Below are 57,671 nucleotides of genomic sequence, written 5' to 3'. Positions count from 1 at the left end.
CCTACCCTATCAATTGCAACTATATTCTTCCCATTATTATAATCATCAGCAGGCTTAACTATCAAAAGCTTATACCCCATCAAATTGTCCTCTTTTCTAGTACTAACAACATTCCCAATAACAGTACCAATAAACATTTTTTTCTCCTTTCAAGAAAAAACAAGACTTGTCCAATCTTCATCCTTGTCCAAATCAACCTCTGTTACTTTCTTCATTAACCTTAAGACCTTTTATATCAAATCCCTTAAGAAATTTTTAGTATTTTTTGTTAGTTATGTATGTTTATATTTGATACATACACAGGAATATCATGAACTAACATCTAGAATTTCATTATTTCTGGAATGAAAATTACGTTAAAAAGTTTGTGCTGTTTTTTTAATGAAGCTCCTTCTCCTAACGTCGAATGAGTAAGTTCGATTAACAAAATTAAAATTTTGAATCTCACTTAAGTTCACAAACTTTAGTAATTCTCATGTAAGAAATAATAGAAATTCTTATGCTAGTGAATTAATTCCGAAGTATGAAGCAAATATAAACATTTTTCTAACATTAAATAATTTCTACAAAGCTTCCATTTTTGATTCCTAATGCATTAGCTTCATCTGTATCTATATGCATTTCAAAGTGGAAATCTTCTCTTACTCTAACGTCTACGTTTTCTAATATTCCAGCTCTATCGCCTTTTATTCTTACAGATACAACTCCTTCTCCAATTCCAAGTCTCTTAGAATCTTCTGGATGCATATGTATATGTCTTTTAGCAATAATACATCCTTCATCAATTCTTACAGTACCCTTTGGTCCTACTATAGTTATTGAAGCAGAAGACTTAGTATCTCCTGAAAGTCTAACAGGAGCCTTAACCCCTAAGGTTATTGCATCTGTAGCTGATATCTCAACTTGAGTTTCTTTTCTTACTGGTCCTAAAATTCTTACTTTTTCAATACTTCTTAACTTAGGTCCAACTATTGTAACAAGCTCCTCTGATGCAAACTGATCTCCCATTAGATATTTCTTAACATTTAACTCATACCCATTACCAAATAAAACTTCTAAATGTTCCTTTGATAAGTGTATATGTCTTGCAGAAACCCCAACCTTCACCTCTTTTTTAGATGAAGGTTGTTCATTTTTCAATACGTCCATTACTTTTTCAGTTATAAGCTGTACTAATGTTTCGTTCATTTAAATCACCAAACCTAACTAAAATTAAGCTTGTTTTGGTAAAATTGATTCTACAGTTGAATGTGGTCTTGGAATTACGTGAACCGCAACTATTTCACCTAATCTTGAAGCAACCTCTGATCCAGCTTCAACAGCAGCCTTAACAGCTCCAACATCTCCTCTTACCATAACAGTAACTAATCCAGATCCTATTTTTTCAGTTCCTACTAATTCAACATTTGCAGCCTTAACCATTGCATCTGCACCTTCTATAGCAGCTACTAATCCTCTAGTTTCTAACATTCCTAATGCTTGTTGTCCCATTTTAATTCCTCCTAAATTCTCATCTTTTTTATTAAAAACTTCTTCTTTATTAATCTCTAAAATAATCTCATCTTCAGCCTTATCTTCCTTGCTGACTACTTCAACAACTTCAGCTTCTTTTACATCAATTCCATCTTGAACAATATCATCTTTATTTACAGCATCTACTGCTTTTGATTCTTCAATATTAACTTCCTCTACCTTTGAAGCATCAACCTTAACCTCTTCTACTTTAACATCTTCAACCTTAGCCTCTTCAACTTTAGCTTTAGACTTTTTAGGCTCTTTTACATCTTTCTTAGCAGATGTTTTTCTGCCTCTTTTAGGCTTTTTTTCTACAGACTCTTCAGTTGATTTTTCAATATTCTTTTCATCCATAAACTATCATCTCGCTTTGTTAAATTTCAAGCTACTCCTATCTAGCAAAGCCATTATTTCTTCATGTGGTCTTGGAATCACAGCATGAGCAACACATTTAGTTATAGAATCTGCAGTTCTCGTTCCAACCTCAACAGCAGCTTGAACATCTTCCACAGAACCTTCTACAACTATTGTTACTAATCTTCCACCAAGCTTCTTCTCCATAGTCTTAAACTTAACATTAGAAGTCTTAGTCATACTGTCCAAAGCCTCAACCGAAGCCACAACCCCAACAACCTCAACTATACCTATTGCATTCATTACAACCACCCTAATTTCAAAACACTTTTTTTAAACTTAAACCTTCACCTTTGATGAAGTCAAACCTTTCACCTGACGCAGTCACCTTTCACCTCGATGCAGTCGACTACCCTAATGTAGGTAATATTTTTTCTACATCTCCATTTGGTCTTGGAATTACATGTACAGCAACTAACTCACCTAAATTAGCTGCAGCGCTTGCTCCAACTTCTGTAGCAGCCTTAACAGCTCCAACATCTCCTCTTACCATAATAGTTACTAATCCAGATCCAATCTTTTCAGTTCCAATTAAAGTTACGTCTGCTGCCTTAACCATTGCATCTGCTGCCTCTATAGCTGCTACTAATCCTCTTGTTTCTACCATTCCTAAAGCTTCTTGTTTCATAATAAAATCCTCCTAAATCTTTCTTTTTAATATTTTAATTCGATAATTTTTATAATAAATTTTAATTTAATACATAATATAATCTTTTCAACTTAACCCAATCAGCCATCTCTATTCTTAACTAAACTGATATCGGGTCTTTTAAGTTATCAAAGTCTTCTCTTTTCATATGCCAACTAGATTACTTTTGATATTTTGAGCTAGCAAAACCTTCTCTTTTCATATCATAACTAGATGACCTTTGGTCTTTTGCGCTAGCAAAACTATTGCCCTCAGCGAAGCTGAAATTAGGACTTTTGCGCCAGCAAAACCTGCTCTTTTCATATCATAACTAGATGACCTCTGGTCTTTTGCGCTAGCAAAACTTTTGGTCTCAGCGAAGCTGAAATTGGGACTTTTGCGTCAGCAAAACCTTCCTCTACCCTATACAGCTTGTATCTACAAACCCTTTAATTCCTTCATCTACTCTAGGTATTACATAACTACAACTAACTCCAGAAACCTTATTAGCTGCCGCTATTCCAGCTTCAATAGCCATTTCAACATCACTTACAGTACCTTCAAACTTTATTACAATAAGAAGTGGTACCTCAAGCTTGTCAGCATTGCCAGGTTTATTCTTATCTATAGTAACAATCCTAACATCCCCAGCCTTACAAGCAGCATCAGCAGCTACCAGTGCTGTAGTTAAACCAAACACCTCTAATAATCCTAAAGCCTTCACCCTATAGCACCTCACTCAAATAATTCTTCTTGCTCTTTAACGAAGTCAAATCTTTCTTATCACCAAATATTACTCTTGGATTTTTGCGTCAGCAAAACCATAGCTATCACTGACGGTAACCTTTCTCTTCAGCTCTAGCTGACCTTCCCCTATTTGCGAAGCAAATCCTTTCACCTTTGGCGCAAGCCAAACTTTTCACTTCACCGTAGGTGACTTTTCCCCTTTGACGAAGTCAAACTTTTCGCATCAGCGAAGCTGACATTGGGACTTTTGCGCCAGCAAAACTTTTCTCCTCACCGAAGGTGACTTTTCACCTCAGCGAAGCTTACCTTTCCCCTCGCCTCAGTCGACTACTTATTTATAATCGCTATCTTTATTCCTTCTTGTCTAATATTTGTTTCAAGCGCTTCTTGTAATTGCTCTAATGGGAACTCATGAGTTATAAGTTCTTTTATTGGTAATCCAATTCCATTAGCTCTCTTTAAGAAATCAAATGTTGTTAAGTAATCTTGTGGTGTATAAACCCAAGAACCTACAGCTGTAATTTCTTTATTACAAAGGTCAAAGTGTGGGTTGATTGTAGCATCTCCATTATTTACGAAGAATCCTACTTCACATAGTCCTCCACCTCTCTTAACAAGCTTCCAAATTCCTGCATGAGCCTTTGGCGATCCTGTACATTGGAAAGCAAAATCTGCTCCAAGTCCATCTGTTAAGTCTTTTATTTTCTCTATAGTTTCATCAAATGAACTGCTCTTCATTACATTTACAGTTGCAGTTGCACCTAATCTCTTAGCCATTTCTAATCTCTTTTCATTTCCATCAAGAGCTATTATGTTTTCAATACCCATAGTTCTTAATACGCTAAGTAATAATAATCCTATTGGTCCACAACCTTGAACTAAAACCTTAGAGTTAAACTTCAAAAGTCCAGTTGTCTTAGCTCTTTCAACAGCATGTACAACAACTGCTGCTGGTTCTATTAATACTCTTGAGTGTAAATCCATATCAGATACATTAAACACTGTTGAGTTCTTTCTTATTACTATATAATCACCAAACCATCCATTTAAATGAACATTGTCATCACTTATTAATCCATATATACCTTGATTTTCACAAAGGTTAGTTCTTTCAGGATGTTGTAAACATGTTGGACACTCTCCACAAGGAATAATACAAGTTACTATCTTATCTCCAACCTTAAGTGATTTTCCTGCCGAATCTCTCTTGATGTTTTTACCTATCTTTATTATTTCACCAGTTCCTTCGTGTCCAAGAACTACTGGAATTAATTCAAATGGGTCATTCTTATATTCATGTACATCTGTACCACAAATTCCACAACCTTCAACCTTAACTAACATTTCATCATCGCTAATTTCAGGTATGTTGAATTCTTTTATTTCAATTCTTTCCTTAGCTGTCATCATACCAACCTTTGCAGTGTTAGCATTAGAAACAGCCTTTGGAGCTTCAGCCCCTGTAGTCATTTCTTGAAGTATACTTTTAACTATAGCTTCAATATTTATATTATTAATTTCCATATCCCTCTCCCCCTTCATTTCTCTTTATTGAAATCAAACTATTGCTTCTCCACAGCCACTCTCAAAAATTTGTGTAGTAAATCTCTTGGTCTCAGCGTAGCTGACCTCTGGACTGCCGTAGGCACATTTGGACATTTGCGTCAGCAAATCTTTTTAATTACTTACTCACCTTAATTTATACCTACAAATCACATTTGACTATTTAACTAAGCCAAATTACTTACCTGCCATATTAATTCTTTGACATTTACGTAAGTAAATCTCTTGGTCTCAGCGTAGCTGGCCTCTGGACTGCCATAGGCACATTTGGACATTTGCGTCAGCAAATCCTTTCCCTTGCCGCAGGTCACTTTTCTCCTTTGCGCTAGCAAACCATCTCTACTTTATTGAAAGTGAATCCTTAAGCACACATCTCCTTGCCTTAGTAAATGTCTTTGCTGAACTTAATCCTTCACCAGTTTTACTTGCAATTGTGAATGTTGGATAACCTTCAGCCCCTACCCCTAAAGCAGAATATGATGGTGCATTCTTAACAAATATTGCAGTATCAACTTCTCTTGCAAAGTAAGTTAACCTATCTATATTCTTTGAGTGCATATGAGCTGAATGTCTATTTCCATGTTCTAACTCAACAGCAACTTCTACAGCTTCTTCAAAGTCCTTAACTGTTACTATTCCTAGTATTGGCATCATTAACTCTTCAACTACTAGTAAATGCTTTTTACATCCTTTAAAGATAATGCATCTTACTGAATCTTCAGCATAAACTCCTATAGCATCTAAGATAACCTTTGCATCTCTACCAACAAACTTTCTATTTAAAATTCTCTTATCACCTTTTTTAATTAGAACTGTATCTACTAGCTTTTTAACTAGATCTGGATCTTCTAAAAGATAAGCCCCATTCTTTTGCATTTCTACTATTAATTCATCACAGATTTGCTCAACAGCTACTACTTCTTTTTCAGCTATACAAGGTAAGTTATTATCAAAAGTTGCCCCATCTATAATATCTCTTGCTGCTGCTTTTATATCTGCTGTTTCATCTACTATTACAGGAGGATTTCCTGCTCCAGCACCTATAGCTCTCTTTCCTGATGAACAAGCTTGTTTAACAACTCCAGGTCCACCAGTTGCTGATATAAAAGGTACATCCTTGTGATTCATTAATGCTGAAGTTATCTCAATGCTTGGATTATCAAAAGTAACTACTATGTTCTTTGGTCCCCCAGCTTCTATTGATGCTTCATTTACTAGCTTAACTGCAAACTTAGAGCATTCCTTAGCACCTGGATGTGGTGCAAATACTACTGTATTTCCTGCTGCTATCATTCCAATAGAGTTACAGAAAACTGTAGCTGTTGGATTTGTTGATGGAGTTATAGCTGCAATTACACCAAATGGTCCTTGCTCTACTAAAGTTAATCCACCATCTCCACTCCAAGCTGTAGTTGTTAAATCTTCAGTCCCTGGAGTTTTTTCTGCTACTAATAAATGCTTTGTTATCTTATCTTCAACTCTTCCCATACCTGTTTCATCAACAGCCATCATTGATAATCTCTCAGCGTATGTTAAGCACTTTTCTCTAATTTTTTGTATTATCTTTTCTCTATCTTTAATTGAAAGAGTCTTTAATTTCTTATAAGCTTCTTTAGCTGCTGCTACTGCTGAATCTACATCACTAAATATGTAATCCTCATGACTCTTACAGCTACCATCACCTTTACAGCTACCCTTGCCACCACATCCACCATTACAGCCACATTTTTTATCTGCAACAACTTCAGTCTTAGACATTTCCTTCATTATCTTAGCCACAATCTCTTGCACTAATTCTGTACTAGTCTCCATACTACTCCCTCCCATCTCATTTCTCTTTGACTAAATCAAACTCTTACACCAAATCACACTTTGCTTTTTAACAAAATCAACTCTTGCTCATTTGCGAAGCTGACTTATAAACTGTAGTAGTCACCTTTGGACATTTGCGTAGCAAATCTTCTTGGACTGCCGTAGGCACATCTGGACATTTGCACAGCAAATCCTTTCCCCTTTGCATAAGCAAACTTTTCCCCTACCGAAGGTACTTTTCACCTCAGCGCTAGCTGACCTTTCCCCTTTGCATAAGCAAACCTTTCACTTACTGAGGGTACTTTTCACCCTTTGACGAAGTCAACACATATCGCTCTGCCTTATCAACTCTTGCTCTCAGCGAAGCTGACTTATGAACTATAGTAGTCACATTTGGACATTTGCGTAGCAAATCTTCTTAGACTGCCGTAGGCACATCTGGACATTTGCGCCAGCAAATCCTATCCTCTTTGTGCAGCAAACTCACTCCATATTTCTTTTCCGATATAAGCTAACTTATTATCGTAGTCAGCAGTTCCTCCACTTACTCCAACAGCTCCAACAACTTTTCCACCAATCTCTAAAGGAAATCCTCCTGGGAAAGTTACTATTCTTCCATTGTTAGTGTTCATAATTCCAAAAAGTTCTCCACCGTCTCTTGATAACTCCTTAAGCACTTCTGTGGATAATCTTACAGTTGCACTTGTGTAAGCTTTATTAACCGCTATATCATAACTTGCAGGAAGTGCTCCATCCATAAAATGAACTGCTATTGGAAGTCCCCATTCATTAGCTATAGCTATTACAATAGGTGTTCCTAACTCTTTTGCAGCATTCTCAACTTCCTTCATAACTTTCGTTGCTATATCTAGATTAAGATATTTTAAACTACTCATACCAATCACCCTTTAGTGGAATTTTCTTAATATACCTTCCTACATCAAGCCCAAATTCCTTAGCTATTTTTTTATTACTAATAGTGACTTTAAAATTTACTACCCCCTTAAAATCACTAGATTTAAGTTCTACATTATTCTGATTCAACTCTATAGCCATGTTAAAAGGAACCTTTGCAAGGTTTAATTCACCAATCAGCTCCAGAGCCAAAACTTCATATCTTATATTCTGTTCCTCAAGACCATCTAACACAAAACCTAAATACACATTATTTTTATCTGAATAAACCTTCAAAAAATTATTATCCATTCTAATGCTTGTCCTCACATCATCCTCTTTAAGGTAAACTCCTATTTTCAAAGAAAATCCTTTCACCTTTTCCGCAAAGAAAAACTTTCACCTCACCGAAGGTAATCTTTCCCCTTTTCGAAGCAAATTATCGCTCTGCCTTATCAACTCTTGGTCTCAGCTAAGCTGACTTATGGACTACCGTAGGCACATTGGGACATTTGCTCCAGCAAATCTTCTCATCCTAGCAAAATAACCTTTGGACATTTGCGTAGCAAATCTTTTGGACTGCCGTAGGCACATTGGGACATTTGCGCCAGCAAATCTCTTCACCTTGGCAAATCAAACCTTTCACCTCACGCTAGCGACTATCGCTCTGCCGTAGGCATATTAGGACATTTACTCCAGCAAATCTTCTCATCCTAGCAAAGTAACCTTTGGACATTTGTGTAGCAAATCTTTTGGACTGCCGTAGGCACATTGGGACATTTGCGCCAGCAAATCTTTTCCCCTTGGCGAAGCAAACCTTTCCCCTCGACGCAGTCGACCTCTTACGCCAACCAATCCAACACCAATCCTGTTGACACTGCATGTCTTGGTCCTTCTGTATTTCTTATATTTCCTGACCCTGCTATAATTCCGTAATTTGAAAGTTCCAAAGATACCATATCTGGTACCTCAAAGTCTAAGGCTGATCCTCCTACTAAAACTACATTAGGTATTGAATAAAGATTTCCCATATCACTTACTATCTTTAATCCTCTAATTATATTTTTAATAAAAATCTCTTCCTTAGCTCTTCGTCTTACCTTAATAACTCTTTCTATAGTTACATCATTATATATAGGAAGCAATTCATCATCTTTTACTACAACTACTCTTCCATAAAGCTTTGAGTTTAATGGTTTATCGTAAAATCTTACCTCTCCATTTTCTAACCTAAGAGTATAAAGTGATTCAACCTTACCAACTATATGCTTCTTAACCTCTTCAGCTAAGTTCCTATCATTTAGTCCAAGCTCTAGATTAATCATCATTGTCACTAACTCTCCAGCTCCTGCTAGATGTATAGTTTTTACTGTACCTTTTTCATCTAACAGTGCTACATCAGTGGACCCTCCCCCCATATCTACAATAGCTATAGGAAGTTTTGTACCTCTTGTAGTCAATGCTCCAATTGATGCCATAACAGCTTCAACTCCATTTATTTCAACCTTTACTTTAAAGTAATCTTCAAGCTCCTCTTTAATCTTCATAAGTGGTAGTTTTTCAGTTTTAACCATAGCTGCTATTGCAACAGCCTTTTCTCTATATCTTTCTCCTGCTATTCCACCTTTAATTTCTAACGGAACTGTTGTATCTATTGCCAATAAATCTTTTATTTTAACCTTTTCCATATCTAAGCCTGTTAATTTAGCCATAGAATCTTTTATAGATTTAATCATAAAAGATATATTAGTCGCTCTTTCACCTTCAATATCCTTTATCTCACCAACCTGTGATAATTTTCTCATGATATTGTAAGCTCCAGAATTTATATCAATTTCTTCAATAGACTTATTTCCTATTATCCTAAGCTTTCCAGCCTTAACCTTCTGCTCTTTTACTTCACCTGATGGAGTCCTAATAACTACACCAGATCTAAGTCCAATTAACCCTTTAGCTATAGGTGTGATTTTCTTAGTTTCCTCTGGGTTTAAACCAAAGATACCTGCAATTCCATATGGATTACATAAAACCTTTAAAGTTTTTCCTGACTTTGCAACTTCAATGGCAGCTTTTCTCCCTATGGGAACTTTTTCTATCTTTTGCACTTCATCTATAACTGGTATTTTTTTATCTAACCTATTATTTAGAAGCACACCTTCATCTTCTTTTAATATAACCCCTGTTATATTCACACCATTTTCAACTAATTTATTTATTAATTTTGAAGAATTATCATAATTAAAGTTTTCATCAATAACTACGATATATTCCTTATTAGAATCATCAGCTTGTACTTTATCAAATTCATAAACTCCATAACTTGGTAAATCGCTATTTTTATCCACATTATTCCATAAGCTCATATGATTTTGTCCACAGTATTTTCCACTTAATGTTTCTAATTTTATTGTTTCTCCAAAAGCTACCCCAAAACCACCTGGAGTATCTGGATTATGTCCAATCATTGCAGAATCTGTTATTATCGTTTCTGATATTGTCTCCATGGCACTTTCACCTATAACTGGTGATGCTTCATTTATCTTTATAAGGTCAATATCATTAACTCTTAAGTTTGCTTTATCTAAAGCTCCCTGTATACAAACTCTAACACCTGTTACATTATCTCTAGTTCCTTTTACCCCTGTTGTTTTTACCCGATTTGAACTTATATACTTTATATTTTTTAAACTCTCATATATCTCACAAATAGTAACTTCTGTTGATGAATTACCAATATCTACACCACATATTATTTTTCCTATTTTAATATCCCTCTCTTACTGTATACATTTACAGCATCCATAATAAGATTACTACAAGCTATAGCATTATACTTGTCTCTTATTTCCTTTGCCTTATTAAGAAGCTCTTCCTTTGTACTTCTGTTAGGCCTTAACATGTTATAGATAATTAGTAACTCTTCATCTGGTATATCAACAAGTTCAGAAGCTCTCTCAAAATTTTCTCCTAATTGAGTTCTACCTTCTTGCCTTGCTATTTCACCTTGAAGCCTTAATGTTTCCTTAGATATCTTTATATCTTCACCAGTTACTCTTCCATTAATAACTTCATCAATAGTTATTTGGTCTATTGATTTTCCACTTTTACTCTTTATATCTATGTCACTTTTACTTAATGGATATTTCATATAAGCTCCTCCAATGGTATTTCTATTGATTTAGCTCCTCTTACTACCTTTTCAGTATCTTTTATATGAAAAAGAGCTGCTTTTACTTGAAATTTTGGTCTGCTCATACAATCACTTTTTACTCTTATAGGTATTGGATTATCAAGCTTTGCATACTTTGCTGCATTCTTGCCTATATTCCTATATGTCTTTAAATCTATAAGTGGTGCTTGTGGAAATAATTCTAAGTTACTTAATGGATATAAATCCTTTTGATGAATTACTGCTGTTCCTTTAGCTTGAAGACCTATTCCTATACCTGAGCCACTAAGTGTAGCTGCTTCTTTTCCTATAAAAGCAACATCTGCACTTGTAAAAACTTTAATAACTCTAGCTTTTAAGCCTTCTTCTTCAATTCCAGCAACTATTTCTTTAATTACATCTTTGTGATTTGCTCCAGATAAAGTTTGCTTTACTTCTTGATTAAATGTTGGACTAATACCTATTACGACCTCATCCTTACCTTCACCAATCTCTGCTTGCTTTTCTTCAATAGCCCTTTGGAACAGATTATCTAAAGATACCTTATTATTATTTTTTAATTCTTCTATTACTAATTGTGTAATTCTCTCTACTAATACACTTTGGTCCATCTCATACCTCCTAACCCTAATAGGAGTTTCTATCTATAATATTATTTAATTTTTTAACCTTTTCCCATTCTTCACCGTCTAATCTATATCCAGTGCCAGGTCCAAGATAATCATTTTTATTATTAATTGCAGATATTACATTGAATTCTTCATCAAGTATTGCTGATGTTTGGAGATAATCCCCTGAAACCCTTTGCTTAAGCATTTCCAATATGTCACTTGCCACATCTCTATGCCCTGCATTTATCAGAGCTCTTACTATATCAATACCTGTAATACCTTTTTTCATTAATTGTTCGATAGCTTCAAAATCCTTTATAACATCTCTATCTGGAACATCATTGCTTCCATGTGCATAAGCTGCAGCTATAACTTCTTCATCTTTAACAACTGCTAAATCAAGTTCTCTAAATAAATCTTGAATTACCTTTGCTGCCTTTAGTCTAACCTTTATAACTTCCTCTTCTTTAACTGGTCTTAATCCACCATCAACTCTTAAATCTCTTTGAAGTACGTTGTAATCATCAAAATCTTCAGCATCGAAGTTTGAACCTGCAAACATATTGTCATAGTTAGGTGTTCCACTATATCCTGAGAATATAAAGTCTGTTCCAGGTAAGAATTGCATCAATAACCTTGCTGTTCTTCTTATATCACTATGAGAAAATGTTTGGTCATTTGATGATGCCACTTCCAAATCAAGCATTGCTGCTATAAGATTTTCACCTAATACTGCTCTTATACCTGATGGTACCGATGAGGTAACCCCTATAGTAGATACTGAACCATTTTGTATTCCTTGTGACCCAGCTCCCTTAGTAACCATCAAACATCTTGTTTCTAGGTAAAGCATTGATTTTTTATCTGCATCACCCATTAAAACTTCTGAACCAGTACCTGAAGTAAACCTAGTTTTTAATCCTCTTGAAGCATATGCTGCATTTAAAAATGCCTTTGAATATGGAGTATCATCTCCATCTATAAATACATTTTCTGTACCATATACAGACATTGTCTCTGCATATGTTGTAAATCCTCTCATGCCAAGCTCTAATTCAGTAGCTTCCTCAACGGCGCATTGAGTTAAAACTCCCTTTTTACCTATTTGAGAACCTATGAATAAAGCTATTGCATTAAAAGGTGCATATCTAACTATCCCAACTGTTGTTTCCTCTTCCCTAAATCCTCTTAATGCACCTTCTGCTGCATCTGCTGCTATAAGTAAAGGATTGTCCTTTAAATTAGTTATATGTGCTTGGTTAGCAGGAGTTTTCCTAGCCCTAACCTTTTGCATAGCCATCATCATTTCAACAACATTAAGATGATTAACTATTTCTAATATCTTAGCCGGTGTAAAACCTTTTACTATCCTTATGATGGCCTCTCTTGGAGTTACTGTATCAACAAGAAGTCTTGCAAATAATAATGAGTCTAACTCCATAGCTTCCTTTGCCATTTCCTTATCTATAGCATAATCAGCTATGAAATAATCAAGAAAGTCAAAATCTTCTCTCTTCTTTCCATCAAGCTCAGTTATCACATTTCCTTCTATTTTTATCGAAGGTTCTGGATCATAAGGACTTCTCATCGCTACAAACCCTTTTTCAGGCCATTCTTCCATGAAAACATCCTGATTTATAGGTCTTTTTCCTAAAGTTTCAAATCTCTTTGATCTCATTTTTCACTATTTACCTAAAATCTTAGAAGTAACTTCTTTAGCAATCTTAGCTATAAGATCTTCATCAACTGCTGGTTCTTCATTATTAGCTTTGCATGTACATGCTCCACCTTTTTGGCATAAAGCTGGATGTTTTCCTGTTAAGTTCATTGCTTTTCTTATATCTATTAACTTATCAACTTGAGTGTTGTCTAATACTTGAGGTTGTCCGATTTGGCTAGAGATAAACATTAACTTAGCATAGAATTCTAAAGATTCCATTTTGAAGTATGCTGCCATTAAGTCTGGTCCGTAAGTTAATGCACCATGGTTTTCTAAAAGAACTGCATCATAGCATTGTAAATACTTAGCTACTGCATCTGGAATTTCTTCTGTTGATGGAGTACCATATTCAGCTATTGGAACTGCTCCTAAAGCTATAACCGCTTCTGGCATTATTGGCTTATCTAGTGGAATTCCTGCTATAGCATAGCTTGTACCATAAGGTGGATGAGCGTGTACTACTGATTTTACGTCTGGTCTTTCTTTATATACTCTTAAATGCATCTTTACTTCTGAAGATGGCTTAAACTTTCCATTAGCTTGAAGTACATTACCATTCATATCAACCTTACAAATCATATCTGGAGTCATATACCCTTTTGAAACTCCTGTTGGTGTACAAAGTACTTCCTTATCATTAATTCTTACTGAGATATTACCATCATTAGCAGCTACAAAGCCGTTTTGGTATATTCTCTTACCTATTTCACAAATTTGTTTTTTGATTTCATATTCTGAAAACATAAATTCCCCTCCCAATTAACCTTTATTTGATTTTATTTCTGTTTATCTGTATTTATGTTTGTTTTTATCTTTGTTTATCTTTATTTTACCAATATAAGTATTCATAGTCAATATTAGGTGAGATATTTTCTTTATTTATTATTGTTAAAATTTAGTTTTCTTTAAAATACAAAACACTTAAGAACAGTTTTTCTCTTCTCAAAAGTAGACTTTTCCTTATTTTTAAGGCATTTAAAACACATTTTATGTTGCAAATTGATAATTTTTGTTTAATATGTTGTTTTTGATACAAATTCAACATAAAACTTTAAGCATTCCCAAAATCTGTACTTTATAAATTCAACCTAAATCCAAATTAATATGATTAATAACCATATTGTTAATCCTTTTTAAACAAAAAAAATGCCTGTAGTATAAATTAATCTATTCATACTACAAGCATATTTACTAACAACTAAGTGAATACTTCACATTTACTTTCGATATTAGCCAATTCCCTTGGACATTTGCGCCAGCAAATCCTTTGACCTCAACGTAGCTGACTTTCGGACATTTGCGTCAGCAAATCTCTTAACCTCTGTATAACTAACTTTGGGACATTTGCGCCAGCAAATCTTTTGCCCTCAACGTAGGCTACTTTTGGACATTTGCGCCAGCAAATCTCTTAACCTCTGTATAACTAACTTTGGGACATTTGCGCTAGCAAATCTTTTGCTCTCAGCGTAGCTGACTTTTGGACTTTTGCGTCAGCAAAACCTTTCCCCTAATCACAAATTACCCATTGCAAATATTTACTTTAACATCATTTTCTCTTAATACTTTTTCCCATTTCTTTGATAATGGTTCATCCGTATATAAATAGTCTATCTGATCAAAATCAACTATATTTACGAAGGAGCTTCTATCAAACTTCATAGAATCCACAACTAAGAATACCTTATCTGCAGATCCTGCCATAAGCTTCTTAACTTCAGCTTCTTGTTCGTTAGAATCCATTACTCCTCTATTTATATCCATACCTTTACAGCATATTATAGCTTTATTTACATAATAATTTTGAATTACACTTTCAGACCACTTTCCAACAAATGATTTAGCACTTTCTCTAAAGCTTCCACCTGCTAATATAAGATTTACATCTTTAGTATCCTGTAACTCAATTAATACCTTTAATGAATTTGTAATTATGGTAACTCTCTTCTTGCTTTTCTTTATACATTTTGCAACATAGAAAGCAGTTGAAGATGAGTCTAGCATTAATGTATCACCTTCTTGTATGCTTTGGGAAACTTGTTCAGCAATCTTCATCTTACCTTCTTTATTAGATATTTCCCTCATATCTACTGGCATATCTACATTAGTGCCTTGATTAATTATCGCACCACCATAAGTTCTTTTTAGTATTCCTTGCTCTTCTAACTTTTCTAAGTCACGACGAATAGTTTCTTCAGTCACAGAAAAATTAGCAGCCAATTCCTGCACTAAAACCTTCTTTTTATCCTGGATGATGTCAACAATCTTCTGTCTTCTAACTATTGCTAACACTAACTTCACAACCTTTTCTTTATTCTATCTTTAAATTATACCTGAAATTTTGTAAATTTAAAGTATATTTTTCAATTTTTGATATAGTATTAGTTAGACTGTTATTGTTTTTAACTGTTATGATAATTACAATTTACTCTAAGACAACCTCTTGAGAATATACTTCACAGCTGAATGCATTAAAGATAAGTTCTCTACCTTCTTCAATAGATTCTATCTCATTATTTGCTATAGCTTGTATCATAACATTTCCTAATACAGCAGCTTCAATAGGTCCTGCTATTAAAGTTTTTTCTGTTCTCTTCATTGTTAACTCACATAAAAATTTATCTTGGATTCCTCCACCAACAACGTTGATACCTGGAATCTCTCTTCCTGAAATCTCTTCTAATTCTTCTATTGTTGCTTTGTACTCACTAGTCAATCCATTATATATAGCCATAGCTATTTCCCCTAACTCTGTAGGTTCGCCTTGTCCATGTTCCATACAATATTCTTTAATTGATTTAATCATATTCTTTGTATTCATAAGTCTTGGGTCATTTGTATTAACTTTAAATGTACAATCTTCATACTTTTTAGCTTCTCTAATTATATCTGGGAATCCTATTTCCTCATGGAATTCACACCAGTTCTTTCTTAATTGTTGAAGTAACCATGTACCATTTATATTTTTTAATAACCTTATCTTATTTCCTACTCCACCTTCATTAGTTAATGATGCTTTAAATGTTTCTTCACTAATTATTGGTGAATCTATCTCTAACCCTAGAAGTGACCATGTTCCAGAGCTTAAAAATGCATTACCTTTATTTTTAAATGGTGTACCTGCCACAGCTGATGCAGTATCATGTCCACCAATCGCTATTACAGGAACTCTCTCCATTCCTGTTTCATCCATTACTTCATCTGTTAAATACCCATAAGTTTCTCCTGGCTCAATTATATCATTAAAGATATTTTCAGGAATTCCTAATGCATTTATTAGTTCCTTATCCCAAGTTCTATTTTTCATATCTAAAAGTCCTGAAGTTGATGCTATTGTAAATTCATTTTTCTTTTCATTAGTTAAATAATATGCAAAAAGGTCTGGCATAAATAATAAAGAATCTGAATTCTCTAAAATCGTATTTCTTTTTAATCTATCACCAACAAGTTGGAATGCTGTATTAAAAGTATTATTCGAAATACCAGTTCTTAAATAAAGACTTTCTAAATCAATTTTCTTTTCAACCTCTTTTACGCCTTCATAATTTCTTTCATCTCTATAATGCATAGGCATCCCAATTAAATTATTATCTTTATCTAAAAGGCCATAATCAACTCCCCATGTATCTATTCCAATAGAAGTTATTTTTGTTCCTGATGCTACTACTTTTTTAAGAGCTGTCTTAGTTTCATTTAATAATCTAGGAAAATCCCAAACATATTTATCTCCTAAGAAAACTGGTTCATTAGGAAATCTATGTATCTCCTTCATATCAATGTAGTCCTTTTCAATCTTAACCAAAATAGCTCTTCCTGAAGATGCTCCAAAATCAAATGCTAAAAAATTGCTCATAAATTCATATACCCCCGCTTAACTTTATGTAAATATTTACCTGTGTATTTATATAATACAACATAAAAACAACATAAACAATATTTTTTACATGTTTTTTTCTGTGTTTATTTTGGTTTTGATTGACTTGTCCATTTTTTTGTTGTAAACTAATTATTGTAAAATATGTATACGTTTAGAATGTATATGTTTTAAATATGGGAGGGTTAGAATTATGGGATTAAATACTAAATATCCAAAGATAGGTATTAGACCTACTATTGATGGTAGAAGATTAGGTGTTAGAGAATCATTAGAAGAACAAACTATGAATATGGCAAAGCAAGTTGCTGATTTATACTCTTCTACATTAAGATATCCAAACGGTGAAGCTGTAGAATGTGTTATTGCAGACTCTACAATAGGTGGAGTTGCTGAAGCAGCTAGATGTGCAGATAAATTTGCAAAAGAAGGCGTAGGCTTAACTCTTACTGTAACTCCTTGCTGGTGTTATGGTAGTGAAACTATAGATATGGATCCACATAGACCAAAGGCTATCTGGGGATTCAATGGTACTGAAAGACCTGGTGCTGTTTACTTAGCTGCTGCTCTTTCTGGACATAGCCAATTTGGATTACCTGCTTTCGGTATATATGGAAGAGATGTTCAAGATGCTAACATGACAGAAATACCTGAAGATGTTAAAGAAAAATTATTAAGATTTGCAAAAGCTGGATTAGCTGTTGCTCAAATGAAAGGAAGATCATACCTTTCAATTGGATCTGTTTCAATGGGTATTGCAGGTTCAATTGTTGATCAAAAGTTCTTCCAAAAATATCTTGGAATGAGAAATGAATATGTTGATATGAGTGAAATCAACAGAAGACTTGATAGAGGAATATATGACCCAGTTGAATACGAAAAAGCTTTAGCATGGGTTAAAGAAAACTGCAAAGAAGGAACAGATAAAAATGCTCCTGAAAATCAAAGAACTAGAGAAGAAAAAGATAAAATTTGGGAAACTGTTGTTAAGATGACTCTTATTGCAAAAGACTTAATGGTTGGAAACCCAAGACTTGCTGAATTAGGATTTATTGAAGAATCAGAAGGTCATAATGCTATAGCTGGTGGATTCCAAGGTCAAAGACACTGGACAGACCATATGCCAAATGGTGACTTTATGGAAGCTATACTTTGCTCTTCATTTGACTGGAATGGTATAAGAGAAGCTTATGTATTAGCTACAGAAAACGATTCATTAAACGGTGTTGCAATGTTATTTGGTCACCTTTTAACAAATACAGCTCAATTATTCTCAGACGTAAGAACTTACTGGTCTCCAGATGCAGTTAAGAGAGTTACAGGAAAAGAATTAACTGGACGTGCTGCTAACGGTATTATCCACTTAATAAACTCAGGGGCTACTACTATAGACGCTACTGGAAGACAAACTGATAAAGAAGGAAATCCAGCATTAAAACCATTCTGGGAAATCACAGAAGCTGAAGTTAATGATTGCTTAGAAGCTACAACATGGTGGCCAGCAGTTCACGAATACTTCAGAGGAGGCGGATATTCTTCTAAATTCTTATCAAAAGCTGGAATGCCAATGACAATGTCAAGAATATGCTTAGTTGATGGATTAGGACCTGTTCTTCAAATAGCTGAAGGTTATACTGTTGAATTAGATCCAGAAGTTCACCAAACTATAGATAATAGAACAGATTCATCATGGCCAACAACTTGGTTTGCTCCAAACCTAACTGGAGAAGGTGCATTCAAAGATGTTTACTCAGTAATGAATAACTGGGGAGCTAACCACGGTGCTATATCATATGGACACATAGGAGCTGACCTAATAACTATGGCTTCAATGTTAAGAATTCCAGTTGCTATGCACAACGTACCAGAAGAAAAAATCTTCAGACCAAGTACTGCTGGAATGTTTGGAACTAAAGACTTAGAATCTGCAGACTTTAGATTCTGTCAAAACTTTGGCCCTTTATATAAATAAAATAGATTTGCTATCGCAAATGTCCAAGATGTCGACTTCGTCGAGTTCAAATGTGCCTGCGGCAGTCCAAGAGATTTGCTTCACAAATGCGCAATATTCGCTATCGCAAATATTCAATGTGGCTTTGGCTCATTTATAACTATTAATAATACATTTGCTAATAATTATCTTAATATTTTTAACCCTCAGTTTTATTATTTACTGAGGGTTTTCTTTGTTGTTTTTATAGTAGCCCATAGTAACCTTTTAATGCTAAAACAATTATTATATAATCTTTTAATTATGATCTCATCTTCAATTATGCTATTATCTTTAATAGTTCTTATCCAAAAAATACTTTCACTACATTCTTTAATTGAAATATTCAACTTATGTATAAAATCCCTCTTACTTTCAGCATATATAGCTTCGCCTATATTAGCTCCTACACTAGTACAAGACCTTTTTAATTGATCAGCAATTGAGTATTCTCTCAATTTAATTAATTCTCTACAAATATAGATAGAATCAGTAGCAATACTTCTACTTAACTCCAAAATCTCTGAATTCATAAAACCACATCCTAAACAAATACTCCTATTATAAATAACTCTCTCCATATTAATAATGTAATAAACACAATTATAGAGTTTATTTATCTCGGACTTTTGTATCAGCAAAATATTTGCTCATATATTTGCTCTTTTGCACTCCCCAAACTTGTCCATCTTGCCAAAATACAATCTTATTACTCAAAAATGACTTATCCTCTTTAACCCAATCACTCAACGCTCTCAGCGATAGCTGACTATAGGACTTTTGCGCCAGCAAAATTATTGCCCTTGCGCTAGCGACTACTGCTCTTTTGCGCCAGCAAAACCTCTCATTGCTTCATAAACCCAATTTTATTACTCAAAAATGACTTATCCTCTTTAGCCTAATCACTCAACGCTCTCAGCAATATCTGACTATGGGACTTTTGCGTCAGCAAAACTATTGCACTCGCGTCAGCGACTCCTGGACTTTTGCGCAGCAAAACTATTGGTCTCGCTTCAGCGACTTCTGGACTTTTGCGTCATCAAAACTATTGCCCTCGCGCTAGCGACTACTGCTCTTTTGCGCCAGCAAAACCTCCCCCTCTCTCATAAAATAAAAAAGAATACTGCCCATAAAAAACAGTATTCTTTCTTTATTTCATTAAATTCTAGTCATATAATAATTGGTTTATATCTTCATCATTGAAGTTAGATTGATTGTACCATTTAGCACCTGTATCAACATCTGATACTTCTTCACCGTTCATAGCTTTAACAGCTAAAGCAACAGCTTGGTAACCGATTTGGTATGGATCTTGAGTAACTGATCCTAAGAACCAACCTTTTTCAACTGCAGTTTTTTGTCCTTTTCCTGAGTCAAATCCAACAGCAACTATATCTTTATATTTACCGTTTTCTTTGTTGAAGTCGCTTCCGTCGTTAGAAGCTGCTAATATACCATCTACTCCACCTTGGTTAGATCCATATATAGCAATTAGGTTTTCTGTTGCTAATACAGCTTGTGCAGAGTTTTGAACGTCTGTAGCTGAAGTTGTTGGAGGAACGTTTACAACTATCTTAACTATTGCTTCTCCTGTAGCTTTTTTGTTGTAAGAATCATGTCCTACAACTTCTACATTTCCAGCTCCTACTAATTCTTCGCATTTTTCAAATGCTCTGTCTATAAATCCTTTAGTTCTGTCTATAAGTGAAGCACTTGTAGCATCTTGAGAAACTACTCCTATAGCAACTGGAGATGCTGCTGTAGCTCCCTTAATCTTTTCTACTATTGTTTCAACTTCTAATAATTTGTCTGCTGGTATTGTAGCTGCATTATAGTTGTCTGTTGCTGCATTTGCTGCAACTTGTCCTTCTGGAGCTCCTGGAACACCTGAGTCAAATCCTACTACTGGAATTCCTTGTTTTTGAGCCTCTGCTAATTGTGATGATACAGCTTGTGTATCAAGTGCTGCTAAAGCTAATGCACTTGGTTTTTTAGATAAAGCTGAATTTATCATGTTAACTTGATCGTTTATATCACTTTCTGAAGCTGGTCCTTCAAAAGTAATAGTAACTCCTAAATCTGCAGCCGCTTGGTCTGCACCTTTTTTAACTACTTGCCAGAATTGATGTTGGAATCCTTTAGAAACTACTGCTACATAAGGTTTGTCTCCACTTGAAGTAGATGTATCTCCTCCTTCAGAAGTTCCTGATGATCCTGATGAGTTTGATGATCCACACCCTGCTAAACTTCCTACTAATGCAATAGTAACTGCAAGGCTAACAATTTTTTTGATTTTCCTCATAAATATACCCTCCCATTTTTACCTTATAAATATATTTTCAGCATTTTACTGCTTCAAAGCACCACTAGTTGATTTCACTTCTCTAACCTTTTTACTTTCTTTTTTGTCTTTCTTAACTTCGTTAGCCTTTTTGTTTCTATATATATCTATTAATACAGCACAAATAACAACTACACCTGTAAAGAATACTTGCCATTGCCCTTGAAGATTCATAGACATTAATCCATTTTTAAGAACGCTCATTACGTAAACACCAATTATTGTTCCAGTTATTGATCCTATTCCACCAGCTAGTGATGTTCCTCCAATAACTACCGCTGCAATTGCTTGTAATTCTATACCATTACCTGTACCAGGTATAATAGTTGTATATGTTGCAGCATACATTATTCCTCCAAGTCCTGCGAAGAATCCACTTATTACATAAACCATTATCTTCCACTTATCTACATTTACCCCTGAAAGTCTAACTGCTTCTTCGTTACTACCTATTGCAAAAGCATATCTTCCTATACGAGTTTTGTTTAATATTATAAATGCCACTATAAAGAATATCGCCAGGAATATAATTCCCATTGGGAAGCCACCTTCAGTTTTGAAGAATACTGATTTAAACCATCCTGCTTCTTCATAAGCTGTAGGATAACGTTGTGTTTGAACCTTAGCTATAATTGACCCTAAACCTTGAGATATTAACATTGTTCCCATTGTTGCTATAAATGGAGGTAACTTTAATTTTGCAATAAGTATTCCATTAACTAATCCAAAAAGAGTAGCTACAACTACAATTAAAGCTAATGCCATTCCTATAGACCAACCCCATACGTTATAAGCAACACCACCTAATAACGCTGAACACATCATTACTGTTCCTATTGAAAGGTCCATTCCCCCAGTAATAATTACAAAAGTAACACCAATTGCCATAAATCCTATATAGTATGATGAATCTAATATATTTACAAAGCTTTCTTTACTAAAGAAGTTTTGTCCTAATAATGAGAATACAAGAATTAACACTACTAAAGCTATTAAAGAAAATAATTTTTGTAATCCTTGACCTTTTATTTTTTCAATTAAACCATTTTTATTATCCATTTTTTATCCTCCCTCATTATCTTTGCGTAGCATATTTCATAATAACTTCTTGATTTGCCTCTTTGATATCAAGTATCTTTGTAAGCTTACCTTCGCACATAACCGCTATTCTATCACTCATACGTAATATTTCTGGAAGCTCTGAAGAAATCATTATTATTGATTTTCCTGCTTCAACAAGTTCATTCATTAAATTATAAATTTCACTCTTTGCACCTACGTCAATTCCACGTGTAGGCTCATCAAATATTAATATATCTGCATCTTTAATTAACCACTTTGCAATTACAACTTTTTGTTGGTTCCCACCTGATAAATTTTTTACTAATTGTTTAACAGATGGTGTTTTAGTTTTTATTTTTTCTACAAACTGTTGACTTATATCTTCAATCCTTTTATCATCAACTATTATTCCTTTTGAAAAATTTTCAAGATTAGCTAACACTGAGTTATCCGATACTGAAAGTCCTAAGGCTAATCCATATCTCTTTCTATCTTCTGAAAGATATCCTATACCTGCATTTACTGCATCCGAAGTATCCTTTATATTAATTTCTTTTCCATTTACCTTTATAACTCCAGATTTTCTATGGTCAGCACCAAATATTAATCTAGCAGTTTCAGTTCTACCTGCTCCCATTAATCCTGCAAACCCTAAAATCTCACCACGTTTTAAGTTAAATGAAACATCTTTAACGTCCTTTGAGTTTAAGTTATTAACCTCTAAAACTACTTCAGCACCATCTTTAACATTACTTTTTTCTTTTTTATTAGAAGTAATATTACGGCCTACCATCAATTTGATTATTTCGCTCATTTCTGTTTCTTTAGTTTTTAGTTCCTTTATGAATTCACCATCCCTCATTACAGTAATTCTATCTGTAATTTTGAATATCTCATCCATTCTATGAGATATGTAAACCATTGCAACTCCCTTATTTTTTAAGTCCTCCATTATTCTAAATAACTCTTTAGTTTCAGCTTCAGTTAATGCAGCTGTAGGTTCATCCAAAATAAGTATGTTAGATTTAAAAGAAATAGCCTTTGCAATTTCAATCATTTGTTGTTTACCAACTGAAAGATTGCCAACTATTTCTGTAGGTTTAATATTTAGCTTTAACTCTTTAAAAAGTTCCTCTGTCTTCTTATTTAAAAGTGCATCATTTAAAAAGAAACCTTCTGATTCTCTTCCAATAAAAATATTTTGAGCTGCTGTTAAATGGTTCATTAAGTTTAATTCTTGGTGAACAATTGCAATACCAGCCTCTTGAGCTTCTCTTGGATTATTAAAAACTATTTTTTTACCATTATAAGTGATTTCACCTTCATCTCTTTGATAAATTCCAGTAAGGATTTTCATCAAAGTAGACTTCCCTGCTCCATTCTCACCGGCTAATGCATTAACCTCTCCTTTTCTAAGAGTTAATGAACAACTTTTTAAAGCATGTACACCTAAAAACTTCTTGTCTATATTCTTCATTGTTAATACTACTTCATTGTTCATTTAATCACTCCTCCCCCTTATTATTGTTTGTTCTTGTTGTTTTTTTTTGTTTTTCATTGTTTACGATTTCATTATACCTATCTTTACCATATTTTACAATATAAATTTTTCATAATATTGAAAAATTTATAATTATTTAGTAAAATTATATTTAAATACCAACAGAATAAAGGAGAGATTTATATGTTAAAAGGAATACCTTCAATACTTTCACCAGAATTATTAAAAATATTAATGGAAATGGGACATGGAGATACTATAGTTATTGCAGATGGAAACTTCCCATCCAACACTTGTGGACAAAGAGTCGTTAGATTAGATGGACATAATGTTACAGAAATTTTAGAAGCGATATTAAAACTATTTCCACTAGACACATATTCAGAAAAACCAGTATCACTTATGAGTGTTGTACCTGGAGATGATGTAGTACCAACAATTTGGGATACATACGAAACAATAATAAATAATAACTTCGATAAATTTACTTCATTTGGATTTCTACCAAGATTTGATTTCTACGAAAAAGCTAAAGAAGCTTACGCTGTAGTAGCAACATCAGAAAAGGCACTTTATGCAAACGTTATACTAACAAAAGGAGTATGTTAGTCGCGCAAGCGCAAAATGAAAGGCCTGCTAACGCAGATGGTAAAGGTTTTACTTTGTCAAAAATGAAAAGTCGACTTCGTCGAAGGAAAAGCTCTGCTGCGCAGAAGTGAAAATCTTGACTTCATCAACTGACAAGGGTCTGCTACGCAAAAGAGAAAGCCATACTAAGTATGAATTGAATTAAAAACCTACTATGAATTATAACCAAAACATCATTTGGTCACTTATTTAATACCATGTGTTTTACTAATTAAAACAGTATAAAGCTTAATATTTAAAACATAACTCAAAAAAGTCACATGCTGATCCATATAGAATCACGCATGTGACTTTTATTAATATTTTAACCTTATTAGGTAAGTTTCACCTTTTTCGTAAAGAAAACTTTTCTCTATCGTCTCAAGACACTCTTTCCCCTTCACCGAAGGTGAATTTTCACTTGCCGTAGGCACATTTCCCCTCAGCAAAGCTGATCTTTCCCTATTGTCGCTAGACAATCTTTTCATCTCACTAAAGGTGACCATTCACTTGCCGAAGGCACTTTTCTCCTCACCGAAGGTGACTTTTCTCCTCAGCGCTAGCTGACTATCGCTCTGCCGTAGGCACTATTGGACAGTTGCGAAGCAACTCTATTCGCCTTAGATGAGCTGACTAATCGTCACTCTTTCCTACACCAGAAAGCACAAGTCCTTTGTTATGGTCTAGAGCCCAGTTAATCCCCCAGTCATTTTGGAATATTAGGATGTTTCTATCCTTAAAGTCCTTAACTCTCTTAGCATCAGAAGTTAAGTTTAATTTATCTACATCAATATCTTCATTTTCAATCCATCTAACATATCTGAATGGAAGTCTTTCCATCTTAATATCAACGTTGTATTCGCTCTTAAGTCTGTATTCAAGAACTTCAAATTGTAGTACCCCTACAACCCCAACGATTATTTCTTCCATACCGATGTGGTTTTCTCTGAATACTTGGATAGCCCCTTCTTGAGCTATTTGAGTAACACCTTTAACGAATTGTTTTCTCTTCATTGTATCTACTGGTCTAACTCTTGCAAAGTGTTCAGGAGCGAAAGTTGGAATTCCTTCAAACTTGAACTTCTTTGATGGTGAACATAAAGTATCTCCTATTGAGAATATACCTGGATCAAATACCCCGATAATATCTCCAGCATATGCTTCTTCAACAATTTCTCTGTTTTCAGCCATGAATTGTTGTGGTTGAGCAAGCTTTAATTTCTTACCACCTTGCATATGGAATACATCTTCACCTTTTGTAAACTTACCTGAACATATTCTCATGAAAGCAATTCTATCTCTATGAGCCTTGTTCATGTTTGCTTGAATCTTAAATACGAAAGCAGAGAACTTATCATCAAATGGGTCAATTTCTCCAATATTTGAGTTTCTAGCAAGTGGTGATGTAGTCATTTCTAAGAAGTGCTCTAGGAATGGCTCAACACCAAAGTTAGTTAAAGCTGATCCAAAGAATACAGGAGTTAATCCACCTTCTCTAACCTTATCCATATCTAGCTCGTCTCCAGCTATATCAAGAAGTTCTATATCTTCCATTAGCTTATCGTGAAGAGCTGATCCTAATATTTCTCTGAATTTTTCATCATCTACAGAACCTTCAATAGCTTCAACTTCTGTAGAACCATGATTTCCACCATTGAATGCTATGATTCTTTGGTTTTGTCTATCATAAACACCTTTGAACTCTTTACCTGAGCCTATTGGCCAGTTCATTGGATATGTCTTAATTCCAAGTTCTGATTCAATATCCTCTAATAATTGGAATGGATCTTGAGCTTCTCTATCCATCTTATTGATGAAAGTGAATATTGGCATTTCTCTTAAAGAACAAACGTGGAATAACTTTCTAGTTTGATCTTCAACCCCTTTAGCAGCGTCAACAACCATTACTGCAGAGTCAGCAGCCATAAGTGTTCTATATGTATCCTCTGAGAAGTCTTGGTGTCCTGGAGTATCAAGTATATTTATACAATGTCCAGAATAATTAAATTGCATAACAGAAGAAGTAACAGAGATACCTCTTTGCTTTTCTATTTCCATCCAGTCAGAAACAGCATGACTTGCAGCTTTTCTAGCCTTAACAGATCCAGCAAGTCTTATTGCTCCTCCGTATAATAGAAACTTTTCAGTTAATGTAGTTTTACCAGCATCAGGGTGAGAGATTATCGCAAAGGTTCTTCTCTTTTTTATCTCATTAATTAAATCAGCCAAAGTTTTATCCTCCTAAAAATATATGTAAATTTCTTATAAAAATTTCTTAAATGAGATTCTAAATTTTAATTTAGTCAATCGAACTTACACCTACAAATTTATATGAGTAGTGTGTTTCCTAATTAAATATTATGTTTCATAACTAATAATCAAAATTTTATATTTTGTAATTGAAAGTTACATCTTCCACTATAATACAGAAGATATTTCATATTAAATAATCAAATATTACTATTTTAATTATTATATTTTTTATTATAACTTAATCATTATATACTGTTTTTATTAATATTACAAACCTAAAGAATTTTACATTTATCATAATAATATTACTTTAAATAATTATATTTTTAATTAAATTTTAACTTACCTTTATTAACATATGTTAATGATTAGTTTTCTTCATATAAAATAATTTCATCTATTAATATCACTTTTTCATAAACTGATAATCATTAAAACTATTATATTGTAGAATAAAAGTATTATTAAATTTATGGGGGTATATGATGTTTAAACTAATAGCTATAGATATGGATGGTACTTTACTTAGAAGTGATCATACAGTATCTCAATATACAAAGGATATCTTAAAAAAATTCTCTGATAATGGTACTAGAATTGTAATTTCAACTGGTCGTCCTTTAAATGCAGTAATTCACTATATAAATGATATAGGTATTTTTTCAGATGATGATTTTGTAATTTGCAACAACGGTGCTTCTATATATTCTATAAAAGACTTCTCACCTATTTATTCAAACTATATGGATACAAATATATGTAAAGAAATATTTGATTTAGGCAAATCATTTAATGTTGCTATAGAAGCATTTAGTCATGATTTTTCTATTGCCTCTGAAAAGCATAATCATTTTGATAATGGTGATAATAACGATTTACCTTTAAAAGTCCACTATGTAGATACTTCTAATGATTTAGATAGTTTTGATAATTTATTTAAAATAATGTTTGTAGCTGATGAAGATAAGATTGATGAAATTATTCCTCTTATTCCTTCACAGTATTTAGAAAATTATAATGCAATTCACTCACTACCTAAAATATTTGAGTTCTTAAATAAGGACTGTGGAAAAGGATTTGCAATATCTAATCTTTGCAAAATACTTAATATAAATATAAATGATGTAGTTTCATTTGGCGATGCCCCTAATGACGTAGATATGATAAAAATGTGCGGTACAGGAGTAGCCATGGGTAATGCTTATGATGAAATAAAAGAAATTGCTAATTTCATTACTAAAAATAACGATGAAGATGGAGTAGCTTATTTCTTAGAACAATATCTTACATAATTCTCTTATTCTTTAAAATATAAAGAGGATTTCACCATATTTATGTAGAATTGTATATTTGCATAAATATAATAAAGGAAGGCATAGATAATGAACTTAAATTCAAAAAAAACACAAAATATAATAATAGTAGTCTTAATATTGGCATTAATCTTAACTTTTTCTATAGATGCCATTCAAGCTAGTATTGATAGAAATGAATCAGCATCAATTAAAGAACGACCTCCTATCAAGAATACTCTTAAAGATTATGTTATAGAGAAAGAAGAAGACCCACTTTATGAAATCGAAATAGATACGGAAATTGAATCAGAAGAAGAAGTTAATGATGAAATTATAGATACTTCTGAGGACTATGTAACACCAGATGAAGGTTATAATGATAATTACGAAGATGATTACGATAATACTTATGAAGAAGGTTATAACGGCAACATAAATAATAGTTCTGGCAATGGAAATACTGGAAATGGTAATCAGGGTTCTGAAACACCTGCTCCACCGATTGTAACTCCACCAACTGAGCCAACTCCTGATGAACCTGTAGACATCCCTACAGAAAAACCTCAAGAGCCTGAAGCTCCTAAACCAGAAGAACCAGTTATTCCAGAGGTTCCAGAGATTCCTGAAACTACACCAGAAGACGTACCAGCTGATGATTCTGAATCTGTACCAAATCCAGAGGATTTTTCTGATTCTGAACTAAATTCTAATTCAGATACATAATCTACTCATAATTCAGATGTTCTGTAGTATTAATAACAAAAAAATGGAATTCAAATACGAATTCCATTTTTTATATGGTAATTATAATTAATTTGGATAGCTCTTTAATACTTCAACTTTACCTTTTACAGTGTATTTTCCTAAAGCAGCTGGAATTAAGAAGCTATCTCCTTTTTTAATCTTTTCAGAGAAGTTTTCACCTTCAATTACTCCTGAACCTTCAACACAAGTTAAAATAAAGAATTTCTCTTTATTGCTCTCATCAAACCACTCAGTAGATATATCAAACTTTTCAACTCCAAAGTACTCGCTATCACAGAATTCAACCTTCTTGAATCCATCAAATTCTTGTACTTCATTATTTGAAAGGTTTATTGCTTCTAAATCAAAGTCTATTACATCTAATGATTTTTCAACGTGAATTTCTCTTGGTCTTCCATAGTCGTAAACTCTATAAGTAATATCTGAGTTTTGTTGGATTTCTGCAATTACTAATCCCTCACAGATAGCATGCACAAGTCCACTATTTATTAAGAAGAAATCTCCTTTTTTAACTTCAATTATGTTAAGGTAATCTTCGCTTCTACCTTCTTCAATTGCTTTAGCAAAAGTTGCTTTATCACAATTCTTTGTTCCTACTATTAACTTTGCACCTGGTTTTGCATCAACAACATACCAGCTTTCAGTTTTTCCTAAAGAATTTTCATGAGTTTTTGCATACTCATCTCCTGGATGAACTTGAACTGATAGCTTTTCTTTTGAGTTTATTAACTTAACTAATAGTGGGAACTTTTCTGTACTTACCTTTGTTCCTACTAAATCATGTCCAAACTCTTCTATTATTTCTAAGAAAGTCTTCCCTTTTAACTCTCCATTAGCTACTACTCCAGTTCCATTTTCATGACAACTTACATCCCATGTTTCCCCTATTTCTCCATCTGGTAAGTTATCTCTAAAATTTTCAAAGTCTCTTCCACCCCAAATCTTTTCAAAATATATGTTTTCAAATCTAATTGGATACATATATAAACACCCCTTTTACTATAGTAATTTAAAGTTTTCTTTACAAATTAGCTCGCAAGCTTTTCTTCATTTATTACAATTTCTTCTTTACCTACAAAAATATTTTCTATAGGCTTTTGAACTATATTTATCATAGGTCCTAGCAATACAGTTGCTAATATAGTTCCTATTCCTATTGGTCCTTTTACAATTAATGCAAGGACTATACATATAAAATCTACTATTAACTTTATAGTTCCTAGCTTTATCTTATATGTTTCAGAAAGTGTAAGTACTAGATAATCTATTGCATTTGGTGGCAATTTAGCTAGTAAATATATTGATATTCCAATTGCAAGAATTACAATTGCTAATAAAAATACTAAATACTTAGAAACTAAACTATTGATAACTATTGGTTCTGTTATCTTAATCCATATTTCAATAAATACTCCAACTATATATGCAGTTATAAAACTAAATATATTAGGAATCTTTTTATTTACTATAGATGCAATTATAAGCGCTATTAAAGAGCTCACTGCAACCCAAAAGCTTAGGTTCCCTCCAAACTTTGACTGTAAACCAAAATTTATTGAGTCAAATGACCCATTTCCGATATCAGCCTTTGCAATTAACGCTACGCCTAACGTTAAAATAATTATGCCTAGTAAAAATGTTGCGTATCTTTTTATTTTTTTCATTTGTCCATCCCCTTATAATAATTCACCCACATACATAATACTATTTAAAGGGGTATTATATCAATATATATTTGTCTATACACTGAGCTACAGTTTCAACTACATGAGTAGTTTTTTTCTGTAAACCTTCTTCTGCATAAGTAAATGTAAATGAATTTTTAGTAACTTGGAACATAGAATCATCATTCCACGAATCACCTATTGTATAAACATTATCCATATGTAAATCTACAATTTCACTTACACACTTAACCCCATGACCTTTAGAACATCCCTTTGGAACTATATCTAAAAATATTGTATTTCTATAACACTCCACATAGTCACCATAATTATTATTTATGTAATCAGCAACCTTTTGAATTTCTTCTACTGGATACTTATTAAAATTAGCAGCCATTAAAGTAAAAGTTTCATTTTTAACATTTTCTATTTCATCAAGATTTTTTACATAGACCCTTTCATCCTTGTAATTTAATCCATAAACTAAATTTTTAATTATCATTCTAATTTTGATTTTTAATTTTGTTAATTTTGAAACTATAAAATAAGACTTAAATCCTGTTTGAATAGACACCATATCAGTATATTTCTTCAAATAAGATATTATCTCTTTAATCGCTTTATAATCTAAGTTGCTTATATGAATTATATCAGCATTACCATCAAGAATTAACGCTCCATTATTTAATATGAAATAATCTGGTTTTATATCCATATCCTTAATTACTGATTCTATTTCATTATAAGCTCTTCCTGTTGAAAGAGAAAAAATCCCCCCATGTGTTTTAAACTTTTTTAAAGCTTCTTTATTTTCATCAGATACCTTTCCTTTAAATAAAAGCGTACCATCAAGGTCACTTGCCAACATTTTTCTCATAAATTTAATCCTCATCCCTTGCATTTTTTAATTTAAACATTAGTATTAATAATTTTTATATATTATTTTAATATTATCCTAATTTAGTATAATTTATTATCTTAAATATGTTTATAATTTATTTTAAAATATATTTATCAATGCACTCTGCTACTGTTTCAACTATGTAATTTGTCTTTTCTTTCAATTCTTCTTCTGCATAAGTAAATGTAAAAGATTTATCTGTTATTTCAAACATAGAATCATCATTCCATGAATCACCTATAACGTAAACATCCTTAATATCAATATTTTCTTCATCGCTTACCCATTTAACTCCAGAACCTTTTGAACATCCTGCAGGTACAATATCAATAAATCTTGTATTTCTATATGCAATAACATAATTTCCATAGTTATCATTTACATAATCACAAGCAGCTTGAACTTCATTAATATCTACTCTTGGTAAAAATAATGATATTGCAGCAATCTTTTCTTTATCTTCTTCAGAAACTTCATCTAATTTATCAATTAACTCTAAATTTTTAAAAGTAGAATCTATATCAGATATAAAAGCTGCCTCAGCACCTTTGCTCCTTAAATCTATTGGATAAGTTCTAAAGCCAGTCTCTACAGAAATTACAACTTCATCATTGTCCATATCATTAAATATATTTTTTACTACATTAAAAGGAATAAATTCTCTATGAACTATTTCCTCACCACCTGTAATAATTAATGCTCCATTATTTAAAATTAAATAATCCGGCTCAACTCTTAATTCTTCTATAACCTTTTCAACGCCATTGTAAGGTCTTCCAGTTGAGATAGCAAAAACTCCTCCTGCTTCTTTAAATCTTCTAATAGCATCCTTATTCTCTTCTGAAATCTTATTATCAAATATCAAAGTTTTATCAAGGTCACTAGCTAATAATATTCTCATAAAATCACCTCGCTTAACATTATACCATATTTATTTTCTCCAATTGCCATGAATTAAATCTTATCACTTAGCAATACTAAGTTTATAGGATACTTAATATTAAGTTAATTAATATTAGTGAATCTTATATAAATTCAACTTAAAAAATTCAGTTAGGAGGAATTTTTATGAGTTCTAAGATAACAAAAGAAAATGCTGAAATTGAAAAATCTTATGATAAAAACCGAGACTATCTTCCAAGAGCAAGAACTTGGTACAAACCTGAAGAACATGAATTAGTTAGTAAAGCTCCTGATGGAAGTGAAACAAAACTACCTAATCCATTAAAAGATCCAATAGTATGTAACAACATAGCTTGTCCAGAATTCGACTATACAGAAGGACCTTATTTAGATGATGAATTAGATTTAAATCCAAGACAATAATTTTCCAGAACAATATGTTATAGATGATAAGTGACAGATTGCAAACTTCAGATGCCTAATGGCAAATGACAAATTTATAATAAAACATATTAAATGCTAAGTAACAAATTAAAAATGACAATCTACCAGTTACAAGTTTCAAATGATACGCTAAGAATAACAGATGACAGATTACAAACTATAATTGGTAATCGTCAAATTAAAAATATGGAGGTGTCTCTATTGGCAAAATCAAATAATAAACAAAATAGAACTGATGGAACTATAACATCTGCTGGAATTAAATTTCCTACTTCTATGAGCAATGTAAATAATCCAACATCTGCTTATAGTTATACTGATGAAAAGAAAATAGAAGAGCATGCTAAGCAAAATAAAAGATTTTAGTCATCTTTAACAAGATGAAATTTCCTCTTCTCTTGTTTAATATATAATTTTAAAAGACAAGTTACATTTATCTGTACCTTGTCTTTTATTATACTCTTATTACATATCACTTCTATAATTTTATAGACATATCTAATATCTAATCATAATTCATTATTTTAGTTATCTCTTTCATTATCATAAATATCATCAAACAGTTACATTAACGATTCTTTTATATCTTATTATTATCATAAAAACATATAAGACAATCATATATGATTATTTATACACTCAATAGTTCACTTGCTACTGTTATGAACCATGCTCCTACTCCTTCTAAGACTCCAGGCATTCTAAATAAAGTAGATAAAATATATGCTATAAGTATAGACATTAGTTTTGTTTATTTTAAATATAGAAAACTATAAAAAAGGAGCTCTCTATAAAACATAGAGACTTCTTATTATACTTGAATCACTCCCCTTTTTATGTTACCATAATATTACATTTTTGTATTTTTACTTAAATCTCTCCTGTATTTTATTAATTCTGATTAACTATAGATAATTTACATAATATCTGGAGGCTTACCGATGGAAAATTTAAAGAAACTTGAACCAACAAAAGAATTATGGGTAAAAATAAAATGGATATTATCATATTCAAATCCCGTAATACCTTTTTTAATTTTTAATATAATTTTTAATATAATTTTTGCATTGATAGGTATATATAATGTAATAGTTTCTAAGTCACTTATAGATGCTGCTATTAGTCATAATAGTCAAGAAGTAATCAAGTGGCTTATTATTATGTGCACTCTTACTATAATTTCTATACTTTCAGCCCCAATACGTTCATTTATGAGTACTCATTCATCAACAAAACTAAATCACTCTATTCAAAAACAAATATATGAACATATTGAATATAGCAATTGGCTTGAAATAAGTAAGATTCACTCTGTTAGTTTACTTACTAGAATAACATCTGATGTATCAAATATAAGTTCTACACTAATTACAACTATTCCAAGCATTGTATCACTAGCAGTCACCCTTATTGGTTCTGTTTATACCCTTATAAATTGGGCTCCATCAATAGCTATAGTAGCTCTTTTTATAGGACCATTCTTAGTTATTATCGGTAAACTTTTTAGTCGTAAGCTTATGATTTTATATAAGGAAGCTCAAGAGGAAGATGTGAAATATAAAGCATTTATGCAAGAATCCATACAAAATATTATGATAATTAAAACATTTTGTATGGAAAATATAAATATGAAAAAACTTAATGATATTCAAGATAACAAATATAGAATAGCCATGAGAAATACTAAGTATTCTTCCTTAACATCTCTATCAATGAGCTTTTGTTCAAGCTTAGCGTATTTCTCTATATTTACATGGGGAGTTTTAAATATTTCTAAAGGGGTAACAACTTATGGTACATTTACTGGAATGCTTCAGCTATATAATAAGGTTCAAAGTCCATTTTCATCACTAGCAAGTATGATTCCTGGGCTTATATCAACTATCGCTGCTGCAGAAAGACTTATAGAAATAGAAAATATTTCATTAGAAAGCAAATCTTCAATAAATATTTCTAATGATTTTAATAAACCTACTATTGAGTTTAATAACGTATCCTTTAGCTATAATAGCAACACTAAAATATTAAATAATATAAATCTTAAAATGGTCCATGGAGAAACTATTGGATTCATTGGTCCATCTGGTGAAGGTAAAACGACACTTATAAGACTTATCCTTTCGCTTATAACTCCATCAAGTGGTAATATTTACTTAAGAGAAAATGATATAAATAAAAAGCTTCATCCTATTCACCGTAATTTAATTTCATACGTACCACAAGGAAATACATTGTTTTCAGGTACTATTGAAGATAATTTAAGATATGGTAACCCTAATGCTACAGAAGAAGATATAAGAGAAGCATTGAAAAATGCATGTGCTTTAGATTTTGTCGAAAAGTTAGATAATGGTATCAAATCTGTTATAGGAGAAAAAGGTGTTGGAATCTCTGAAGGACAATCTCAGAGACTTTCTATAGCAAGAGCTTTTTTAAGACAAAGACCTATATTAATATTAGATGAAGCAACTTCATCATTAGATCCTGAGACAGAAATTAAAGTTCTAAGATCAATAAGTTCTTTACCAAATAGAGCAACCTGCATAATAATAACACATAGACCGTCAGCACTTAATATATGTGATAGGATTTTAAAACTAAACAATAAATCATTAACTGAAATAGATAAATATGAAGTTCTAGAAATTGCAAGTGAACTAATCTAAAATAATTAAAATTTTTTAAGCCAGCTTTCTGAATCATCACCTATATGGTAGGCAAAGATGAAATTCATTCTGCTGGCTTATTTATACTAGATTATATTTATTACCTATTCTCTTCTATCTTTTTATATACAAAATTACCCAAAAACACTAACCCAACAGCTGCACAAATAATAACTAAATATTCAATAACTCTTTTAGGCATAGTTGTCTCACTACTAAATGGATTAAAATCCTTGAATGCATTTGCTATCATATCAGATAACGACTTTTTATTGCTCTCTTCCTCAACTTCAGCTGTTGTTTCTTCAATATCCTCATCTGTATCAGCTACTATATCTGCATTTGTTTGTGAATCATTATTTTGACTATTGTTGTTGCTAGTATTATTATTTGAATTATTATTTTCATCCACATTATCTGTATCTTGATTACCAATACCAATAAACTTATAGCCATAATTAGTTACTGTTCCATCTGTCTTTTTAACTAATTTAACTTGCATATTACCCTTATTTATTGAAAATTCATCATCAGATAATACAGTAGCACTAATAGTTACAAAAGTTCCACTTCCACTTATTCCAGGTTTATCACCTATAAATGTAAAACCATAATTTGCAGTATTTCCGTTCTTTGCAGTTTCTCCACCAATCTCCATAATCTCTTCATCAGTGCCTGTAATAAACTCTGAAGAATTTATACTATTCACCTTAAGCTGATCAGTATTATAAATAAAATCCACAGATCCAGCATAAAAATTTTCCACATCATTAACATTAAGTATAATATTAATATTATTCCCCTTCTTTACTTCACCTTCAACCTTAACCTCTACCGTAGTATCAGCTGCATATGCATTTATTGGTACAGTAAAAAGAAAAAATGCCACTAGAAAGGTCATCACCTTTTTCATTCCCAATCCCTCCTCATAAATACTAACTTTCATCCTATATCTAAACCATAACTTAAATTAAATACCCTATATTATTTCTGCTTCTCTTAACTTACCTAAAAACTCAGCTAAATCTTCCTTTGCAGAATCTTTATCAACATCATACTCATCTAATATTAACTTAAGTAGCTCCTCTTCTGATGATGTTTTTTCAATATTATTCCATATAAAAGCCCCAACATCATTCACAGTAATAAGTCCATTAAAACTCAAAGGTGTATCCCCTATTGGTACTAAAATATACTCACCTGCTATCTCTCTTAAAATAAAATCCTTATTAAGCTTCATAAATTATCTCTCCCTTTATTTTGTACCTCCGAGGTCCAGAAAATTGGAAATTAAAATTCTACTTTCTAAACCTTATGGATAGTTCTCTATAATCTCTCATAAATTTTCAATATTACCTTATATATTGTATTACACTGTATCATGCATTATATAGTTATCCAAATACTATATAAGCCTGTTATATATAATTATTATTAGCTTTATTTTGCTATTTGTTATATAAAATTATTGCTCACAATTCATTATTACTTTACTAACATAAGCTCATATTCCTTTTCAGTTTCCCTAATGATATTCTCAGTCATAGTACATATATACTTAGGTGCTACGTTAAAATCGCCAGTTTCAGTAATTACTGATGCAGCACATACTGAGCACACATTTTTATTTTTACAACTTGTACATTTCTTTGGCATCCTAATCTTCTCTGTTTCATCTATAATATCATTCCAAGCTTTAATCAATCCATCTTTAAAAGGATAAGCTACTGGCCAATTCATTATTCCGCATGGAGTCATTTCACCTTTCCAATTTATCCAGAAGCTTGACCTTCCAGCTCTACATTTCATCTTATCCCGTTCACTAGAAGATTCTGATGATACATTATCAAAAACATCATCGCATTCTTCAAATTCAGTATTTATTTTTTTTATTCCTTTATTCATTGCAACTAACTTATCTTCAAACTCTTTTTTAGATAATCTAAGTTTTTCAATCTTAATCAAATTAGATGCCGCTTCTTTTGGAGTAAATCTATCCCCTATTCCTATAGCATCCTTATTTTTCCTAATTGGTGGAAACATATATGTAGATGCTTGTACATACACATTAACTTCTTCTGCAAATTCATATATCTTCTGTATATCATCAATATTATACTGAGTCATACTTGCATTTATTTTTACTGATATGCCAGCTTCTGTTAATAATCTTATTGCTTTCGTGGTCTTGTCAAATCCATTCTTATCTCTGCACAATCTTTCATATGTCTCATTTGATCCACCATATAATGTTATCTGAAGCCTGCTTGGTGGATCATTTTTAAGCCACTGTACAACCTCTTCATTTATTAAAGTTCCATTGGTATTTATTGTAATCATAAAACCCATCTTTTTAAGCTCTGTATATAATCTTCTGAAGCCTTTATATAAGAAAGGTTCTCCTCCTGTTAAAAGTAAAAATAACATTCCGGCTTCTTTACACTCTCTTGCAAGTTTTAGCCATTGCTCAACTGTTTTCTCCCCACCAAAATCCATTACTTCTTTATATGATTTTCTGACATAGCACATTCTACAATCCAAATTACAACATGGTGATAATTCAAAAGTGCCACTTAGCGGAATTCTATTTTTTGCAGCCTTAGCTGATAAGTATCTTAATGTTAATGGTTCTGCCATCCCCTTCTCCTCCTTGTATTTATCCAAATATATATAAACTATAACTAAAACTCCATTAGTTATCATAATAATCTAATTTATTTATACCCTATATATTTTTATAATCTCAATAATTCTTCATATAGTACATCTGTTGCTTCTTCATCTGGTCTACATGAAAGAAATAAAACTGGCACTTTACTTATTAATTCTTCTATCAATGTCATTGCAATCTTAACCTCTTCCTTATTCCACCTATTAATAGCTATCTCTTTAAATAAAAATTTAAAAGCTTCTATATCAGATAACTTCCTAACTGAATTCTCTTTAGCTTGTTCAATAGCAACTATAGCCTTTAGCTTCGCTTCTTTATTTTTACATATATTAGATGATCCACTGAAAGGGAATCCATATGCATAATATTCATTATTTTTTAATGCAATTGTAGACCTATCTCCATTTATAACCTCAGCATCTTTATACCTTTCCCAAAGAGAACCTTGGGTTGATTTTCCAGTTCCTGATGGTGCTGTAAATAAAATTGCTTCATTATCATGTATAATGAAATTTGAGTGAAGTATAATAACACCCTTCCTTAGTAATGATCCTTGAATATTTATTCTTCTAAATATTTCTCCAGCATCATATAGTTTTCTATCTTTATTTTCTGGTATATATATTTCCTTACTACTATCATCCTTATCTAATAAATACGAATACGTCTCATCATTATTAACATCTATAAATCTCCATGTAAGACTTCTATCATCATTTCTATAAACCTTCAAATCCTTAAATTCACATATTTTTTCTTTATCCGAAGTAAATACTTCACTCTTATATATTGTTTTATAATTTATATCGACATTTTCATTTCCACTTAAATTATGTCTAAATAATTCTATATGTTTATCCTCATAATTATTATAAGGTATATGTAATCTGATCTTCTTATCGGCTATCTTATAAACTCTCTCCATTATATTTCCTTTCACTTTATTTTGCCCTTTGCTAATGTACATTTAAATAATAATATTGTAGGTGGCCATATCTATATAATATAGCCACCCTCTTTTATTAAGAATGTGTACTTAATGATCTTACCGGAATATCATAACAAGGTTTATCATTATCAGCAAAAGTAAAATCACTTTGCCCATATTCACAACCATCTACATTAAACAAAGTAACTCCTCCAAACTCAGTTGGTTTAGATGGATCTAATTCTTCTAATGGTAATGCATTTTGATTAGTAGCACAATTTGCAGCTATAAACTCTGAAACCTGAAAGCTTTCCATAAATATTTGTGGCTTTTTATACCTTTTCTTCATTTCGCACCTCCTAGAAATAGTATCTTAATACCTATCTAATGTTCCTTTATAAAACTCTAAGTCGCTCATATCTATTACACCATCGCCATTTACATCAAATTTATAAATATCGTAGCTTACACCTAATTTAACTTCTTCATTATTATTTATTCCTACATTAGCTAAATCAAGTATATCTACTACTCCATCATTATTTACATCATCTGACTTAACAGTACTTCTAATGTAATTTACCATATTGGCATATCTTACAGTTTCTAAATCAGATACTATTGAAGATGTTTGCCCAGCACTACCATAAGTTATCTTTAAATTAGTAATTGATATTATAGACCCACTACTTCCATCGTTAGTAATTACAACTATACCTTCCTTTGATCCATCATTATTAACAGTGAATTGAATGGCATCAGTTATATCATAATACATATCTGTAGCAGTATTTATATTTAAATTTTCACTCTTACCATCTATAACAACCTTTGAATTTGTACCATTTGGAGATTTAATTCCAAGTTGTATTGTTCTTGGATCACCAGTTGTTATTACCTTAAATGCAATAGATTGACCTTTATCTAAATAAACTTCATTATTAGGTCCTTTATTATCATATATTCCGATATCAGTTACGTTTTTATCTATATCTACAAAAACAGCTCCTGTAACTTGTTTTCCAGCACTAAAGTCACCAGAATCTAATAATATATTTCTAATTTCTTGAATTTGAGCATTAGCTTCTCCATCTGCTAAATACTGTCTATACGCTTCTTCAAAATCACCATTATCTGTAACCGATAATCCTAACGGATTGTACACTCTTACAGCATCAAAATAAAAATCAGTATTTCCAACTATAATATCAACTTTATATTCTTCATATGAACCACTAAAATTGATAACAGGAATTTGATATAAGTCACCACTTTGATATTGATTATTTACAATAGTTTTCTTAACCTGTTCATACACTGACTCATTATTGTCATTAATTCCAGTTTTCTTACTTATAGTTACAATTATAGATCCAGTACTAGTATTAGTTCTACTTATTAAATCAAATCCTGTTCCTTTAAAGATGAATGAAGCTGAAGTCTCAGAAGTTCCATTGCCTTTAATTACTCTTGCAGAACCGTTACTAAACTTACTATCTCCCTTATAACTGTTATCACTTCCATATGGATGTTCATCTTTATTTACTGTTCCATTATCTTGAACATCATTTTTATCCGGAGCAATTCCACCTATAATAGTCTCTCCTGCATCATTTACAGTTGTCCATACCCCTTCAAACTTAATTCCGCCTCCGTTTTCTTCGCCTTGAGCGAAATTATCTTCATAATATACTGTAGTTGCAGGCATTACTGTTAACTCTTCATATTGATAGAAAGTTGTTTCCTTTCCATCTGTATCAATAGTTTTTACCTCTGCTGAATAATAAAATCTATCTATACTATCCATCATTTTTGTTGGAGTATATTTAACTACATTACTATCAATTACTTCCGCTCTACCATTCTTATCTGTTGCAGTCTTATCAGTAAAGTTAACTCCATCATTATCTTGTCCACTACCAATTACAACTCCACCTAAATCTGTTCCTTCTTTTTTAGCTATTGAATGAAGTTTAGCATCTTGTGTTAAGTCATTTTTAATTACATCAATATTAACTGACTTACCATAATCCAACACAATAGTATCAGGATTTAATTTTGCAGAATAAACTACACCAAAAGCAACTGATGAGTAAGTAAATCCTTCATCATGTTCTCCTGCAAGCTTAGTACTTTGTTGTGAATTACTTGGAATAGTACCTGCTATTGTATAACTACCATTTCCTGAACTTACTGCATTAACAGTATATTTAGTATCTTGTATATGAAGTGTATATCCTGCTGGCACTAAATCCTTAGCTACAACTTCACCAGTTATAGTTGTTCCATTATTCCAATTAAACTTTATTGCTATAGGGTCTGAAATTTTCACACGATATTCAAACGGAACTTCAACACCTTTAGCATTAACTGGTTTACCTTGTGAGTTAACTAGGTAAAATTCATAAGTTACTTGCGCTGCACCCCAAGGCATCTTAGGCTTCTCAAAAACTTTTTCTGAAGGAGTACCTAAATAATTATCATAATTTAGTTTTGCATATTGATTTGTATCATATAAACCATCAGTTCGATTCCCTTCTTGAGAACCTTCTAGGTAGGCATAATAACTTAATGCTATACCCTTTTGAGTTACATCACCAATATTCCATATAAATGTTTCTTCTGAAGCATCATAAACAAATTTTTCAGCTACTATATCTCCGTTAGTATCTATTATATTATCAGTATCCTTTAAGTTAGATGTAGCAGTTTTACCATCTGCACTAAACGTTATTCTTTCAACAACTTTAGGATCACCTGGTTTACGAGTTCCAACATAATCAATTGTTATTGTAACTTCCCCAACTACTGTTCCTATATCTGCTTTAGTATACAAATCATACTCTAAAACTTCTATTACTGGATTAAATCCAAGAGGTTTTATTGTAATAGCGCCATTTTCATTCTTTGGAATAGTGTTTGATGTTTGAAGATTAAATGCCGCACCTAACTTATCTGTAACCACTGCATTTGTACCAGCTTTTCTTATTTGCATTGCTATATTATTAAAAGCTGAATTTATTTCATTCTGGCTATCTGCTGATACATAATAGCTGTCACCAGATGATATTTTTTGTAAAATAGCTTTTGCTTGATTAGGTGTAAATCCATTGTTGCTATCGCTACTTGCATTAGTTAATCCAAATCCTATAGAGTATACCTTTGCTCCTGAAGTTTTAGAAGCCTCAGCACCAGTTAATAAATTATTGTTAACATTGTTTACAAAATTATCTTGACCAAATCTGTATCCTGAATATTCAGATGGAGCACCATCTGTCATAAATACAATATAAGTCTCTCTATTGGGGTCAGCTGTATCTAATATTTCATTAGCTTCTTCAAAAGCATAATCATAATCAGTACCACTGTAAGTATTATCAATTGAATTTATTGTACTCTTTATTGCATCTTTTGAGTTTGCATTTTTCAATCCATATAGTACTTCATTCCCAGCTTCATTATTCCATCCAGCAAAAGTTACTAAAGCAAGACGATTATTAGATTTTGTTCCATCAGCATTATCTCCTAGTACGGAATCTATAAAATCACTTGCTGCATCTTTAGCTGCTTCTAATTTAGATGTTGAATCAGTTGAACTAACATTATCGTTCATACTTGTAGATACATCAAATAAAAGAACTACATCTACGCCTTTTTTAACAGGCACCCCAGTCACTCCAAGTTCAACTTTTGCAACACCTGTTCCTCTAAAGTCATTACTTGTTGCATTTTTATCAATTTTTACAGAACCTTCATTAGGATATTGAGGGTATTGCCCTCCATCATCAGTATCATCTGGGTATAACTTATCATCAGCAGCATATGGATTATAATAATAATATTCTATTATTGTATCTTCAGTAATTGTAAACCTATTTATTTCGCTATTTTGTGGTGTACCATTTACTAATATCTTTTGAAAACTATATCCATTAAATTCACTTGGTTTTAGGATATTGTACGTAGAATTTTTATTCTCAGTAGTATTTATTCTTATATTTTCTAACTCAGTTCCATTTAAATAATACTTAACAGTTACACTTACTTTTTCAACTTTTTTATACAATTGAATAGAATACATATTGGCAAGCGAATTATTACCTGTTGTATTACTCCATACACTACCTGAAAATTGCAATAATGAATAGTAAGTTTTTCTATTCTGCCAATAACTATCACTTATCCTATAATTACTTCCATTTCTTCCTATAACTAATCCATTATTACTATTAGTTGTATTTAAATTTAATCCAAATGAACTATCGCCATTTAATATCCTTAAATAATAATCTCCATTTTTAATTTTATAATTACTATTACTTCTAGTAATTGTCCATAGAGAAGCATCAGCTATATCAGTTACATTAGTCCCATTAACTGTAAGCTTATTACTTGTTGCAATACTTCCATTATTATTTTTTAATGCGTAATAATCATCTTCTGATTGCGCAACTATTAAATATTCACTACCTGAATCAACACCATCAGTGTCAAGAACATAGGTAATATTACCTGATACAAAAGTTGTAGGAATATCTTCTTCTAAATCATCAACAACTTCATCGTTAACCCCTTCAGTTATTTCATCTTCTTCAACTTCAGTTTCCTCAATAACTTCATTTGTTACTTCATCTTCTTGTGGTAATTCAGTTTCCTTAGCTTCTTCTATTTTGTCTAGCTCTTCTTCAGTTAGTTCTTTTAATGTTTCTACTGGTCCAACTACATTATAATAAGTAACAGCTTCATTTTCTTTTTCTTCAAAGCTCCACTTATTTTTTTCTTCATTGTAAGTTAAATAAGTATTAACTTCATTCTCTTCATAAGAAACATTCTTTTTATCAAATTTAAAAAATTGTCCTTCTTCAACTTTTTCTTGTAACTCTAAATCAGATGTTAGGTATTTATCCTCCTCTGTTGTTAGGTTACCTTTATCATCAACTGTCCAGATTATATTCTTTGTTATTTCTGTTTTAACAGTATCTCCTTCTATTTCTACAGGTACAGCTATAATATTATCTTTTCCTGTAGATAGGGCTTTTTTGTTATCATAAACTATGATATATTTTTCTCCAGCCTTTATTTCTTCAGTCTTTTGAAGTTTTATTTCTTCTAGACTTAAGTCAACTGCAACTTCAGTATTTGCATTATCTTCTGGTAAAGCTTCTTCAGTTTTATTTTCTGTTTCAGCTTCCTGTGGATTTGCTTCTTCTACTGGAGCTTCTACTTCTGTTTTACCTTGGTTAGTATCTCCCTCCTCCTCCAACTTTGTAGAATCATCTGTTGTTACAGTTTCATCTACAACAGTAGAATTTGGGTCTTGTTCGTTATTAGCAAAAGCATTACTTGGCAGCATCCCAAATACCATTGTACCGGCAAGTAACATCGCTAATAATTTCTTCTTTGACTTCCTCACTTTCATTCCCCTTTCTTAAATTTATTTATAAATACTAAGCATTAATTTTTGCTTAGGCATTTAACTTAAATAAATTTCCTCAAAAAGAATAACTATTTGATGTAGTCTACCATCAATATTTCACTTGTAGTCTTTGAATAGTGTGATGTCTTTTCACTTATTTCTGCACCTGCTGTAACATTTTCAAATTTAGTCCTATAAGTGATTCCCCCTAAGTAAGCTCCACCTTCTTGAATATATTTATAATACACATAGACCGTTCCCAGGTCTTCTCCTGATATATTCTTAATAGTTATTTCATTATCCCCTCCGTTAACTTCGATTTTATCTTCCATAAGTGAAACTTCACTTAATGATGCATACATAGAATCAATAAATTCATATGTATTATCCTTACTAAACTCAATAGCTCCTGTAGATTCAATTACAAGTGCTGAAGTTTTAGCAGGAAGATTTGATAATTTAAATATTGCTGTATTATTATTATTAACATTCAAATGTATTTCTCCATATTGAAGCATTTCATCTGAATTGTTTTTGACTACTATTGATAATATATTTCCTGATGGAGTATCACTTCCATCTTCAACAAAAGGTCCTGTGTATTGTCCAACACTTAAAACCTCCATACTTGTACCAGGTACAGTAAATGGTAGCTGTATTCCTATATTGGCTGTACTTTGATTATTACTATCTACAATTTCACCATTTTGAATTTCTTCATCATTATCTATTTCAGTAACTGTAGCTGAAATCTGATTTGAAAATCCAGGAATACTATTTATGTTAAGTGAATCCTCAGTAGGTTTCTCTATTTCTTTTACCTCTCCTTGTGCAAACTCTGTTGTTTCACCTGAATTAGTGACAGATGTTGATACTTCTTTATTTTCATTATAGATAACACCCCAGCATATAACTGCTACAGCACATATACTAGAAATTACTCCACATATAATCTTATTTCTCTTACTCATCTAACTCTCCCTATTTCACTTATTAAACTTACACATAAAAATTTATTCCTATTTACTTCTAATATAACTATATAATCTGTATATCTGCTTTCTATGATTTTTCAACATCATCCATATATAAGCATAAAATTTATATATCAGATTATCACAGGATATCTCTTTATTTTTTCTAACTATTTTTTTTACCACAGCTATAACATTCTCAAACTTTACATTTTCACACCATTCCTGATTATCTCCATTCATAATGAAGTAATCGTCATAGATTTTATACACTCTATGTAAAATATATTCTCCAGTTTCTCTCTGAATGAATACTATCTCACCTTTTTTAACACATCTTTTACTTGGAGAGACTAATATCACACTATCTCTTTTATGCTTTAATGTCGGAAACATACTATTTCCTGTAACAACTAGCTTACACTCTCCCCCTGTAGCAATAATATTCTCCATAATCTCAATTATTTTATCTGTTTCCAATAAATTGTTACTAGCACTTATCATATTATTTTTTCCTTATATATCTAGCCATTTTATTAGATTATTTCTATCCTTAGATAACTTAACTCCCTTATAAATAAACTTAACATTATCAACAAAGCCATAATCTTCATTAAATCTATTATGGTAAATCTGTTGAATTCCTGCAAAAGGCTTTAGTATCTTAAACTTACTTGCATAAGAATATTTTCCTACTAAGGTTTCATCACTAGGATTAAGAACTGTTTTTATCTTTTTAGCCATGCTAATTACAGGATTAGAATCATTTTGAGTTGTATTAATAACTATTGAGTTTGCTAGCATTTTTTCATTATTACTTCGTCCATAAACTCCACCTAATAATAAATCTTCAATTAATAAATCTATATTAGGACTATATATAATATCTCTATCCATTAATGGTTCTGGAATTTCAAGATTAAATAATCTATTGCATAACGCAAAAATTATAAGAACGAACTTTTCAATTCCTTGCTCTTTAGCCTTATTTTTAAAGCTAGTCCACTCAATAAGTTCTCTATTCTTCTCAGTAAATAATACTAAATCGGCAATCTGCCTTAATCCAAATCCCATTCCATTCATATGATGAACCATATGATGACATAGATGTAATGCAAAATCTTCATATCCTAATGTTGTAATTTCAATATTTAAAAGCTTAGATTTTATAACTCTATCCCATATTGAATCATCTAACTCCTCACCTTCTACTAAATTCCAATGTACCTCTATTAATGGATACATCCTATGATGAAACTTAAAATGAAAATGCTCATCTTCACTTTCTAATTCATAATCAATAGATTTAAGTAATTCAGTAACTCTTTTCAAATCCTCTTTCTTAACTAATATATCTGCATCACACATGCTTCTCTGATCAGGTTCAGGATAAATATTTCTAAGAACTAATCCTTTTAATGCTATCACAGGAATACCTGATTCATTGAATTTATTAAATATCTTCTCTAAAAACGCTATTTTCCTAATCTCCGATATTGCAGTATAAAAAGCAAATGTTTTTAGCTCCTCTGCTATGCTTTCATTAATATTTAATTTAGATGCATTTTCTTTAATCTTTGAATAAATAACACCTTCTACCTTATGCTCTCCAGCCAAGCTAATTACGTTGCTCCAATTAACATCTTCATATTTTTCTACATTTGTGTCATTCCTTATAGATTTTGATAATAGTTCTATAAATTGTTTCTCTGTATTATTCATCTTTTAACTCTTATCCTCCTTAAAGAATGTATACTCATTTACATATTATACCATTTATCTTTTCTTATTTCTATTTTTTTCCTTCATCAAATTGATACAGTATCTCCTTTAATTTTATGTATTTTGACTAAAATAAAAAAAGTGAACAATATTTCGCCTAGAAATATTAATCACTTTTAACTTTTCATTAAAATCTATTTTTACTTATAACATAAAGTAAACTTTAATTATTATATCTATTAATTTTAAATATATATTATCTATTTATATATCTTAATTTTATAATTAACTAGTAACTATAAATAAATTATCATCATATTATGTATTAAAGATAAGTTTTAAAATACAAAGGAGGAAAAATTATGTCTTTATACAAAGTTACAACAACCTTTGCAATTGTTATGGATAAACCTAAATTAATCTCTAAACCCTTAGGTATATTAGTTAAAAATGACATAATAGAAGTAATAAAATTTTATAATAATTGGGCTTATTTTAAATTTAATAATGAAGATGCTTATATTCATTCATACAACTTAGCAGAACTTATTAAAGAAAATGATTCAAACAATCCTGAATATAATGAATATGACGAACTTTGCAATTTAGCGCCATCAATGATATCTAATGATATATCAAACAAAAATAATCAAAAAAATTAAAACAAAAAACACTGCATCTATTCTGCAATGTTTTCACTATTATATTAATTTATAAAATTTTAATCCACAAAATACAATATATCAGATATTGCCCTTTCACCATACCAATCACAAGGATTATTTAAAACTTCTCCATTAAAATACAAAGTAGTAGACCCGCCACCATCTAAGTTATACCCCCAGTAGCAGCCCCTATTTTTAAGCTCTACTGCTACATTATAAAGACTCATTCCAACTGAAGCCTCACTTCTGCCATCAACTACTAAAATAACATACTCAAGAGGTCCACACTGACCTATAGCTGTTCTTGGTGATAAATCATTCTTATACCACGTATCCCCATAATCAACTATTTCACCTTTTCTAATTAAATCTGGCCCAAAATCATAAGTGTGCATAGCTCCCCTTGCAACTAATTCTTCACCTGTAAACTGCTCATCATATATCCTAAAATCACCATCTTCTTGTATAACAAGAGGATCGCAATCAAGTCTAGTATCCCTGTATACAATTCCGTCCCTTATTACATAGCTTGTCTTATTAAATCCATATGCAGCTCCATTAATAGCTAAAACAGCATTATTCTTCATAGCCATATACGATGTAGTTTCTCTATTTTTCAAATTAAATTCATTACCTGCAAAAGCTGACTTTATTTGAGAACCATCACTTAATTTTATAAAAACTTCCCACATTTCTAAATCTGGATTAGTCTTCTTTATAGGATTAATCTTTATAACCAGTGTATCTGACCTATACTCAATAACTCCATTTTCTCCATCTTTAGTTATATATATTTCATTTTGTTCATTAAAAACAGCACTAGATTTTTCTACTTCCGTTTTAACTTTCATCTTTTGAAATATTCTAAAGCCTAGTATTATTATAAATATAACTAAAACTGTGCTTAAACCTATTATTATCTTCTTTACCATATTAACCTCAATATATAAAATTGCTATATTTCAATTTGATTTATATATTCATTATCACAATTCCTTTTCAAATTAAACATATCCCTTAACATAGTATCCAATAAGTCTTAAATATTCTCCTATTAATATTAAAACACTATTGCCACTTGTCCACCATTTAGTATTAAACTTCTCTTCCTTAGAGCTAGTAATCATAACTTTAACTTTTTCACCATATATAAAAGTATCCTCTAATGCCTTTTCCATAGCAGCTTTAGATCTTCTTGAATGAAATTCTGAAGTCACTAAAATTATAGATTTAAAATTATTTTCTTCTATTATCTCTTTAGTAAATAAAGCATTTTCATAAGTGCTATTAGCTTCTTTATCTAATATTATATTTTCTGATGATACTCCTAATTTAATTGCATGATTCTTCATAAGCTCAGCCATAGTTACATCATCATATACTTTTCCACCAGAAAGAATTAAATAATCACCTAGTCCCTGTTCTAGGAGTTCTATCCCTTTTACAGTCCTTGGCCCATTGTCTCCACTAAATACAACTATTGCATCAACACTTGATAAATCATCATTAACAACTAAAAATTTGCCTAAATTAGCTGCAATTATTATTAGTACAATTAAAAGCAAAGCTACTATTGATATTAATTTACTTTTTCTTGACTTAAATATTCTCATAACAACTCCTAATTATATTTTAAGTAATTAATTTTTCGGATTTCATTTTAAGTTCTATTTTACTATTTAATAAAACAATTATTGGTTTATATATTGAATTTATTAAATACGACGATGCTAAACACATAATAAGCAACCATGGAAATATAAGAAAACTATACTTTGGTGCAAATACTAGTTCCTTAAAATAAATCATATAAAAAAACATATGAGTAAGCCACATATTAGTAGAATGATTACTTAAATAATCTAATAATTTATTCATCCACCTTGGCTTATCAATTAAATTGAAAATACATATAAAAGCTACTCCTGTAAACACGGCAACAAATAAAGTTTGAACTATTCCATGTGCTATTATCGTTAATACAATCAACATTATTCCTAATAAGTTTTTATACCTTATTTTCTTTACTAAATTGTATAATTTACTGTATATTTTCTTATTAGCAAATATAGCTCCAATTATAAATGGAAACTGTGATGTTCCAAAAAGAGCTAACTGTCTAATAATCCAATTTAAAAATACATTATCAAAAATTATTACTCCTTTTATCCTCTGAATATAAGCAAGTATATAAAATAAAAAAGACATTATAATAATTAAATAAGAATTATTTTTTAGAACTATCTTATTTATCATATGTGATACTAATACCAAAATAATGTAAGTAGTTACAAACCACCAAGATCCATTATATGCTGGAGATATTGCAGTTAACGTTAACACAAAAGTTTTTAAATCTCCTGGATATTTATTAGCTTGTCCTAATATTGGCCCTAAAACAACTACAAAAATAAATAATACTATCCAATAATTAATATATATCTTAAAAATCCTAAACAAATTATTTTTAAAGTAGTTATAATTATTATTTTCATAACTTATAAATAACCCATATCCACTACAAAAACAATATATTGCAACACAACAATCTCCAAATAAAGCTAAATAATATACTAAAGGAGTACTTGCTATAAATATAAGTGGAGTATATATACCTTCGTATGCTTTTGTGCAAAATAAATGAAGTAACAACATAAATAATATTGCTATACCTTTAGTGTTTTTGATTTGATTTTTAGTTAATTCCATAAACTCCCCTTCTACTTTTCTTTACGTATTCTTTTCCATTAGTTATAAATTTATTTAATATAATTGCAATCACATAAGATATTATAAATGATGGTATTGCTATAATAGTAATTTTAATTAAATAATTATACTGAAAATCCGAAAATAAATTTCTAAATAAGATTAAAATTAGTTCATGCACCATATAAAATTCAAAGCTTATTTTAGCTATTTTTTGAAATACCTTATTACATAAAAATTTAGATATAATCCCCTTTTCTTGTGATATAATATATATTCCCATTAAAAATACAGGTGCATAAATTATTCCTTTTGTAAATTCAGTTGGTAAGACAAAAGATAATAGATAAGTAATAAAAAATATTGATATAATACCTATTTCTACTAATGTATAGTTTGTTATAACATCTTTATTTCTTTCAATATATATTTTTGCTAATATCATTCCTAATATAAAATCTAATATTCTAAAGTAAGGGCTTATATAAAAGAAATATCCATAATCATCTACAAAACTAGGGACTATAAAAGCTAATAATATTTGAATCAACCATACTAGAATTAGAAGATAAATTGGCTTAATCACTTTAACCTTACTTAATTTTTTAATAATAAATGCCGCTAATAGATAGCAACAAAATGTAGTTGATAGATACCAAGACAAATTATTAAATGTAAATGAATATCTAGGTGTTAATGTTTGTAAAAGAAGAAGATTAACTCCGCCCATTACAATAAGTTCCCCTATAGAAAATTTACATATCCAAGAAAATCTAATAAAAATACTCATAATGAAAGTTATTATATGAATTGGATACATCTTTTTAATTTTTTTCATTCCCCATAAAATACTTTTCTTTATACTTATATCTTTGACGGTATTATTATAGTTATAGTAAAGTACAAATCCTGATAATATAAAGAAAAATGTCACTGGAAATATTCCATTAGGTATAAATCCTGCATGAAAAAAGAATATTGCAAGCATTGCTAACGCTCTTAATCCTTGTAATGATTTAATCATAATAATTCTAAGTCCCTTCTATGCTCTCAATTTATAAAATTTAATAAAATTTTTTATTAATAATATTATCAAATTGTTCTGTAATTCTTTTTATCTTAAATTCATTGAGTATATTTTTTTCAACATAAATATATTGATTGTATAATTCCTTATTATTCATTATAGCTAATAGACCTTCATATAAAGCTAATTCATTATTCTCAACTATCATCCCATACTTTCCATTATCCAATATCTCATCTGGCCCTCCACACTTTACTGATAATACAGGAGTGTTTAGTGTCATTGCTTCTGCTACAACTAATCCAAATGACTCTATATTATCAGATGCACAAATCAATAAGCTAGAATTTTTTATATATTTATATGGATTTCTTGAAAATCCAATCAATTTCACATAATTGCTAGCACTAAATTCTTCTATTAACTTTACTAAATCATTTTTTTGAGGTCCTTCCCCTATGATATATAATTTTATTTTTCTGTGTCCTTCTTCATATATCCTCCTACATATATTTATTACTCTATCAAATCTTTTTTCAACAGATAATCTGCCCACACATACTATTCTAAAATCATTTTTATCTAGTTCTATATCTGTAATTTCTTCTTTACTTTTGTTTAATACATCTTCTTTATCAATAGGATTATAAACAACCTCTAATTTATTACTATCTAATGAAAAAGAATCTTCATACCATTTTTTCATAAACTTTGATACAAAACATAGATTATCAAAATTATTTAGCATTTTTTCTAACTTTTCTTTACTTCTACATAAAGGCTCATTAAAATTAAAATAATTAGGATTTATATGAAACCAAGCAATTTTTTTAGTTTTTGAACTTGCACCACTTATGATTTTATGTGTATATCCTTCTTGAAAAGCTATCTCTACATCATATTTATCTATAATAAAAATTTTGTGAACTATTTTAGATGGTAAGTCTCTTACTATCCTTCCAATACCTCTAGGTTCTTTTTTCTTAAAAATATATTTATATTTTACATTTTTATTTAATTGTGACTTTATTTCTTCACAAAAAAACCAATTTAAAACAGTAATATCGTATTTTTTACTATCCATATTATTACAATAGTCTAATAATACTTTTTCAATCCCTCCAAAAGCTTCTGACTTTGTAAAAAACAATATTTTTTTCATTGATATACCTCATAATTTATTTTACTTTATTCGATTATATTAAACTCAACCATTAATTGCCCTTTTTACATAAGCTTATTACGTAATTTATAAAAATGCTCTTCATCTAAATTAAGTTCGCTTTTATTATCTAGTATTATTAATTCTTTAATTAATTTATTAATATTTTCAAAATTTAAATCTTCAACTAATCTTATATAATTTAGTTTACTAATCCATTTATAACTTTCAAGAATCTTATGGTCTAAACTTCTTATTACTATACATGGTGTCTTAGTAATAGCACAAAATATCATTCCATGAAGTCTATCTGTTATAACAATTTTAGATTTTGCAAACTTATTCCATAATTCAACTAATAACTCTTGTCTATTATCTTCTTGTACTTTCTCTGCTATTACAGTATCAGATACAATTACGTCATCATACTCATTGTTTAATAATTTTATAAAGTCTTGCTTTTTTTCTTGTGCTATATATGTTTCCTTATCACTTCTTAAACATGTCATAATAGCATTTCTTTCTTTATAATATAAATTTTCTAACTTATCATTTAAATATAATACTATATCGGGACATAAAATTACTTTACAGTTTTTAAAAACCTCTTTCATCATCCTATATGATTTTTCTTCTCTAGCAATCAAAGTTAAATCTTTATGATTATTGTATATCTTTTTACTTTTTTCTAACTCTCTTTTTCCCTCTTGATCATTTGAAAAATACATAGTTTGAGTAAATGATATTATTTTACTATCACTAAAATTTTCAATAATGTACCTTCTTGCATTTTCCTCTTCTACATAATGGTTTCCCATATTTCCACCACCATGTAAAAATATTAAATCACCATTTTTAAGTATTTTTTTTATCCATTTGCTATATTTATAAGTATCTTCACAATTGATTTCTATCACTTCATACTCATTAAAAGTATCTCGTAAGTACTTTCTAGATGCAAAAGCTATAGCTTGATCTCCCAAATTTCCATGAGTAGGTACTAATGTATATATTATCTTTTTTTTATTCTTATATTTTTTTAATTCTTTATTATAATATCTAATTGATAACAATTCATTATATGTTTTATCACCTAGTAGTCTATAAACTATTTCTGCTAAAGTCATGTGCTTTCCCCTCATATAACCCTATTTAAACTTGCTTTAAATATTATCTTTTCAACACTTTATACAAAGTAACCTTAATTTGTATTATTAATTGTTTAATCTTTTTATTTATAATCTTCTTTCTATTTAAGTTATTAAAATTAATATTTAATATCCAATTTACACTTTCTTCTTTTTTCCACAACTCTTTATCTTTATTAAACTTATTTTTTATTTGATTCCAGAATTCAATTAAAGATTCTGAAAGTATCCAATTATATTTCATATTACTTTCAATTTCTTTTGATGTATTTTTATCAATATAAAATCCATGTTCATTCGGATTTATTTTATTTGCTATTAATCCCATAATAGTTCTTGAACACTTTTCACATTTACTACAATTTATACCTCCATCAGATTGCCAACACACTCTAATAAATAATTTATCATCTGATTCTTTTATATAATCGCTTATAATAGATATTTTATTTTGCCTGTTATTTTCAAATCCATGATGAACTGTGCTACATCCAGCAAATTTAAATTCATTATCAATTGTTGGATGTGAGGCACACGAAAAATTTATTGTTTCAGGCGATAAAGATGCTGGAATATATATTATTTTTAATTTGTTTTTATATGCATAAGGTGCTACGTGCCCGATAAGTCCAATTCCATGTTGTGCTCCATGCCACCAATTGTCATTATCTTTCATAAACTTAGAATATGCTTTTGTAAGTTCTCCTTCACTAATAAATCTTCGAAAACTCGACTCTATAAGTAAATTTTGTAAATTTCTTTTATTCCCAAAATCAACAACTTCCCTTTTAACCTTATCCCATCCTTGCTTATCATCTAAACTGATATCTGAACCCCATAATGTTACTAAAATTGGTTTTTCATCTATAATTTCTATTAACGTTCCTAATGAATCTACCCCTCCACTAAAAAAAGTTGCACACTTATCTGATGGTTCGTAACTATAATCTATTATATTTTTTACACTTATTTTTCCACCCAAGTTTGCATTAGGATGCATCTTAGAATATCCTTCTTTAATATTATCAATTGCATTATAAAATGTTTTATCTAATTCCCCTATTATTATCTCAGCATCACTAAACCAAGCAATTGGTAATATATTTGATAGTAAAGGTATAACTGCTATCCCAAAAGGTATATCCTCAATAGAATCTTGGTATTGTACATACATATTTTCATTATTTACAAAAAATTTTTTTACATATCCAAATACCTCCAAAAAGTATTCTATTCTATTGTTTTTAACTTCAATTCTCTTTATTTTAATTAAATTTTTCATTTTTACCTCATTTTTATAATTACCTTAAACTAAGAGATCTTATTTTTTTAATATTATTTAATTTTTACTTCATTATATAATTCTCATAAAATTTTGAATTAACTATAAATACTATCCATGCGAGTTTTTCTTTATAATTGAAGTAAGGATTCTTTAACAATGTATATATACTCTCTCTAAAATTCTTTTTTAATCTATAAAGTTCTTCATCAATACACTCTATATTTCTTTTAGCCTTATAATAATTTTCAAAGAAATATTTTACATAATTATATTCAGCCTTATACTGTAATTCTTTATTTTTAATATTTTTAAAGAATAACTTTCTTTCATTAAATGCATATACTGCATCTAGTTTTTTTATATTAAATTTTGAATTTATTATACTGTCTTCTCTTTGTATATAGTTATACAATTGTTTCGATACATATGTTATCTTTTGTGCTTTATATAGTAACTTATGTGCTATAAATTCATCTTCATGAATTTTACCTTCTTCATACCTTACTTCGTCAAAAAGCTCTTTTTTATATATTTTATTCCATGCAACTGTAAATTCAGCCCCCTTATCAGAATATAACATATGTAATGCATCTATATTATTTAATTCAATACTTTTAGTATTTTCTATAGTATCAATAACATCAGTTTTGTTGTACACCTTTTTAAACTCACATATTACAATATCAGAATCATTTTGTATAATTTTGTCATAAAGAATCTTGTACATATCCTTATGTATAAAATCATCTCCGTCCACAAATGCAATATACTTACCTTGCGCAATTTCTATTCCAGCATTTCTTGCTGATGACAGTCCACCATTTTTTTTATGTATTACTTGTATTCTACTATCTTTTTTAGCATAACCTTCGCATATTTCTCCACTTTTATCTGTAGATCCATCATCTACTAATATTAAATCAAAATCACTTAAGCTTTGATTTAATATTGATTCTATACATCGCTCTACATATAATTCAACATTATATATTGGTACAATAATACTTATTTTACTCATATATAAATCCCCTAAACATTAAAATTTTAATTCTTATATAATTTAACATTTTATTCATTAAAAAACTTATAAATAGACTTACAATAAATACACATAGACTAATTAAAGGTATTGATAAAATTGGATTAAATAATGTATTTATAAATCCCATTTTATAAAAGAACATATTTACAAAATCATGAACGAGATACATAGTAAATGAATATTTTGATATTTTAATTATTAGATATTTTATTTTTTCATTTAATATAAATTTATTAAAATTATATTTTGCTAATAATAACATTGATATAGATATTAATGCAGTCCCTAAATCAAATGGTCCTAAAAGATAAATTCTCTTATCAAAATTAAATACTGAAAAATTATTAATATATATACAAAATATTGATACTAAAATAGTTAAAATATAAATTTGTTTTCTAATATTTTTGTTTATATCATAGTTGTTTATGTAATATCCCATAATATAGTAAAATACATAACCACCTAAAAAGCTCAAATTAATATTTTTTACATTAATATCTAAAATTGTATTAACAATTGGTATATTTCTCATAAGTGGAATTAATACAACAAATACCCACCCTAGTAATATCCAATATTTAAATACTTCTTCATCCAAATTTCGGGTAAAAACTCTAAGTATTGGCGTAATCATATATAATCCAATTAGCATTACTAAGTACCATAAATGAAAGTGTCCACTAAAAGTACTTGTTATAAAAGTTATTAAATTTCCTCCATATGTTAAAATATTGTATATTGAATATAAGGCACTCCAAAGAATATATGCTATTAATATTCTTTTAATGTACTTAATATAAATTTCTTTTACTGATATTTGTTTTTTGGGATTAAGGAATATAATACCACTTATCATTACAAAAACAGGTACTCCCCAGTGTGAAATAGTTACATAAGAATTTATAATAAACCAATTTGTTTCTCTAGTAACATTTCCCCAAGTAGCAGTTGCTGTGTGTAAAGTCATAACTGATAACATCGCTATTATTCTTAACAAATCGTAATTAACTTGTCTATTACTTAACATACTATCTCCTATTTAAATTCACTTTTATGCTAAATTTAATTTTTTCTTTATACAATTAAATAATTTTATTTTTATATCTTTATCTAAAATAATAATAATATTTATAATTAATCCAATTACTCCTGTACATATAGCTGCTATAATCAATGTAAGCCATGAATTAACAACTATTAATTTCTTTATTAATGTTCCAACTATTGTTAAAGCAATTACACTAAATACAGAGATAAATACTTCTGGATAAAATGTATTCCACTTTAATTTTAAACATTTAGATGCGGCCGGAATATTATATAACATATTTCGTATTAAATTAACAAATGAACTAACGCCAGCTACTGCAAAAATACCTAAGTTAGTTGTTTTTAGTAGAATAAAAACTATAATTGTACTTATTACTCCTGATGCCAATAATAAAATAGAGCTTGTTTTTAAATTATTTGCTACAGTAAAAGCATTATATAAACATTGTATTCCGCTTGTAAATATTAAACCAAAGCAAGTTAATACCGATAATACATGTAATAATGTTG

Annotated in this window: 53 protein-coding genes (2 of these 53 cut by a window edge); 8 read left to right on the top strand and 45 right to left on the bottom strand. The window is 30.5% G+C overall.

Annotated elements, in window-relative coordinates:
- From H8S10_RS01220 to H8S10_RS01140, 17 genes are all read right to left on the bottom strand, one after another.
- Positions 1-137: the 5' portion of a EutN/CcmL family microcompartment protein gene (locus H8S10_RS01220; RefSeq protein WP_055268271.1), read on the bottom strand. Its footprint begins 106 nt before the window's first position; 137 of the gene's 243 nt are visible here — the first part of the coding sequence; it begins with the start codon at positions 135-137; the stop codon falls past the left edge of the window.
- Positions 138-552: 415 nt separating this feature from the next.
- A complete protein-coding gene (locus tag H8S10_RS01215; protein WP_186837678.1) occupies positions 553-1,188 on the bottom strand; it encodes a phosphate propanoyltransferase in 636 nt (211 codons plus the stop codon).
- 24 nt (positions 1,189-1,212) lie between these two features.
- Positions 1,213-1,491, bottom strand: coding sequence for a BMC domain-containing protein (locus H8S10_RS01210; RefSeq protein ID WP_055268299.1), 279 nt, complete (start codon positions 1,489-1,491; stop codon positions 1,213-1,215).
- A 384-nt stretch (positions 1,492-1,875) separates the two neighbouring features.
- Positions 1,876-2,172: a BMC domain-containing protein gene (locus H8S10_RS01205; protein ID WP_055268267.1), complete on the bottom strand. Its 297-nt coding sequence runs from the start codon at positions 2,170-2,172 to the stop codon at positions 1,876-1,878.
- Positions 2,173-2,278: 106 nt separating this feature from the next.
- Entirely contained in the window at positions 2,279-2,557 is a 279-nt protein-coding gene (locus H8S10_RS01200; protein WP_055268265.1) for a BMC domain-containing protein, read from the bottom strand.
- Positions 2,558-2,975: 418 nt separating this feature from the next.
- Positions 2,976-3,281 (bottom strand): BMC domain-containing protein, encoded by a 306-nt coding sequence (locus H8S10_RS01195; protein WP_186837677.1) that lies wholly within the window; start codon positions 3,279-3,281, stop codon positions 2,976-2,978.
- A gap of 350 nt (positions 3,282-3,631) precedes the next feature.
- Entirely contained in the window at positions 3,632-4,828 is a 1,197-nt protein-coding gene (locus H8S10_RS01190) for a zinc-binding dehydrogenase (RefSeq protein ID WP_186837676.1), read from the bottom strand.
- 378 nt (positions 4,829-5,206) lie between these two features.
- On the bottom strand, positions 5,207-6,679 hold the full coding sequence (locus H8S10_RS01185; RefSeq protein WP_186837675.1) for an aldehyde dehydrogenase family protein: 1,473 nt from the start codon (positions 6,677-6,679) through the stop codon (positions 5,207-5,209).
- Between the two features lie 461 nt (positions 6,680-7,140).
- Positions 7,141-7,575 carry a heme-binding protein gene (locus H8S10_RS01180; protein WP_186837674.1) on the bottom strand — a complete coding sequence of 145 codons (435 nt, stop codon included), beginning with the start codon at positions 7,573-7,575 and terminating at the stop codon, positions 7,141-7,143.
- Positions 7,568-7,936 carry a hypothetical protein gene (locus H8S10_RS01175; protein WP_055266185.1) on the bottom strand — a complete coding sequence of 123 codons (369 nt, stop codon included), beginning with the start codon at positions 7,934-7,936 and terminating at the stop codon, positions 7,568-7,570. Before H8S10_RS01175 ends, H8S10_RS01180 begins: the two co-directional genes overlap by 8 nt.
- A gap of 479 nt (positions 7,937-8,415) precedes the next feature.
- Positions 8,416-10,077: a diol dehydratase reactivase subunit alpha gene (locus tag H8S10_RS01170; RefSeq protein ID WP_243175810.1), complete on the bottom strand. Its 1,662-nt coding sequence runs from the start codon at positions 10,075-10,077 to the stop codon at positions 8,416-8,418.
- A 254-nt stretch (positions 10,078-10,331) separates the two neighbouring features.
- Positions 10,332-10,721, bottom strand: coding sequence for a diol dehydratase small subunit (locus tag H8S10_RS01165; protein WP_186837673.1), 390 nt, complete (start codon positions 10,719-10,721; stop codon positions 10,332-10,334).
- Positions 10,718-11,353, bottom strand: a complete 636-nt coding sequence (locus H8S10_RS01160) for a propanediol/glycerol family dehydratase medium subunit (RefSeq protein WP_186837672.1) — start codon at positions 11,351-11,353, stop codon at positions 10,718-10,720. Before H8S10_RS01160 ends, H8S10_RS01165 begins: the two co-directional genes overlap by 4 nt.
- Before the next feature lie 16 nt (positions 11,354-11,369).
- Positions 11,370-13,031: a propanediol/glycerol family dehydratase large subunit gene (locus H8S10_RS01155; protein ID WP_186837671.1), complete on the bottom strand. Its 1,662-nt coding sequence runs from the start codon at positions 13,029-13,031 to the stop codon at positions 11,370-11,372.
- Positions 13,032-13,037: 6 nt separating this feature from the next.
- Positions 13,038-13,817, bottom strand: a complete 780-nt coding sequence (locus H8S10_RS01150) for a class II aldolase/adducin family protein (protein ID WP_055266175.1) — start codon at positions 13,815-13,817, stop codon at positions 13,038-13,040.
- A gap of 774 nt (positions 13,818-14,591) precedes the next feature.
- Positions 14,592-15,362, bottom strand: coding sequence for a DeoR/GlpR family DNA-binding transcription regulator (locus H8S10_RS01145; protein ID WP_347707655.1), 771 nt, complete (start codon positions 15,360-15,362; stop codon positions 14,592-14,594).
- A gap of 133 nt (positions 15,363-15,495) precedes the next feature.
- The gene (locus H8S10_RS01140) at positions 15,496-16,923 is read right to left on the bottom strand and encodes a rhamnulokinase family protein (RefSeq protein ID WP_186837669.1); all 1,428 of its coding nucleotides are present in this window, start codon (positions 16,921-16,923) and stop codon (positions 15,496-15,498) included.
- 214 nt (positions 16,924-17,137) lie between these two features.
- Between H8S10_RS01140 and H8S10_RS01135 the strand changes: the two genes are divergently transcribed.
- Positions 17,138-18,916, top strand: coding sequence for an L-fucose isomerase (locus tag H8S10_RS01135; RefSeq protein WP_186837668.1), 1,779 nt, complete (start codon positions 17,138-17,140; stop codon positions 18,914-18,916).
- Between the two features lie 194 nt (positions 18,917-19,110).
- Here the strand turns inward: H8S10_RS01135 and H8S10_RS01130 are convergent, their stop codons facing one another.
- The 4 genes from H8S10_RS01130 to H8S10_RS01115 all read right to left on the bottom strand — a co-directional run bounded on the left by H8S10_RS01130 (position 19,111) and on the right by H8S10_RS01115 (position 23,838).
- Positions 19,111-19,467 carry a four helix bundle protein gene (locus H8S10_RS01130; protein ID WP_186837667.1) on the bottom strand — a complete coding sequence of 119 codons (357 nt, stop codon included), beginning with the start codon at positions 19,465-19,467 and terminating at the stop codon, positions 19,111-19,113.
- Positions 19,468-20,099: 632 nt separating this feature from the next.
- Positions 20,100-21,236, bottom strand: a complete 1,137-nt coding sequence (locus tag H8S10_RS01125; protein WP_186837666.1) for an ABC transporter substrate-binding protein — start codon at positions 21,234-21,236, stop codon at positions 20,100-20,102.
- 45 nt (positions 21,237-21,281) lie between these two features.
- Positions 21,282-22,334 carry an ABC transporter permease gene (locus H8S10_RS01120; RefSeq protein WP_055266161.1) on the bottom strand — a complete coding sequence of 351 codons (1,053 nt, stop codon included), beginning with the start codon at positions 22,332-22,334 and terminating at the stop codon, positions 21,282-21,284.
- A 16-nt stretch (positions 22,335-22,350) separates the two neighbouring features.
- On the bottom strand, positions 22,351-23,838 hold the full coding sequence (locus tag H8S10_RS01115) for a sugar ABC transporter ATP-binding protein (protein WP_055266159.1): 1,488 nt from the start codon (positions 23,836-23,838) through the stop codon (positions 22,351-22,353).
- Positions 23,839-24,021: 183 nt separating this feature from the next.
- Between H8S10_RS01115 and H8S10_RS01110 the strand changes: the two genes are divergently transcribed.
- Complete coding sequence (locus H8S10_RS01110; protein WP_186837665.1) at positions 24,022-24,447, top strand: RbsD/FucU domain-containing protein; 426 nt, start codon at positions 24,022-24,024, stop codon at positions 24,445-24,447.
- Between the two features lie 651 nt (positions 24,448-25,098).
- Here the strand turns inward: H8S10_RS01110 and H8S10_RS01105 are convergent.
- The gene (locus tag H8S10_RS01105; RefSeq protein WP_055266155.1) at positions 25,099-26,694 is read right to left on the bottom strand and encodes a peptide chain release factor 3; all 1,596 of its coding nucleotides are present in this window, start codon (positions 26,692-26,694) and stop codon (positions 25,099-25,101) included.
- Between the two features lie 509 nt (positions 26,695-27,203).
- On the opposite strand from H8S10_RS01105, the gene H8S10_RS01100 reads away from it, so the two are divergent.
- Positions 27,204-28,010 (top strand): Cof-type HAD-IIB family hydrolase, encoded by an 807-nt coding sequence (locus H8S10_RS01100; protein ID WP_186837664.1) that lies wholly within the window; start codon positions 27,204-27,206, stop codon positions 28,008-28,010.
- A gap of 90 nt (positions 28,011-28,100) precedes the next feature.
- A complete protein-coding gene (locus tag H8S10_RS18235; protein ID WP_186837663.1) occupies positions 28,101-28,736 on the top strand; it encodes a hypothetical protein in 636 nt (211 codons plus the stop codon).
- An 87-nt stretch (positions 28,737-28,823) separates the two neighbouring features.
- Here the strand turns inward: H8S10_RS18235 and manA are convergent, their stop codons facing one another.
- From manA to H8S10_RS01075, 4 genes are all read right to left on the bottom strand, one after another.
- The gene (gene manA, locus H8S10_RS01090; protein WP_186837662.1) at positions 28,824-29,759 is read right to left on the bottom strand and encodes a mannose-6-phosphate isomerase, class I; all 936 of its coding nucleotides are present in this window, start codon (positions 29,757-29,759) and stop codon (positions 28,824-28,826) included.
- A gap of 47 nt (positions 29,760-29,806) precedes the next feature.
- Positions 29,807-30,442 (bottom strand): DUF6198 family protein, encoded by a 636-nt coding sequence (locus H8S10_RS01085; RefSeq protein ID WP_055266147.1) that lies wholly within the window; start codon positions 30,440-30,442, stop codon positions 29,807-29,809.
- Between the two features lie 55 nt (positions 30,443-30,497).
- Positions 30,498-31,322: an HAD-IIB family hydrolase gene (locus tag H8S10_RS01080; protein ID WP_186837661.1), complete on the bottom strand. Its 825-nt coding sequence runs from the start codon at positions 31,320-31,322 to the stop codon at positions 30,498-30,500.
- A gap of 118 nt (positions 31,323-31,440) precedes the next feature.
- Entirely contained in the window at positions 31,441-32,247 is an 807-nt protein-coding gene (locus H8S10_RS01075; RefSeq protein WP_186837660.1) for an HAD-IIB family hydrolase, read from the bottom strand.
- Positions 32,248-32,414: 167 nt separating this feature from the next.
- Here H8S10_RS01075 and H8S10_RS01070 point away from each other — a divergent pair, with 167 nt between their 5' ends.
- The 3 genes from H8S10_RS01070 (at position 32,415) to H8S10_RS01060 (ending at position 35,359) form a co-directional block, all read left to right on the top strand.
- Positions 32,415-32,672, top strand: a complete 258-nt coding sequence (locus tag H8S10_RS01070) for a hypothetical protein (RefSeq protein WP_055266141.1) — start codon at positions 32,415-32,417, stop codon at positions 32,670-32,672.
- Between the two features lie 222 nt (positions 32,673-32,894).
- Positions 32,895-33,059, top strand: a complete 165-nt coding sequence (locus tag H8S10_RS01065; RefSeq protein ID WP_156334262.1) for a hypothetical protein — start codon at positions 32,895-32,897, stop codon at positions 33,057-33,059.
- Between the two features lie 575 nt (positions 33,060-33,634).
- Positions 33,635-35,359, top strand: coding sequence for an ABC transporter ATP-binding protein (locus H8S10_RS01060; RefSeq protein ID WP_186837659.1), 1,725 nt, complete (start codon positions 33,635-33,637; stop codon positions 35,357-35,359).
- A gap of 100 nt (positions 35,360-35,459) precedes the next feature.
- Here H8S10_RS01060 and H8S10_RS01055 read toward each other — a convergent pair whose 3' ends face one another.
- The 9 genes from H8S10_RS01055 to H8S10_RS01015 form a co-directional block, all read right to left on the bottom strand.
- Positions 35,460-36,272, bottom strand: a complete 813-nt coding sequence (locus tag H8S10_RS01055) for a hypothetical protein (RefSeq protein WP_186837658.1) — start codon at positions 36,270-36,272, stop codon at positions 35,460-35,462.
- A 66-nt stretch (positions 36,273-36,338) separates the two neighbouring features.
- Positions 36,339-36,599 (bottom strand): PqqD family protein, encoded by a 261-nt coding sequence (locus H8S10_RS01050; RefSeq protein ID WP_186837657.1) that lies wholly within the window; start codon positions 36,597-36,599, stop codon positions 36,339-36,341.
- Positions 36,600-36,844: 245 nt separating this feature from the next.
- Positions 36,845-37,996, bottom strand: coding sequence for a radical SAM protein (locus H8S10_RS01045; RefSeq protein ID WP_186837656.1), 1,152 nt, complete (start codon positions 37,994-37,996; stop codon positions 36,845-36,847).
- Positions 37,997-38,094: 98 nt separating this feature from the next.
- A complete protein-coding gene (locus H8S10_RS01040; protein ID WP_186837655.1) occupies positions 38,095-38,970 on the bottom strand; it encodes a hypothetical protein in 876 nt (291 codons plus the stop codon).
- Between the two features lie 82 nt (positions 38,971-39,052).
- Positions 39,053-39,307 carry a hypothetical protein gene (locus H8S10_RS01035; RefSeq protein ID WP_186837654.1) on the bottom strand — a complete coding sequence of 85 codons (255 nt, stop codon included), beginning with the start codon at positions 39,305-39,307 and terminating at the stop codon, positions 39,053-39,055.
- Between the two features lie 24 nt (positions 39,308-39,331).
- Positions 39,332-44,371, bottom strand: coding sequence for a VWA domain-containing protein (locus tag H8S10_RS18025; protein WP_186837653.1), 5,040 nt, complete (start codon positions 44,369-44,371; stop codon positions 39,332-39,334).
- Positions 44,372-44,463: 92 nt separating this feature from the next.
- Entirely contained in the window at positions 44,464-45,345 is an 882-nt protein-coding gene (locus tag H8S10_RS01025) for a hypothetical protein (protein WP_186837652.1), read from the bottom strand.
- Positions 45,346-45,393: 48 nt separating this feature from the next.
- Positions 45,394-45,852: a S24/S26 family peptidase gene (locus H8S10_RS01020; protein WP_186837651.1), complete on the bottom strand. Its 459-nt coding sequence runs from the start codon at positions 45,850-45,852 to the stop codon at positions 45,394-45,396.
- A 12-nt stretch (positions 45,853-45,864) separates the two neighbouring features.
- Complete coding sequence (locus tag H8S10_RS01015) at positions 45,865-47,070, bottom strand: nucleotidyltransferase family protein (RefSeq protein ID WP_186837650.1); 1,206 nt, start codon at positions 47,068-47,070, stop codon at positions 45,865-45,867.
- Between the two features lie 362 nt (positions 47,071-47,432).
- Between H8S10_RS01015 and H8S10_RS01010 the strand changes: the two genes are divergently transcribed.
- Positions 47,433-47,732 (top strand): SH3 domain-containing protein, encoded by a 300-nt coding sequence (locus tag H8S10_RS01010; protein ID WP_186837649.1) that lies wholly within the window; start codon positions 47,433-47,435, stop codon positions 47,730-47,732.
- A gap of 59 nt (positions 47,733-47,791) precedes the next feature.
- On the opposite strand, the gene H8S10_RS01005 is transcribed toward H8S10_RS01010, so the two are convergent.
- From H8S10_RS01005 to H8S10_RS00960, 10 genes are all read right to left on the bottom strand, one after another.
- Positions 47,792-48,667, bottom strand: a complete 876-nt coding sequence (locus H8S10_RS01005; RefSeq protein WP_186837648.1) for a phosphodiester glycosidase family protein — start codon at positions 48,665-48,667, stop codon at positions 47,792-47,794.
- 72 nt (positions 48,668-48,739) lie between these two features.
- On the bottom strand, positions 48,740-49,348 hold the full coding sequence (locus H8S10_RS01000; protein ID WP_186837647.1) for a YdcF family protein: 609 nt from the start codon (positions 49,346-49,348) through the stop codon (positions 48,740-48,742).
- A 19-nt stretch (positions 49,349-49,367) separates the two neighbouring features.
- The gene (locus tag H8S10_RS00995) at positions 49,368-50,444 is read right to left on the bottom strand and encodes an acyltransferase family protein (RefSeq protein ID WP_186837646.1); all 1,077 of its coding nucleotides are present in this window, start codon (positions 50,442-50,444) and stop codon (positions 49,368-49,370) included.
- Positions 50,431-51,468: an acyltransferase gene (locus H8S10_RS00990; protein ID WP_186837645.1), complete on the bottom strand. Its 1,038-nt coding sequence runs from the start codon at positions 51,466-51,468 to the stop codon at positions 50,431-50,433. The genes H8S10_RS00995 and H8S10_RS00990 overlap by 14 nt, the downstream gene beginning before the upstream one ends.
- A 40-nt stretch (positions 51,469-51,508) precedes the next feature.
- Positions 51,509-52,633, bottom strand: a complete 1,125-nt coding sequence (locus H8S10_RS00985; protein ID WP_186837644.1) for a glycosyltransferase — start codon at positions 52,631-52,633, stop codon at positions 51,509-51,511.
- Positions 52,634-52,698: 65 nt separating this feature from the next.
- Positions 52,699-53,760 (bottom strand): polysaccharide pyruvyl transferase family protein, encoded by a 1,062-nt coding sequence (locus H8S10_RS00980; protein WP_243175809.1) that lies wholly within the window; start codon positions 53,758-53,760, stop codon positions 52,699-52,701.
- Between the two features lie 43 nt (positions 53,761-53,803).
- Positions 53,804-55,063, bottom strand: coding sequence for a hypothetical protein (locus H8S10_RS00975; RefSeq protein WP_186837642.1), 1,260 nt, complete (start codon positions 55,061-55,063; stop codon positions 53,804-53,806).
- 64 nt (positions 55,064-55,127) lie between these two features.
- Positions 55,128-56,084: a glycosyltransferase gene (locus tag H8S10_RS00970; RefSeq protein ID WP_186837641.1), complete on the bottom strand. Its 957-nt coding sequence runs from the start codon at positions 56,082-56,084 to the stop codon at positions 55,128-55,130.
- Complete coding sequence (locus H8S10_RS00965; protein WP_186837640.1) at positions 56,077-57,138, bottom strand: acyltransferase family protein; 1,062 nt, start codon at positions 57,136-57,138, stop codon at positions 56,077-56,079. Before H8S10_RS00965 ends, H8S10_RS00970 begins: the two co-directional genes overlap by 8 nt.
- A gap of 24 nt (positions 57,139-57,162) precedes the next feature.
- Positions 57,163-57,671, bottom strand: partial view of an oligosaccharide flippase family protein gene (locus tag H8S10_RS00960; protein ID WP_186837639.1) — the 3' end only. The gene runs 1,033 nt beyond the window's last position; the window shows 509 of its 1,542 coding nt (coding positions 1,034-1,542); its start codon lies beyond the right edge, outside the window; it ends in the stop codon at positions 57,163-57,165.

The organism is Clostridium sp. NSJ-49 (genome assembly GCF_014287725.1).
GTDB classification, from domain to species: domain Bacteria; phylum Bacillota; class Clostridia; order Clostridiales; family Clostridiaceae; genus Clostridium; species Clostridium disporicum_B.
This window is presented reverse-complemented; position numbering and strand designations above follow the sequence as displayed.

Excerpts from the sequence above, each read along its gene's own strand:
- H8S10_RS01215 (WP_186837678.1), bottom strand. The coding sequence starts at position 1,188 with ATGAACGAAACATTAGTACAGCTTATAACTGAAAAAGTAATGGACGTA.
- H8S10_RS01210 (WP_055268299.1), bottom strand. The coding sequence starts at position 1,491 with ATGGGACAACAAGCATTAGGAATGTTAGAAACTAGAGGATTAGTAGCT.
- H8S10_RS01205 (WP_055268267.1), bottom strand. The coding sequence starts at position 2,172 with ATGAATGCAATAGGTATAGTTGAGGTTGTTGGGGTTGTGGCTTCGGTT.
- H8S10_RS01200 (WP_055268265.1), bottom strand. The coding sequence starts at position 2,557 with ATGAAACAAGAAGCTTTAGGAATGGTAGAAACAAGAGGATTAGTAGCA.
- H8S10_RS01190 (WP_186837676.1), bottom strand. The coding sequence starts at position 4,828 with ATGGAAATTAATAATATAAATATTGAAGCTATAGTTAAAAGTATACTT.
- H8S10_RS01185 (WP_186837675.1), bottom strand. The coding sequence starts at position 6,679 with ATGGAGACTAGTACAGAATTAGTGCAAGAGATTGTGGCTAAGATAATG.
- H8S10_RS01180 (WP_186837674.1), bottom strand. The coding sequence starts at position 7,575 with ATGAGTAGTTTAAAATATCTTAATCTAGATATAGCAACGAAAGTTATG.
- H8S10_RS01170 (WP_243175810.1), bottom strand. The coding sequence starts at position 10,077 with ATGGAGACAATATCAGAAACGATAATAACAGATTCTGCAATGATTGGA.
- H8S10_RS01165 (WP_186837673.1), bottom strand. The coding sequence starts at position 10,721 with ATGAAATATCCATTAAGTAAAAGTGACATAGATATAAAGAGTAAAAGT.
- H8S10_RS01160 (WP_186837672.1), bottom strand. The coding sequence starts at position 11,353 with ATGGACCAAAGTGTATTAGTAGAGAGAATTACACAATTAGTAATAGAA.
- H8S10_RS01155 (WP_186837671.1), bottom strand. The coding sequence starts at position 13,031 with ATGAGATCAAAGAGATTTGAAACTTTAGGAAAAAGACCTATAAATCAG.
- H8S10_RS01150 (WP_055266175.1), bottom strand. The coding sequence starts at position 13,817 with ATGTTTTCAGAATATGAAATCAAAAAACAAATTTGTGAAATAGGTAAG.
- H8S10_RS01140 (WP_186837669.1), bottom strand. The coding sequence starts at position 16,923 with ATGAGCAATTTTTTAGCATTTGATTTTGGAGCATCTTCAGGAAGAGCT.
- H8S10_RS01135 (WP_186837668.1), top strand. The coding sequence starts at position 17,138 with ATGGGATTAAATACTAAATATCCAAAGATAGGTATTAGACCTACTATT.
- H8S10_RS01130 (WP_186837667.1), bottom strand. The coding sequence starts at position 19,467 with ATGAATTCAGAGATTTTGGAGTTAAGTAGAAGTATTGCTACTGATTCT.
- H8S10_RS01125 (WP_186837666.1), bottom strand. The coding sequence starts at position 21,236 with ATGAGGAAAATCAAAAAAATTGTTAGCCTTGCAGTTACTATTGCATTA.
- H8S10_RS01120 (WP_055266161.1), bottom strand. The coding sequence starts at position 22,334 with ATGGATAATAAAAATGGTTTAATTGAAAAAATAAAAGGTCAAGGATTA.
- H8S10_RS01115 (WP_055266159.1), bottom strand. The coding sequence starts at position 23,838 with ATGAACAATGAAGTAGTATTAACAATGAAGAATATAGACAAGAAGTTT.
- H8S10_RS01110 (WP_186837665.1), top strand. The coding sequence starts at position 24,022 with ATGTTAAAAGGAATACCTTCAATACTTTCACCAGAATTATTAAAAATA.
- H8S10_RS01100 (WP_186837664.1), top strand. The coding sequence starts at position 27,204 with ATGTTTAAACTAATAGCTATAGATATGGATGGTACTTTACTTAGAAGT.
- H8S10_RS18235 (WP_186837663.1), top strand. The coding sequence starts at position 28,101 with ATGAACTTAAATTCAAAAAAAACACAAAATATAATAATAGTAGTCTTA.
- manA (WP_186837662.1), bottom strand. The coding sequence starts at position 29,759 with ATGTATCCAATTAGATTTGAAAACATATATTTTGAAAAGATTTGGGGT.
- H8S10_RS01085 (WP_055266147.1), bottom strand. The coding sequence starts at position 30,442 with ATGAAAAAAATAAAAAGATACGCAACATTTTTACTAGGCATAATTATT.
- H8S10_RS01080 (WP_186837661.1), bottom strand. The coding sequence starts at position 31,322 with ATGAGAAAAATGTTGGCAAGTGACCTTGATGGTACGCTTTTATTTAAA.
- H8S10_RS01075 (WP_186837660.1), bottom strand. The coding sequence starts at position 32,247 with ATGAGAATATTATTAGCTAGTGACCTTGATAAAACTTTGATATTTGAT.
- H8S10_RS01070 (WP_055266141.1), top strand. The coding sequence starts at position 32,415 with ATGAGTTCTAAGATAACAAAAGAAAATGCTGAAATTGAAAAATCTTAT.
- H8S10_RS01060 (WP_186837659.1), top strand. The coding sequence starts at position 33,635 with ATGGAAAATTTAAAGAAACTTGAACCAACAAAAGAATTATGGGTAAAA.
- H8S10_RS01055 (WP_186837658.1), bottom strand. The coding sequence starts at position 36,272 with ATGAAAAAGGTGATGACCTTTCTAGTGGCATTTTTTCTTTTTACTGTA.
- H8S10_RS01050 (WP_186837657.1), bottom strand. The coding sequence starts at position 36,599 with ATGAAGCTTAATAAGGATTTTATTTTAAGAGAGATAGCAGGTGAGTAT.
- H8S10_RS01045 (WP_186837656.1), bottom strand. The coding sequence starts at position 37,996 with ATGGCAGAACCATTAACATTAAGATACTTATCAGCTAAGGCTGCAAAA.
- H8S10_RS01035 (WP_186837654.1), bottom strand. The coding sequence starts at position 39,307 with ATGAAGAAAAGGTATAAAAAGCCACAAATATTTATGGAAAGCTTTCAG.
- H8S10_RS01025 (WP_186837652.1), bottom strand. The coding sequence starts at position 45,345 with ATGAGTAAGAGAAATAAGATTATATGTGGAGTAATTTCTAGTATATGT.
- H8S10_RS01020 (WP_186837651.1), bottom strand. The coding sequence starts at position 45,852 with ATGATAAGTGCTAGTAACAATTTATTGGAAACAGATAAAATAATTGAG.
- H8S10_RS01015 (WP_186837650.1), bottom strand. The coding sequence starts at position 47,070 with ATGAATAATACAGAGAAACAATTTATAGAACTATTATCAAAATCTATA.
- H8S10_RS01010 (WP_186837649.1), top strand. The coding sequence starts at position 47,433 with ATGTCTTTATACAAAGTTACAACAACCTTTGCAATTGTTATGGATAAA.
- H8S10_RS01005 (WP_186837648.1), bottom strand. The coding sequence starts at position 48,667 with ATGGTAAAGAAGATAATAATAGGTTTAAGCACAGTTTTAGTTATATTT.
- H8S10_RS01000 (WP_186837647.1), bottom strand. The coding sequence starts at position 49,348 with ATGAGAATATTTAAGTCAAGAAAAAGTAAATTAATATCAATAGTAGCT.
- H8S10_RS00995 (WP_186837646.1), bottom strand. The coding sequence starts at position 50,444 with ATGGAATTAACTAAAAATCAAATCAAAAACACTAAAGGTATAGCAATA.
- H8S10_RS00990 (WP_186837645.1), bottom strand. The coding sequence starts at position 51,468 with ATGATTAAATCATTACAAGGATTAAGAGCGTTAGCAATGCTTGCAATA.
- H8S10_RS00985 (WP_186837644.1), bottom strand. The coding sequence starts at position 52,633 with ATGAAAAAAATATTGTTTTTTACAAAGTCAGAAGCTTTTGGAGGGATT.
- H8S10_RS00980 (WP_243175809.1), bottom strand. The coding sequence starts at position 53,760 with ATGACTTTAGCAGAAATAGTTTATAGACTACTAGGTGATAAAACATAT.
- H8S10_RS00975 (WP_186837642.1), bottom strand. The coding sequence starts at position 55,063 with ATGAAAAATTTAATTAAAATAAAGAGAATTGAAGTTAAAAACAATAGA.
- H8S10_RS00970 (WP_186837641.1), bottom strand. The coding sequence starts at position 56,084 with ATGAGTAAAATAAGTATTATTGTACCAATATATAATGTTGAATTATAT.
- H8S10_RS00965 (WP_186837640.1), bottom strand. The coding sequence starts at position 57,138 with ATGTTAAGTAATAGACAAGTTAATTACGATTTGTTAAGAATAATAGCG.